Origin of the sequence: Microcoleus sp. B13-B6, from assembly GCF_036705405.1 — a bacterium.
Taxonomy (GTDB): domain Bacteria; phylum Cyanobacteriota; class Cyanobacteriia; order Cyanobacteriales; family Microcoleaceae; genus Microcoleus.
Genome location: NZ_JAUBUJ010000012.1, coordinates 57,672 through 113,785 on the forward strand (window position 1 = coordinate 57,672; position 56,114 = coordinate 113,785).

The 56,114-nt window shown below is 45.3% G+C and carries 58 protein-coding genes and 2 pseudogenes (2 of these 60 cut by a window edge); 33 read left to right on the forward strand and 27 right to left on the reverse strand.

The features are described from left to right. A pseudogene (locus QUB35_RS07665) lies at nt 1-575 on the forward strand (IS607 family transposase); it begins 45 nt to the left of the window's first position. A 10-nt stretch (nt 576-585) separates the two neighbouring features. After that, nucleotides 586-1,713: an RNA-guided endonuclease InsQ/TnpB family protein gene (locus tag QUB35_RS07670; RefSeq protein ID WP_445252111.1), complete on the forward strand. Its 1,128-nt coding sequence runs from the start codon at nt 586-588 to the stop codon at nt 1,711-1,713. Here QUB35_RS07670 and QUB35_RS07675 read toward each other — a convergent pair. Together QUB35_RS07675 and QUB35_RS07680 are read right to left on the reverse strand one after the other, a co-directional pair. Then, nucleotides 1,705-1,842 carry a hypothetical protein gene (locus QUB35_RS07675; RefSeq protein WP_445252045.1) on the reverse strand — a complete coding sequence of 46 codons (138 nt, stop codon included), beginning with the start codon at nt 1,840-1,842 and terminating at the stop codon, nt 1,705-1,707. The genes QUB35_RS07670 and QUB35_RS07675 overlap by 9 nt on opposite strands. 69 nt (nt 1,843-1,911) lie before the next feature. Next, the gene (locus QUB35_RS07680) at nt 1,912-2,124 is read right to left on the reverse strand and encodes a helix-turn-helix transcriptional regulator (RefSeq protein WP_333140882.1); all 213 of its coding nucleotides are present in this window, start codon (nt 2,122-2,124) and stop codon (nt 1,912-1,914) included. A gap of 248 nt (nt 2,125-2,372) precedes the next feature. On the opposite strand from QUB35_RS07680, the gene QUB35_RS07685 reads away from it, so the two are divergent. Further along, nucleotides 2,373-2,813 (forward strand): hypothetical protein, encoded by a 441-nt coding sequence (locus QUB35_RS07685; protein WP_333140884.1) that lies wholly within the window; start codon nt 2,373-2,375, stop codon nt 2,811-2,813. A 33-nt stretch (nt 2,814-2,846) separates the two neighbouring features. On the opposite strand, the gene QUB35_RS07690 is transcribed toward QUB35_RS07685, so the two are convergent. The 3 genes from QUB35_RS07690 to QUB35_RS07700 are packed head-to-tail and all read right to left on the reverse strand — an operon-like array spanning nt 2,847 to nt 5,797. Next, entirely contained in the window at nt 2,847-5,036 is a 2,190-nt protein-coding gene (locus QUB35_RS07690; protein ID WP_333140886.1) for a pentapeptide repeat-containing protein, read from the reverse strand. Between the two features lie 58 nt (nt 5,037-5,094). Beyond that, nucleotides 5,095-5,481 carry a transcriptional regulator gene (locus QUB35_RS07695; protein WP_333140888.1) on the reverse strand — a complete coding sequence of 129 codons (387 nt, stop codon included), beginning with the start codon at nt 5,479-5,481 and terminating at the stop codon, nt 5,095-5,097. Then, nucleotides 5,453-5,797, reverse strand: coding sequence for a type II toxin-antitoxin system RelE/ParE family toxin (locus QUB35_RS07700; protein WP_333140890.1), 345 nt, complete (start codon nt 5,795-5,797; stop codon nt 5,453-5,455). The genes QUB35_RS07695 and QUB35_RS07700 overlap by 29 nt, the downstream gene beginning before the upstream one ends. 272 nt (nt 5,798-6,069) lie before the next feature. Here QUB35_RS07700 and typA point away from each other — a divergent pair, with 272 nt between their 5' ends. Then, a complete protein-coding gene (typA, locus tag QUB35_RS07705) occupies nt 6,070-7,860 on the forward strand; it encodes a translational GTPase TypA (RefSeq protein WP_333140892.1) in 1,791 nt (596 codons plus the stop codon). Nucleotides 7,861-7,978: 118 nt separating this feature from the next. On the opposite strand, the gene QUB35_RS07710 is transcribed toward typA, so the two are convergent. After that, nucleotides 7,979-8,725: a DUF4276 family protein gene (locus tag QUB35_RS07710; protein WP_333140894.1), complete on the reverse strand. Its 747-nt coding sequence runs from the start codon at nt 8,723-8,725 to the stop codon at nt 7,979-7,981. Continuing rightward, the gene (locus QUB35_RS07715) at nt 8,725-9,912 is read right to left on the reverse strand and encodes an AAA family ATPase (RefSeq protein WP_333140896.1); all 1,188 of its coding nucleotides are present in this window, start codon (nt 9,910-9,912) and stop codon (nt 8,725-8,727) included. The genes QUB35_RS07710 and QUB35_RS07715 overlap by 1 nt, the downstream gene beginning before the upstream one ends. Before the next feature lie 152 nt (nt 9,913-10,064). Between QUB35_RS07715 and QUB35_RS07720 the strand changes: the two genes are divergently transcribed. The 4 genes and pseudogenes from QUB35_RS07720 to QUB35_RS07735 all read left to right on the forward strand — a co-directional run bounded on the left by QUB35_RS07720 (nt 10,065) and on the right by QUB35_RS07735 (nt 14,742). After that, nucleotides 10,065-10,937 (forward strand): ParA family protein, encoded by an 873-nt coding sequence (locus QUB35_RS07720; protein WP_172192852.1) that lies wholly within the window; start codon nt 10,065-10,067, stop codon nt 10,935-10,937. Then, a complete protein-coding gene (locus tag QUB35_RS07725; protein WP_333140899.1) occupies nt 10,934-11,380 on the forward strand; it encodes a hypothetical protein in 447 nt (148 codons plus the stop codon). The genes QUB35_RS07720 and QUB35_RS07725 overlap by 4 nt, the downstream gene beginning before the upstream one ends. A 68-nt stretch (nt 11,381-11,448) precedes the next feature. Further along, complete coding sequence (locus QUB35_RS07730; RefSeq protein WP_333140901.1) at nt 11,449-12,822, forward strand: DPP IV N-terminal domain-containing protein; 1,374 nt, start codon at nt 11,449-11,451, stop codon at nt 12,820-12,822. Between the two features lie 259 nt (nt 12,823-13,081). Continuing rightward, nucleotides 13,082-14,742 (forward strand): annotated as a pseudogene (locus QUB35_RS07735) (IS1182 family transposase). Nucleotides 14,743-15,055: 313 nt separating this feature from the next. Here QUB35_RS07735 and hpsL read toward each other — a convergent pair. Continuing rightward, nucleotides 15,056-16,720 carry a hormogonium polysaccharide biosynthesis protein HpsL gene (gene hpsL, locus QUB35_RS07740; protein ID WP_333140903.1) on the reverse strand — a complete coding sequence of 555 codons (1,665 nt, stop codon included), beginning with the start codon at nt 16,718-16,720 and terminating at the stop codon, nt 15,056-15,058. Nucleotides 16,721-16,831: 111 nt separating this feature from the next. Between hpsL and QUB35_RS07745 the strand changes: the two genes are divergently transcribed. Together QUB35_RS07745 and QUB35_RS07750 are read left to right on the forward strand one after the other, a co-directional pair. Continuing rightward, nucleotides 16,832-16,957 carry a hypothetical protein gene (locus QUB35_RS07745; RefSeq protein ID WP_333140905.1) on the forward strand — a complete coding sequence of 42 codons (126 nt, stop codon included), beginning with the start codon at nt 16,832-16,834 and terminating at the stop codon, nt 16,955-16,957. Nucleotides 16,958-17,314: 357 nt separating this feature from the next. Beyond that, on the forward strand, nt 17,315-18,016 hold the full coding sequence (locus tag QUB35_RS07750; RefSeq protein ID WP_333140907.1) for an alpha/beta hydrolase: 702 nt from the start codon (nt 17,315-17,317) through the stop codon (nt 18,014-18,016). Nucleotides 18,017-18,296: 280 nt separating this feature from the next. Here QUB35_RS07750 and QUB35_RS07755 read toward each other — a convergent pair whose 3' ends face one another. The 4 genes from QUB35_RS07755 to QUB35_RS07770 form a co-directional block, all read right to left on the reverse strand. After that, the gene (locus tag QUB35_RS07755) at nt 18,297-19,193 is read right to left on the reverse strand and encodes a CoA-binding protein (RefSeq protein ID WP_333140909.1); all 897 of its coding nucleotides are present in this window, start codon (nt 19,191-19,193) and stop codon (nt 18,297-18,299) included. Nucleotides 19,194-19,265: 72 nt separating this feature from the next. Then, on the reverse strand, nt 19,266-20,537 hold the full coding sequence (gene iscB, locus QUB35_RS07760) for an RNA-guided endonuclease IscB (protein WP_333140911.1): 1,272 nt from the start codon (nt 20,535-20,537) through the stop codon (nt 19,266-19,268). Nucleotides 20,538-20,822: 285 nt separating this feature from the next. Then, nucleotides 20,823-22,052 carry a succinate--CoA ligase subunit beta gene (locus tag QUB35_RS07765; protein WP_333140913.1) on the reverse strand — a complete coding sequence of 410 codons (1,230 nt, stop codon included), beginning with the start codon at nt 22,050-22,052 and terminating at the stop codon, nt 20,823-20,825. A 338-nt stretch (nt 22,053-22,390) separates the two neighbouring features. Then, nucleotides 22,391-23,908: a glycosyltransferase family 2 protein gene (locus tag QUB35_RS07770; protein WP_333140915.1), complete on the reverse strand. Its 1,518-nt coding sequence runs from the start codon at nt 23,906-23,908 to the stop codon at nt 22,391-22,393. A gap of 246 nt (nt 23,909-24,154) precedes the next feature. Here QUB35_RS07770 and ebsA point away from each other — a divergent pair, with 246 nt between their 5' ends. Then, nucleotides 24,155-24,529: a type IV pilus biogenesis protein EbsA gene (gene ebsA / locus QUB35_RS07775; RefSeq protein WP_333140917.1), complete on the forward strand. Its 375-nt coding sequence runs from the start codon at nt 24,155-24,157 to the stop codon at nt 24,527-24,529. A gap of 1,275 nt (nt 24,530-25,804) precedes the next feature. After that, nucleotides 25,805-26,902: a phosphotransacetylase family protein gene (locus tag QUB35_RS07780; protein WP_333140919.1), complete on the forward strand. Its 1,098-nt coding sequence runs from the start codon at nt 25,805-25,807 to the stop codon at nt 26,900-26,902. 85 nt (nt 26,903-26,987) lie between these two features. Here the strand turns inward: QUB35_RS07780 and QUB35_RS07785 are convergent, their stop codons facing one another. Further along, nucleotides 26,988-27,152 (reverse strand): hypothetical protein, encoded by a 165-nt coding sequence (locus tag QUB35_RS07785; RefSeq protein WP_333140920.1) that lies wholly within the window; start codon nt 27,150-27,152, stop codon nt 26,988-26,990. A 28-nt stretch (nt 27,153-27,180) separates the two neighbouring features. On the opposite strand from QUB35_RS07785, the gene QUB35_RS07790 reads away from it, so the two are divergent. The 3 genes from QUB35_RS07790 (at nt 27,181) to QUB35_RS07800 (ending at nt 28,741) form a co-directional block, all read left to right on the forward strand. After that, nucleotides 27,181-27,684, forward strand: coding sequence for a hypothetical protein (locus QUB35_RS07790; protein ID WP_039887610.1), 504 nt, complete (start codon nt 27,181-27,183; stop codon nt 27,682-27,684). Nucleotides 27,685-27,699: 15 nt separating this feature from the next. After that, the gene (locus QUB35_RS07795; protein WP_333140976.1) at nt 27,700-28,116 is read left to right on the forward strand and encodes an MAPEG family protein; all 417 of its coding nucleotides are present in this window, start codon (nt 27,700-27,702) and stop codon (nt 28,114-28,116) included. Nucleotides 28,117-28,249: 133 nt separating this feature from the next. Further along, nucleotides 28,250-28,741, forward strand: a complete 492-nt coding sequence (locus QUB35_RS07800; RefSeq protein WP_333102569.1) for a YajQ family cyclic di-GMP-binding protein — start codon at nt 28,250-28,252, stop codon at nt 28,739-28,741. A 91-nt stretch (nt 28,742-28,832) separates the two neighbouring features. Here QUB35_RS07800 and QUB35_RS07805 read toward each other — a convergent pair whose 3' ends face one another. The 5 genes from QUB35_RS07805 to QUB35_RS07825 all read right to left on the reverse strand — a co-directional run bounded on the left by QUB35_RS07805 (nt 28,833) and on the right by QUB35_RS07825 (nt 34,630). Then, on the reverse strand, nt 28,833-30,452 hold the full coding sequence (locus QUB35_RS07805) for a mucoidy inhibitor MuiA family protein (RefSeq protein ID WP_333140923.1): 1,620 nt from the start codon (nt 30,450-30,452) through the stop codon (nt 28,833-28,835). Nucleotides 30,453-30,710: 258 nt separating this feature from the next. Next, nucleotides 30,711-31,601 carry a methylenetetrahydrofolate reductase gene (locus tag QUB35_RS07810; protein WP_333140925.1) on the reverse strand — a complete coding sequence of 297 codons (891 nt, stop codon included), beginning with the start codon at nt 31,599-31,601 and terminating at the stop codon, nt 30,711-30,713. Between the two features lie 138 nt (nt 31,602-31,739). Then, nucleotides 31,740-32,750 (reverse strand): tryptophan--tRNA ligase, encoded by a 1,011-nt coding sequence (trpS, locus tag QUB35_RS07815; protein WP_333102566.1) that lies wholly within the window; start codon nt 32,748-32,750, stop codon nt 31,740-31,742. A gap of 136 nt (nt 32,751-32,886) precedes the next feature. Further along, nucleotides 32,887-34,290, reverse strand: coding sequence for a hypothetical protein (locus QUB35_RS07820; RefSeq protein ID WP_333140927.1), 1,404 nt, complete (start codon nt 34,288-34,290; stop codon nt 32,887-32,889). Nucleotide 34,291: 1 nt separating this feature from the next. Further along, nucleotides 34,292-34,630, reverse strand: coding sequence for a hypothetical protein (locus QUB35_RS07825; RefSeq protein ID WP_333140929.1), 339 nt, complete (start codon nt 34,628-34,630; stop codon nt 34,292-34,294). A gap of 128 nt (nt 34,631-34,758) precedes the next feature. On the opposite strand from QUB35_RS07825, the gene QUB35_RS07830 reads away from it, so the two are divergent. Both QUB35_RS07830 and QUB35_RS07835 read left to right on the forward strand, forming a co-directional pair. Further along, nucleotides 34,759-35,139, forward strand: a complete 381-nt coding sequence (locus QUB35_RS07830) for a hypothetical protein (protein WP_333140931.1) — start codon at nt 34,759-34,761, stop codon at nt 35,137-35,139. A 9-nt stretch (nt 35,140-35,148) separates the two neighbouring features. Beyond that, the gene (locus tag QUB35_RS07835; protein WP_333108020.1) at nt 35,149-35,652 is read left to right on the forward strand and encodes a hypothetical protein; all 504 of its coding nucleotides are present in this window, start codon (nt 35,149-35,151) and stop codon (nt 35,650-35,652) included. A 284-nt stretch (nt 35,653-35,936) separates the two neighbouring features. Here the strand turns inward: QUB35_RS07835 and QUB35_RS07840 are convergent, their stop codons facing one another. After that, nucleotides 35,937-38,729, reverse strand: a complete 2,793-nt coding sequence (locus QUB35_RS07840) for a CHAT domain-containing tetratricopeptide repeat protein (RefSeq protein ID WP_333140934.1) — start codon at nt 38,727-38,729, stop codon at nt 35,937-35,939. A 245-nt stretch (nt 38,730-38,974) separates the two neighbouring features. Here QUB35_RS07840 and QUB35_RS07845 point away from each other — a divergent pair, with 245 nt between their 5' ends. After that, nucleotides 38,975-39,226 (forward strand): hypothetical protein, encoded by a 252-nt coding sequence (locus tag QUB35_RS07845; protein WP_333108022.1) that lies wholly within the window; start codon nt 38,975-38,977, stop codon nt 39,224-39,226. Then, on the forward strand, nt 39,223-39,570 hold the full coding sequence (locus tag QUB35_RS07850) for a type II toxin-antitoxin system PemK/MazF family toxin (protein WP_333140936.1): 348 nt from the start codon (nt 39,223-39,225) through the stop codon (nt 39,568-39,570). Before QUB35_RS07845 ends, QUB35_RS07850 begins: the two co-directional genes overlap by 4 nt. Nucleotides 39,571-39,621: 51 nt before the next feature. Here the strand turns inward: QUB35_RS07850 and QUB35_RS07855 are convergent, their stop codons facing one another. The 3 genes from QUB35_RS07855 to QUB35_RS07865 form a co-directional block, all read right to left on the reverse strand. Then, nucleotides 39,622-39,837, reverse strand: coding sequence for a HEPN domain-containing protein (locus tag QUB35_RS07855; RefSeq protein ID WP_333140938.1), 216 nt, complete (start codon nt 39,835-39,837; stop codon nt 39,622-39,624). Further along, entirely contained in the window at nt 39,834-40,160 is a 327-nt protein-coding gene (locus tag QUB35_RS07860; protein ID WP_333140940.1) for a nucleotidyltransferase domain-containing protein, read from the reverse strand. Before QUB35_RS07860 ends, QUB35_RS07855 begins: the two co-directional genes overlap by 4 nt. A 139-nt stretch (nt 40,161-40,299) precedes the next feature. Further along, entirely contained in the window at nt 40,300-41,415 is a 1,116-nt protein-coding gene (locus QUB35_RS07865; protein ID WP_333140942.1) for an HlyD family efflux transporter periplasmic adaptor subunit, read from the reverse strand. A 482-nt stretch (nt 41,416-41,897) separates the two neighbouring features. On the opposite strand from QUB35_RS07865, the gene QUB35_RS07870 reads away from it, so the two are divergent. From QUB35_RS07870 to QUB35_RS07890, 5 genes are all read left to right on the forward strand, one after another. Then, a complete protein-coding gene (locus QUB35_RS07870; protein WP_333140944.1) occupies nt 41,898-42,125 on the forward strand; it encodes a secretion protein HlyD in 228 nt (75 codons plus the stop codon). Nucleotides 42,126-42,294: 169 nt separating this feature from the next. After that, on the forward strand, nt 42,295-42,474 hold the full coding sequence (locus QUB35_RS07875) for a hypothetical protein (RefSeq protein ID WP_333140946.1): 180 nt from the start codon (nt 42,295-42,297) through the stop codon (nt 42,472-42,474). A 220-nt stretch (nt 42,475-42,694) separates the two neighbouring features. Next, nucleotides 42,695-42,919: a secretion protein HlyD gene (locus QUB35_RS07880; protein ID WP_333140948.1), complete on the forward strand. Its 225-nt coding sequence runs from the start codon at nt 42,695-42,697 to the stop codon at nt 42,917-42,919. A 169-nt stretch (nt 42,920-43,088) separates the two neighbouring features. Further along, nucleotides 43,089-43,268, forward strand: coding sequence for a hypothetical protein (locus tag QUB35_RS07885; protein ID WP_333140949.1), 180 nt, complete (start codon nt 43,089-43,091; stop codon nt 43,266-43,268). A gap of 135 nt (nt 43,269-43,403) precedes the next feature. Then, complete coding sequence (locus QUB35_RS07890; RefSeq protein ID WP_333140951.1) at nt 43,404-45,614, forward strand: peptidase domain-containing ABC transporter; 2,211 nt, start codon at nt 43,404-43,406, stop codon at nt 45,612-45,614. Between the two features lie 332 nt (nt 45,615-45,946). Here QUB35_RS07890 and QUB35_RS07895 read toward each other — a convergent pair whose 3' ends face one another. Then, entirely contained in the window at nt 45,947-46,339 is a 393-nt protein-coding gene (locus tag QUB35_RS07895; RefSeq protein ID WP_333055475.1) for a Fur family transcriptional regulator, read from the reverse strand. 143 nt (nt 46,340-46,482) lie between these two features. On the opposite strand from QUB35_RS07895, the gene purS reads away from it, so the two are divergent. The 3 genes from purS (at nt 46,483) to QUB35_RS07910 (ending at nt 48,896) form a co-directional block, all read left to right on the forward strand. Continuing rightward, nucleotides 46,483-46,767, forward strand: a complete 285-nt coding sequence (gene purS, locus QUB35_RS07900; protein ID WP_333055476.1) for a phosphoribosylformylglycinamidine synthase subunit PurS — start codon at nt 46,483-46,485, stop codon at nt 46,765-46,767. A 297-nt stretch (nt 46,768-47,064) separates the two neighbouring features. Beyond that, nucleotides 47,065-47,766 carry a phosphoribosylformylglycinamidine synthase subunit PurQ gene (purQ, locus tag QUB35_RS07905; RefSeq protein ID WP_333140954.1) on the forward strand — a complete coding sequence of 234 codons (702 nt, stop codon included), beginning with the start codon at nt 47,065-47,067 and terminating at the stop codon, nt 47,764-47,766. 326 nt (nt 47,767-48,092) lie between these two features. After that, nucleotides 48,093-48,896: a DUF4058 family protein gene (locus QUB35_RS07910; protein WP_333140956.1), complete on the forward strand. Its 804-nt coding sequence runs from the start codon at nt 48,093-48,095 to the stop codon at nt 48,894-48,896. A gap of 101 nt (nt 48,897-48,997) precedes the next feature. On the opposite strand, the gene QUB35_RS07915 is transcribed toward QUB35_RS07910, so the two are convergent. Then, nucleotides 48,998-49,561: a hypothetical protein gene (locus tag QUB35_RS07915; protein ID WP_333140958.1), complete on the reverse strand. Its 564-nt coding sequence runs from the start codon at nt 49,559-49,561 to the stop codon at nt 48,998-49,000. 130 nt (nt 49,562-49,691) lie between these two features. On the opposite strand from QUB35_RS07915, the gene QUB35_RS07920 reads away from it, so the two are divergent. The 5 genes from QUB35_RS07920 (at nt 49,692) to QUB35_RS07940 (ending at nt 53,619) form a co-directional block, all read left to right on the forward strand. After that, complete coding sequence (locus tag QUB35_RS07920) at nt 49,692-52,043, forward strand: calcium-binding protein (RefSeq protein ID WP_333140960.1); 2,352 nt, start codon at nt 49,692-49,694, stop codon at nt 52,041-52,043. Nucleotides 52,044-52,250: 207 nt separating this feature from the next. Beyond that, on the forward strand, nt 52,251-52,463 hold the full coding sequence (locus QUB35_RS07925) for a hypothetical protein (protein WP_333140962.1): 213 nt from the start codon (nt 52,251-52,253) through the stop codon (nt 52,461-52,463). A 212-nt stretch (nt 52,464-52,675) separates the two neighbouring features. Beyond that, nucleotides 52,676-52,837: a hypothetical protein gene (locus QUB35_RS07930; protein ID WP_333140964.1), complete on the forward strand. Its 162-nt coding sequence runs from the start codon at nt 52,676-52,678 to the stop codon at nt 52,835-52,837. A 42-nt stretch (nt 52,838-52,879) separates the two neighbouring features. Continuing rightward, nucleotides 52,880-53,302: an element excision factor XisH family protein gene (locus QUB35_RS07935; RefSeq protein ID WP_333140978.1), complete on the forward strand. Its 423-nt coding sequence runs from the start codon at nt 52,880-52,882 to the stop codon at nt 53,300-53,302. Further along, a complete protein-coding gene (locus QUB35_RS07940) occupies nt 53,290-53,619 on the forward strand; it encodes a XisI protein (protein WP_333109083.1) in 330 nt (109 codons plus the stop codon). Before QUB35_RS07935 ends, QUB35_RS07940 begins: the two co-directional genes overlap by 13 nt. A 15-nt stretch (nt 53,620-53,634) precedes the next feature. On the opposite strand, the gene QUB35_RS07945 is transcribed toward QUB35_RS07940, so the two are convergent. From QUB35_RS07945 to QUB35_RS07955, 3 genes are all read right to left on the reverse strand, one after another. Beyond that, a complete protein-coding gene (locus tag QUB35_RS07945) occupies nt 53,635-53,910 on the reverse strand; it encodes a hypothetical protein (RefSeq protein ID WP_333140966.1) in 276 nt (91 codons plus the stop codon). A 456-nt stretch (nt 53,911-54,366) separates the two neighbouring features. Further along, nucleotides 54,367-54,645, reverse strand: a complete 279-nt coding sequence (locus QUB35_RS07950; protein ID WP_333140968.1) for a hypothetical protein — start codon at nt 54,643-54,645, stop codon at nt 54,367-54,369. A gap of 66 nt (nt 54,646-54,711) precedes the next feature. Then, entirely contained in the window at nt 54,712-55,635 is a 924-nt protein-coding gene (locus tag QUB35_RS07955; RefSeq protein ID WP_333140970.1) for a M23 family metallopeptidase, read from the reverse strand. Between the two features lie 304 nt (nt 55,636-55,939). Between QUB35_RS07955 and QUB35_RS07960 the strand changes: the two genes are divergently transcribed. Continuing rightward, nucleotides 55,940-56,114: the beginning of an HhoA/HhoB/HtrA family serine endopeptidase gene (locus QUB35_RS07960; protein WP_333140972.1), read on the forward strand. Its footprint extends 1,046 nt past the window's final position; only the first 175 of its 1,221 coding nucleotides appear in the window; it begins with the start codon at nt 55,940-55,942; its stop codon lies beyond the right edge, outside the window.

The window sequence follows — 56,114 nt, forward strand, 5'->3', positions numbered from 1 at the left end:
GGTTTGCCTCCGAACCATCAGGCGATGGGAAGCTCTTATGTAAAATCAACAGGGTCAAAACGCCATCAGGACAACGGCGATATGACATCGAAAAGTTCATTAAAGAAGAATCAGAAGACGGAAGAAGACGTGCCACTGTTATCTATGCTCGCGTCTCTACCCGACCTCAACTTGGCGACCTCCATCGACAAGTTGAGCGACTATCAACGCTCTACCCAAGCGCAGAAGTTATTAAGGAAGTGGCAGGAGGACTCAATCTTAGGCGGAAAGGACTGCTCTCCCTTCTGGGACGAGTTCTCAAAGGAGATGTCAAAGTTATTGTGGTTGCCCACAAAGACAGACTTGCTCGGTTCGGGTTCGACCTCATTGAATGGTTGTGTGAAATCCATGACAGCAAAATCGTGGTTCTCAACCAAGATAGTCGAGAGGACGACCAAGAGCTTGTTGCCGATATCATCGCCATCTTGCATAGTTTCTCCAGTAGACTCTATTCCCTTAGAAAACACGCCAAGCAAATCAAAGAACTCGTACAAGAAGGCACCGAGACACAAGACCAAAAAGCTAGCTCCAAATAAGACGCTTAAAATTCGGGTGTATCCCGAAGCTGAGTTGCATAAAACCTGGAAACAATGGTTGGCTGCTGCCAGATATTGCTACAACAAAGCAATATCTATACTTAAAAACAACCCCAGCCTAAGCGCCTATTCGTTGCGAGATAGCGTAATGAATTCCAACTTACCTGATTGGATAAAAGCCACTCCTAATCATCCAAGAGAAAACGCTATTTTTGATGCTCATGACGCTTGGAAACAGGCTAAAAAGCAGCAAGGAGAGGCTCATTACAGAAGCTGTCGGCAACCCGTGCAAACCATTAAGTTTCATGCCTGTAACTACAAATCTGGTACGTGGTATCCAGGTTTGACAAAGAAGTTAGAAGTCAAAGCTAGCGAAACTCTTCCTGTTGTTTGCGAACACGCAACCCAATTGATACGAGATAGGCAGCGCTGGTTTGCTGTTTTTCCCGTTCGTGTAGAGGAAGTTCTTTCCAAAGCTAGTAAGGTAATTGCGTTAGACCCTGGCGTGAGAACGTTTTTAACTGGCTACGACGGTGAAGCTATTTTAGAGTTTGGCAAGGCAGACATTGGACGCATTCATCGATTGTGTTCTCACCTTGACAAACTAATAGGTAAAGCAGCCAAAGCTGGGCGCAAACAGAAACAGAAAATGTATAAAGCTGCTCACCGAATCAGAAATCGCATTCGCAATTTGATTGATGAATGTCACAAGCAGGTTGCCAATTATTTAACCACAAACTACAAAATCATCTTTCTGCCCAAATTTGAAACCTCTCAAATGGTTATCAAGTCAAAACGCAAGCTGAATACTAAAACAGCTAGAGCAATGTTGACTTGGGCAAGCTACCGATTTAAGACATTTCTTAAGTCTTTGGCCGGGCGTCGTGGCGTTGTGGTTGTGGATGTCAACGAATCCTATACTAGCAAGACTTGCACCCATTGCGGATTTCAGCATGACAAGTTAGGCGGCTCCAAAACATTCAAATGCCCTCGATGCGGTCATGAACACGACCGAGACTGGGGTGGCGCACGGAATATTATGCTCCGTGCTTTGAGGGACGGCTCCTTTGCTCTCAACCTAGCCGTTGGAAGCATTGCTATCGCGTCAGATGTGTTTGTCCACATATGTTCAGCGTAATACCGTCAGGGCATAACTTTTAACAGTATTGTAGGATACTCCAGAGCGATCGGCTACTTCCTTTAGCGTCCAGCCTTCCCTAGCAGCAAACTCTCTGATCCGCAATTTAACCAATTCGCCTCTTGACATCAGGGTGAAATTTCACCTCACCTATATATGAGATTGAAAGCGCCGACCACCGCAACCGCAGGACGGGGCCTAATCTTCCACAACCTCAAACAAATCTTCAATCAACAGGTCAAAAGTTCGAGCTAATTTTTGCAAATGAGTAACGTCAACCGTTGCTAACCCGGGCGAACGAGCATAATTCTTAAGCGTGCTGTAGTGAACTCCCGATCGCTCAGAAACCTCTGTCAAAGTCCAACCCTTCTCGGCAGCCAGCTCTCGAATCCGCAACTTAACCAATCCCATTTCTTGACAATAGGCCAGTATTGGCCTTAAAATATTTACATCATAAATAGCGATCGCCCCCCGGCGTCGAAAACTGAAGAGCGAACAGCTATTTATTCAAATGACCGACAATTTGGCATTCACCAACAAAAAGTAGGATTCACCAACAAAAAGTAGGATTCACCAACAAAAAGTAGGATTCACCCAAAATCAAGTCGCATTCACCCACAAAAGTCGGAGTCACCCCAAAAAAGTCGGAGTCACCAACCATGATACCAAAACAAAACTCAGAAGCCAAGCAAATAAATCCACTCTCTCGCTTTGTAACCAAAGAAGCAGTTGCCAAAGTCTTGAAAGTCAAGCCAGAACAGATTCGGGACATTCGCTGCTGGGCTTACGTCATCCACGTTGTCGGAGTTGGGATTAGTCGGTTTGTCAGCTACGGAGATATGCCGCCAATTTTAGGAGTCGAACCGCCGACGCTGCAAGATTGCATTCGGTGGCGGAAACGCTGGAGAAGCAGCCAACATCAAGCACCGATATTTTGGGTAGATTTTTATGAGGGGAAATTTCGGCAGTCTCGCGGTGTGGAAGAACTCTACAACTGGGGTAAGTTGGTAGGTAAGATTAAGCACGGGTTGTCAGAATTGCAGGTAGAGGGGCTGCGGAATATTTATTGTGTGGTGAAAGAGTGTATTCACGCTTGTTGAGTAGAGTTTGTTTAGCAAACCCCTTAACTAATTTTATTCGTGAGTAGCTCCATCTGGCATAATTGCACCAGTGAGTTTAACATTTCCCAAGTTTGCTCCTCCTATTTTTGCACCCGTTAAGTTAGCGCCAGATAAGTCTGCATAGTCTAATCTTGCTGCACGGATGTCTGCTGAAATTAGATCAGCACCACCCAGCTTTGCACCGTATAAATCAGCTTGCCGCAAGTCAGCTTCAGTTAAGTCTGCTGTGGTTAAATCAGCCTGAGACAATCTTGCATCGTTCAAGTTAACTTGTCTTAAATTAGATCGGCTCAAATTTGTGCCCTCTAGGTTTGCTCCCTGAAGTTTGGCCCCACTCAAATTCGCATCTCTCAAATTAGAACTATTCAATTGTGCAGAAATCAAATTAGCACCTTGTAAATTGGCTCCCATCAAGTTAACACTGCTCAAGTCCCTACCAGTTAGATCGACATTTGGCAGCGATACATAAGGAGCAATTAAGTAAGCGCCCGCTTTCACGGGATCGAAATCAGTAGGAAATAAAGTTGCTTCATTGTAAATCGCTCCTTGAAGCTGAACTCCTTTGAGATTTGCTCGATCGAGGTTGGCTTCTAAAAGGTTAGAATTACTCAGATTTGCATTTGTCAAATCAGCATTTTTTAGGTCTACTTTCCTCAAGTATAGCCCGCTCAAGTTAGCTTCAGCCAGGTTTGCAGTTGTGAATTTGGGTCGTGTGTGATGTTGGCTAACGTGAGATCCGCTGAGGTTTGCACCGTTCAAATCGGCTTCACTAAAATTTGCATTTTCTAGTTTTGCTCCTCTTAAACTCGCCTTGCTCAATTTTGCATTTTCTAGTTTAGCTGATTGTAAATTAGCCTGAGCGAGGTTGGCATTGATTAAATTTGCCTGATGCAGATTGGCACTGGATAAATTAGCCTGAGACAAGTTGGCATTTACCAAGTTGGCTTGATGCAGATTGGCACTAGATAAATTAGCCTGAGAAAGGTTGGCGTTGACTAAGTTTGCCTGATGCAGATTGGTGCTGGATAAATTTGTATTCGAGAGATTAGTCATTGATAAATTAGCCTGACTAAAATTTGTGCCATCAAAACGTGCATCCCTCATATCTGCTCCCTTCAAAATTGCCCCACTAAGATTTACTGCCTGCCAAGTTGTACCAATCAAATTAGCTTTATTCAGATTAGCCTTACTCAAATTAACACCAGAATTTAGACGCTTTCCGCTCAAATCAGCACCAGCTAAATTAATCCCTGTAAAATCTCTTTCTCCCTGAGTGCAACGCTCCCAAAACTCCTCAACGGCAACAACAGGTTCTCGACATTCCTCAGACTCATCCTCCACATCCTCACAGCTATCCTCTAAAGCAATATCTTCAGCATCCACCGCTAATCCTTCCAAATAATCGGCTCGATCCAGGTAATCCGAACTCGCTACAAACCGCCTTTCTATCTCCTCCTCATTTAATACCTCGCTGCTTTCAAATCGCTCAATTAATTGCTTGACAATTTGGCAGTCAGTCGTGCGAATTCCCACTTCTTTTTCTGCACTTTGGTCGTTGTTAGTCAGCAAGTTATGACTACCCAACATGGCAAAACTAGAATCACAGACTAAAAAGTTTTCGTGAGTTCCCAATAAAGAGAGACAAAATTTATCTGGATATTCGCTGGCTAATTCTTGCAAATCTGCCAAAGCATTGTAGCGCCATCCCTTGCCGATTTTTTGCCTGTCTCCCAGATAACCCCAACCAATATTTATCAAACATCCTCGGTTCAAACACGCTCTAAATTTTTGCAGCAATTCATCATTAATGCTGTTACAATTGAGCCAAGGGCAAACAATAATCAGCCGCTCTTGAGCTAGTGATAAAGCTTCCATCAACACAGCGCGACTGTTAGGACGATCGCATACTAACTGATACTGAAAGTCTGACTTTTGCTTTTCTGTCTCGGTGTCAAGCTCGATCGGTCGATCGGCAATGACAGACATATCGCCATTTCCCAAATCACACGGCTGTTGCAGGGACGCAATTTCAGCCGTCAAACTTTCTAGCATTTGCGGTTCAGGGCGATCGTTAAATCGCTGTTCCTGTGCCTCTAACTGCCTCTTAAGTTTGGCTAAATATTTTTTCAGAATAACTTGCTCTTCTTCAATCTGCAATACTCTCGTGGCTATTGATACTAAATCTAGTTCGGTTTCTGACATAGTGCTACCCTAAAATCAAAAAAACTTAAAAAGCCATGTTTGGGAAATGGGCGAGTCATCAAACATTACCAACTTCCGCCAATTCAGCAGTACCAACAGAATCTTCCTCTTCCCCTTTATCCCCTTCATCAACCACAACCGTTAACTTCAATCCCAAAGCCTTCAGCCAATTAGCCAAAGCATAAATTGTGGCGCTTCCATTCTGCGACAACAAAACATCTAATTTTTCCAGATGCAATGAGGCCTCCTCATCAGACATAATTGGTTCGCCCAGAGCCTCAAATACATCTCGAAGCGATTTTCGCATTATTCCCATCTCTAAATCGCCTTCTTCCTCTTCTTCAAAGATCAGTGAGAGGTAAGCAGCAGCATAATTTGGGTCTTTGAAATTGGAAATTTTAAAAGAATGATAACTATCACTCGTCGGCACTTTGGCGTCTTTCATAATCTCTCCAGTATTCCTGAGCTTTAACAATGTCTTGGTCTTGAGTGCTTTTATCTCCACCGCACAGGATAAGCACAATCGTAGCTCCCGCTTGTCCAAAGTAGATTCGGTAGCCCGGGCCATAGTCAATCCTTAATTCCCAGACTCCTGCGCCAACTGAGCGATAGTCTCCTAAGTTGCCACCGCTAACCCGCTGAAGCCTTTTATCAATCCTAATTTTAGCGTTAACATCCCGCAGGGTTGTAAACCATTCTGCAAAGGGAACTGTGCCATTTTGTCTGATATAACGCTGAATATCTCTGGGTTGTACTTCCATAAAGTCGATCGTACTTGCACCCTCATCTTAATATCGGCGATCGCCCCGTATCCAACCTTCTTCACCAGGGCCAACTCAAGATCGCCGATCGAAAGGAACTCTGCCGTCAGGGGTAGTGTAACGCTCAATTTCTTTCGGTTGCGCTTCCATAATCTTGATTCTAGCGACGATCGCACTCCAATCTTACAGCCCCGCCCGATCGGCCCTTGACTCCATGCGCTACAATTATTAAGAAATCTTTAGTTAGATCCGTTTAACGTTCCAGACGCATTATGAGTCTTCCCATTCGCAACGTCGCCATCATTGCTCACGTCGATCACGGCAAAACCACCCTTGTGGACGCTCTCCTCAGACAGTCCGGGATCTTCCGCGAAGGGGAAGAAATCCCAGATTGCGTCATGGACTCCAACGACATCGAGCGCGAACGTGGCATTACCATCCTTTCCAAAAACACCGCCGTCAGGTACGGAGAAACCCTGATCAACATCGTCGATACCCCCGGACACGCGGACTTCGGCGGAGAAGTCGAACGAGTTCTCGGCATGGTTGACGGCTGTCTGCTGATCGTAGACGCCAACGAAGGCCCGATGCCGCAAACGCGGTTCGTGCTCAAAAAAGCCCTAGAAAAAGGACTGCGCCCGATCGTCTTTGTGAATAAGATCGATCGCGATCGAGCAGACCCCCACAAAGCCGTCGATAAAGTTTTGGATCTGTTCCTCGAACTAGGTGCTGACGACGATCAGTGCGAATTTCCCTATCTCTTCGGTTCCGGCTTAAGCGGTTACGCCAAAAAACACCTCGAAGACGAAGGGGTAGATATGAAGCCCCTCTTTGAAGAAATCCTCGACCACGTACCACCCCCCGTAGGCGACCCCAACAAGCCGCTGCAACTGCAAGTAACCACCTTAGATTACTCAGAATACGTCGGTCGCATCGTCATCGGTCGCATCCACAATGGCACAATTAGAGTTGGTCAACAAGCAGTCTTGATCACAGAAAGCGGCGCGCTTGTCAAATCAAAAATTACCAAATTGATGGGCTTTGAAGGCCTGAAGCGGATAGATATCCCAGAATCTACTGCTGGTAATCTTGTCGCCGTTGCCGGTTTTGCTGATGCGTATATTGGCGAGACAATTACTTGTCCGAACGACCCGCAAGCGCTGCCTTTAATCAAAGTAGACGAACCGACTTTGCAGATGACTTTCTCCGTGAACGATTCGCCGTTCTGCGGTCAAGAAGGTAGTTTGGTAACATCGCGGCAAATTCGCGATCGGCTGATGCGAGAACTCCAAACCAACGTCGCCTTGCGCGTCGAAGAAACCGACTCTCCCGACAAATTCCTCGTATCCGGCCGTGGCGAACTCCACCTCGGAATCCTGATCGAAAATATGCGTCGCGAAGGATACGAATTTCAAGTATCCCAACCGCAAGTAATCTTCCGCGAAGTCGGCGGTCGTCCCTGCGAACCTTTTGAATGTTTGGTGTTAGACGTACCCGAAGAAGCAGTCGGCGGCTGCATCGAACGCCTCGGTCAGCGGAAAGCAGAAATGCAAGATATGCACGTCAGCAGCACCGGTCGCACCCAAATCGAATTTTCAGTCCCCGCTCGCGGTTTGATTGGATTCCGAGGCGAGTTCATGCGGTTGACTCGCGGCGCTGGAATTATGAACCACAGCTTCCTCGACTATCGCCCCCTGGGTGGAGAAATTGTCGCCCGTCGCAACGGAGTATTGATTTCCTTTGAAGAAGGAGTTGCAACTACTTATTCACTGAAAAATGCTGAAGACCGCGGCGTGTTTTTCATTACCCCCGGAACCAAGGTTTACAGAGGGATGATTATCGGAGAAAACAACCGAGATGAAGACATGGAGCTGAATATTTGCAAGTCGAAGCAGTTGACAAACCACCGCGCATCTGGCGGTGAAGAATTGGCGCAATTGCAAGCACCAGTCGATATGAGTTTGGAACGCGCTTTGGAGTACATCGGGCAGGATGAATTGGTTGAAGTAACACCGAAATCCATTCGCTTGCGGAAGGTTTCTAAGAAGTTGGTAAAACGCTAAAACAACTTGTAGGGTGCACAATGTGCACCTTACTGGTGAAACGCTAAAAAAGCTTGTAGGGTGCACAATGTGCACCTTAAATTTTATCTGCCGTAAAAACCTGCCAGAACTTAAAAAATTAAATATTATCCAATTGTGCTTTGGTTATTTTACTTAATTCTCCACTTGAAAGCTGATATTTATCGGTAGCTATTTGCCCCAAAGCCTTTAAACACCATGCAAATAAGGTTCTCAGAGAAGCACAAGTATTCGGATTAGATAAAACCTTTTCAAGATCAAGTCTATCGAGAATTCGGCCGCCGTGTTCCTTTTCATTAAATCCCGAATATATCTGTTTTAGTTCACCTTTGGGATGGCGAATCGTTTCCACATCTCCCTCGTAATCGTTTAAGCTGGTTCCTAACACTGCATTGACGGTAGCAGCATCAGCGAAGTAGTATGCCTCTAGCATATTCACTAAAAAGTGAACTGAAGCACGGTGTTTTTTGTCGCGCAAAATAGGATCAAGTGCATTTCGGTATCTCTCAAAAATTTGTTGTGCTTGATCGGTTCGATTGTGTTCTAGGTCATCCAATAGCAGGACATAAGTACATGGATCTTTTAAGTAATCTCTCGCTGGGAATCCAATTCTTACAACATCATTATTAGGAATCTTTTTACCACTTCCAACCATCTCAAGGTTTTTCTCTGAAGTTCTTACGCCTAGCTGCTCAACCTTGCGAATAACTTCAAAATAGCAAATACCCAATTCCATCAGAGTTCTAAATAACTTGGGAATGTGTTCCTCTTCCGTTTTTCCTGTTACCAGCAATCCAAACTTGAAAAAATAACAGTGCTGGTCACTCGTAGTATCGTGACTCTTCATTAACTTGCTACCTCTAATGCAGATTTACTTTGAGGCGCAATCATCTCAGCCATATATAGCGATCCAGTAGCATATTCTTCTAGTAAATCTTGAATACCTTCTATCTCACTGATCCTTTTGAGGACGGTTTTTCCTTCCTTGTCAAGTTCCGCAGTCAAAATATTTTCTGGTTCAAATTGACTAATTAATACAGGTGAATGAGTCGCAATAAAAACCTGCTTATTCCATTTTTCAGTAGCGAGTTTTACAGCTTTAGCAAAAACAGCTAAAGCCCAAGGATGAAGCGAGATTTCAGGCTCATCAAATAAAATTAGTGAATAACGATTCTGTCCTTCAGAGAACAAAGCTGTGAGATTAATCAGCATCTGGAGATGACCGTCAGATACTCCTGATGATCTAATTGGTTTGCGCCGTCCTTTTTCTAAGAAGTTGCCATAGACTGTGTATCGACCTGTTTGTTCAAAAAACAGATTATCAAAAGCTGGAAAGCTCTCTTGCATAAAACTGATGATTGTATCGTAGCGTTCATCAATGACTCGCTTATCATGTAAATTCCGCAAAACTGACCATAAATTTTCGCACCTGTCTTGTAATCGCTCTCCAGAATCAGATTCTGAACCAAATCGCTTTATCTTGAACAAAGAAGCTGACCGGGAGTTATAGTTGCGAACAACGCGCAATAAGTTGTCTATGTTAGAGGCAGCGGGTTCGCTATTCTCAAATGCTATATATCGGGTTAGGGCTAATTTCTCTGGTTCTCTAAGTGTAATGAATTCTAATTCTTGCAGGTCTGTACGATAAACCTGAGCTTTGTCACTGCCTATAATGCGAACAATCAATTTATTATCATGATTGGAAAAAAGCTTTTCTCCCGCAAAAGGTTCGATTCTACCTGAAGAATAACCAAATGAAACTTCGTATTCACCCGATGGGGTTACAATTTTGATTGATATATTTTCCCCCTCATCGGCTCCATCCCACAGCAGACCAATCCCATGATCTCTCTCAGAAGAAGCTAAATCAACACCCCTGATGGCACAGTCTCGCACAAACCAGATGGTATCGAGTAATGTAGTTTTTCCAGCTCCATTAGGGCCGAAGATAATGTTGAGAGGGTTGATTTGAATGTTTACATCTGCTAGTGAGCGAAAATTTTTGATTTGCAAATGAGTTAGTTGATTTGACATAAGGTGCTATTTATTTTATGATAGTTTTCTATATCATAGTCTGCTTTTTATGTCAATCGACACATCGGGATTCTCATGCCCGATCGCGCGATCGACTAACCGCCACAATATGTTTTAATTTATATTTGAGCAAAATCCAAACAAAGTCAGCCATGAGTCCTAAATCAATAGCCGTAATCAACTTCAAAGGCGGTGTCGGGAAGACTACCGTCACTTGGAGTCTGGGAAATATTATATCCCAAGGAACCGACTTAGAAGTCTTGATGTTAGACTTAGATCCGCAAATGTCGCTCACAGAGGCGATCGGACTTAACGAAAATACAGGTCATTTAGATGATAAGTTTGGTAAGTGGTACGAACAATCTCTCAAGCATAGACTTACAATTTACGACGCTCTAGAAGTCTTTAAAAAAGCCGGACAGAATTTTAAATTTCCCGTTGGTTTCGACACCATTTATCAGATTGACGAACAGTTGCATTTTGTCCCTTCAGTTGAAGAATTGTATTGGTTGGATATCGATGGATTTGAGGGGAAAAGTGTTAAAGACTTCATCCGCAGATTCATCGGCAAAATCGCCAACTCTGCCAATCTCCCCAAATACGACTTGATGCTTTTTGACTGTTCGCCTTCCTTCAGTCTCCTCACCTACAGCGTACTCTCTTGCTGCGACTTAATATTAATTCCCGTCAATCCCGATTATTTTGGTTCTAGGGGATTGAGTTTAGTTTTAAACTCGCTTCAGAAACGGATTGAGCCTTATCCGTTTCCCAAGATAGCAGTCTTTATGAATAAAGCTAAAACCTATGGAGGATTGCTGACAAATGAAGTTCAGTTTTACATGAGAGAAGTAAAGAGACTTTGCGATGAGATATCAAAAGATAATAACATAGAAGTTAGATTTTTAGAATCGACGATTCGCGAAAGCGTCGGGCTAAAACGGGCGATAAATGAGGGAGAACTGCCGCGAGAATTAGTTAGAGAATTTGAAAAACTATGGCGCGAGTGTGAGGAGTATCTGAAATGAGTAAAAAAGAAATTTTGGCGGCTTCCCAACAAGAAAGCGGGGGGTTGGTTGAGGAAATTGGCGAACTTAAGGAAATCTTGCGGGACGTTGCTCGAAAATTAACCCGGCTTGAGACTCAAGTCAAGCGGGGAGTGATTTCTGCTGGCTCAAAAACTTCGGATATTCCCACGGGTGCTGATGTTAATAAACCTGCTAATTTATCGGCTGCCAATGTTCTAGAAGTTTATGAAGAACTGCGTTTACAAGCTAAGAATGGTAATGAAGAAGAGGTGAGGCAAAAGTTGTTGGCAATGAGTGCAACTGACTTGAACTTGATGTGTTGCGAGTTAGGGATGCCGCCCAGCAGCAAGAATCCGTCTCGCAAAAAAATGTTCGAGCTAATTATTGGCAGAATTAAACAGAGTTTGAGGCTGTCGCGGCATATCGACAGACAAACACTTTGAAAATTAGCAGAGGAATCGATAAAATGCGTTTTAACTTGCATTTCCCCCTGGGATATGGAACAGGCAAGATGCCCGTTCCACAAAAGCTTGTTCCACAAGATTTTCAGTTGAGTGTGGGGAGTAGGGGTTGGGCATCTTGGCCGCCCCTGAAAAGCTTGTGGCAAATTCTGCAACTTTTCAGCTTCAATAAATTATGGCCGATAAGTGCGATCGGCATATTTTCACTAACACTCTTAATCAGCTTGTTTTTGAGCCTTCACAGCCCTCCCCCAACCGCAGCCCAAAAACCAAGGATACTAGCGTTTACCGCCCTCCAGATGCGTGGCAGCGAGAACAGATCCCCTTTATTTGCGGTCAATGCTACCAGTTGGGCTCGCCGCGAACTTACACCTAATATAGATGTTATCGCTCCCCTAGTGTGGTCGCCCAACGGCCAGCGACTGGCTTTCGTTGGCGGATACAGCGACATCTATACAGTCAATGCTGACGGTTCTCGACTAACTAAACAGTTTGCTGAGGCTGGTTGCAAAGCAGCTCATTTTGAAATAGCTTGGTTTTCCAACAGCCAGAAACTTGTTTTTGCCCGTTCTTGCAACGGTTTTACCTCTGATACTCCCGGCAGTGAGTCACTTTATATAAGCGACACTTCTGGCATTAAAGGAAGTAAATTAGTTCGGAATTGGGAAGTAGGAGGAGAGCCACCTAAAACAGAAATTTCATCGGAATTTTACCTTTCACCGGACGGCCAGCAGGTAGTATTTGTCAAGGATAAAAATATCTACAAAATGAATGCCGACGGTTCGGAAATGACCAAACTAACTAAAATTGCCGGCGAATATGTATCCGGCGGAAGTGAACTTGTTTGGTCGCCCGATCGCACAAAAATTGCTTTCCTGTTCGGCGCTTATCCGAAACAGCAAATTTACACAATTAATGCCGATGGGACCCACATCAAAAATTTGACAAACAACCCGCAAAATGAGGTTTACAACGTCAAACTATTTTGGTCGCCCGACAGCAGCCGCATTGCTTACTATTACAATAAACCCGGCGATTCATCAGGCGAACAGCAAGATATTTACCTGCTCGACATTAACCGGGGCACAGCAAAGAATCTCACCCAAAAACCCAGAAACTACGACGAATTTTCGTGGTCGCCGGATGGCAATTTTATTGCTTTCGTCACCGGAGAGTTCAACAATCAAAAACTCTACACAATCAAGGCTGACGGGAACCAGCTAAATCAACTCGCTCCTCGGCTAAAACCGTCGGGAATTTCAGAATTAGCTTGGTCTACAGACAGCCAGCAAATCGCTTTTATATTTAACGAAATCCAAGGAGACCAAAGCAACTTGTATGTAATTAATCGGGACGGTTCGGCCTTGACTAAATTGACAAACGACAAGGATTTGAATGCTAGCAATCCGGTTTGGCAACCGTAGTAAAGTTAAGAGCCACAATATGCTGTAGGGGTGGGTTTTAGCACAGATAAACCCAGAAGGGCGGGCTATATAGCAATCCTAAATGATTTGTGTAATTCTTGTAGGGGCAAAACCCACGCCCGGTTGCCCCGCCTTGACTGGGGTAGGCACTCTTAGCAGAGACTGTTGGCGAATGTCTAAGGGGTTTGACCCCTCACACCTTGCCGTCCTGAATAGCCAGAATGATGGTGTAATGAGACACCATATTAAATCATTTATTATGACTCTTCACCTCCGCGACTGGTCATCGATTCCAGAAATGACCGCTTCTATAGCACGAACCTCATTTCCCAAAGGAAACCCATATATGAAAATGCGCGATGAACTCGGAGTGTTGTACTGTGATAGTGACTTTGTAACCTTGTTTCGAGCCGACTGCGGTCAAAGTGCGTTATCACCTGGACAATTAGCATTAATCAGTGTCATGCAATTTGCCGAGGGATTGACTGACCGACAAGCAGCAGAAGCGGTCAGAAGTCGTATTGACTGGAAGTATGCTCTGGGATTAGAAATTACTGATAGCGGTTTTAATTATTCAGTTTTAAGTGAATGGAGAAGTCGGTTAATTGCTGCGGGACGTGAAAGTCAATTACTTGATAAAATGCTAGCACATTTTCAAGATAGGGGATGGCTCAAAGCCAGGGGTAAAGCCAGAACTGACTCCACCCATGTCATCGGAGCCATCCGTAAAATGAACCGCCTCGAATGCGTTGGAGAAACTTTACGTCATGCTTTAAATCAGTTAGCAACTGTTGCCGATGAATGGTTATTAACAGTAGTCAATCAGGATTGGTCTGAGCGTTATGGCACGAGATTTGAGCAATATCGCTTGCCGCAATCTGAAACTGAAAAACAAAGCTTGGTATTGACTATTGGCTGTGATGGTCATCACTTGTTGTCAGCTTTATATGATCCCTTGAGTCCTGAATGGTTGCGCTTTGTCTCTAAGCGGTAGAAATTTTACGCTGTGTCTGGATACAGCAATATGGGTGGTCGGGAGGCAAAGTTTATTGGCGAGAAGCTGATAATTTACCGCCCCACAAGCAGTTAATTACTTCCCCCTATGATACCGAAGCTCGCAATCGGACAAAAAGAGATACTAATTGGACAGGTTATACAGTACATCTTACAGAAACTTGCGATCGAGATTTGCCTCATTTAATTACCAATGTTGAAACGACACCCGCAACCATCGGAGATGTCGAAATGACTCATGTGATTCATCAAGCTTTAGCTGATAAACACCTGTTACCACAAGAACATATTGTCGATACTGCTTATGTTGATGCTCAACACTTGCTCACCAGCGAGACACAATTAGGTATTGAACTCCTTGGCCCTGTACCCTCTGACTCTAGTTGGCAAGAAAAAGCTAAGCTGGGCTTTGAGCTTTCTTGTTTTACCGTTGATTGGGAGCATCGCCATGCTACTTGTCCCCAAGGCCACATCAGCAAATCCTGGCATCAACGCTCGGATAACTATGGCAATCCGGTCATTCAAGTGCGCTTTCGTCGCCCCGATTGTGCTGGTTGTCCTGTTCGCTCTCAATGTACTCATTCGCCGGCACAGGCTCGTGTTCTGACTCTCAAACCTCAACCTCTTTACGAAGCTCTAGCCAAAGCTAGGGCTAGACAACATACCCAGGAGTTTAAACAGCGTTATGCCCTACGGGCTGGTGTTGAAAGCTCTCTGTCTCAAGGAATTCGTGTTTTTGGTTTGCGTAACGCTCGTTACATGGGTCTTGCCAAAACTCGTCTACAACATATTATGACTGCTGCTGCCATGAATCTGTCAAGAATGTGGGCATTTTGGCGCCACATTCCGATTGGCTTGACCCGTGTCTCTCGTTTTTCTGCTCTTTTTCCCTCTGCCTCATCATAGTTTTTTTCCATGATTATGGGATGTTTGGTTTCACCCTTTTTTAATTCGCCAACAGTCTCTTAGCACTACCGCTACATATTTTTACAACTGATGCGAGGATTGCTATATTGCAATACGCTTGGGTTAGTGTTAAAAAAACCGATCGTGCGTAGGTTGGGCGGAGTGGAACGAACCCTCCGTTTCACTCCGCCCAACATTTTCGCTACAATTTTCCACGGGCCCAAGCGTATTGGGCTATATTGGCATTACCCCGGAGCGAAAGCAGGTTACTGAACAAGAAAGAATCCACCAAACTCAACACTCAAAACTCTTCTCAAATTGGGGAAGATGCAATAATTTTTTTCTCATTTAATGCCTGGTGAACTTGCAATTCATTTGACTCAACTTCCTGATGTTTTTCATCCTGCACCTGTTTATCAATTTTGGGCAACTTTAAAATCGCCCCAGCTAAAACCCAATAATACACGGACACTGGATCTACATCCAGCGGATAGTATTGAGTATTGATCGTAATAAATGCAACAAACACCCAAAAACTAGCTCCGTAACTCCGCAAACTTTTGTCCTTGACTGATCGGTAAGCTCTAAAAGTTAGAAAAGCTAAGTGTAAAAGCATGATCTGAAAACTAATCATTCCCGGATAACCGAGTTCGTAGATTAACTTAGGTTGGAAAGTTTCAATTAGCTGCGTGGTACCAAATATTCGCGTTGAATTAGTCGCTCGTCCCACACCTTTACCGAGAGGTTTGTCAATGATAAAATTGTGGCTTTGCTCGAACTGATTAAAGAGAAACTGCTGGGGCGGTGCAGCATTCCAGCGACTAAGAAAACTCTCCCACCGCTGCTCGACAATTCCCGGGTTAATAGCTGCACCGACAAACAGCAGAATCGCCAGTCCTGCACCGATGGGAATAAATCGTTTTAAATTAACTAATTGACCGGTGAGAACTAGCAGGATTGCTGTAGCAAGGGGAACCATAACTAAAGCAGCTCTTTGACCGGAAATAACTGCATTGGCAAATACTAATGCCATGCCCAATAAACCGATAACTCGCCACCAGAATGAAGGATCGCAAAAGGCAGAGGCAAAGGTTAAAAAAGCATTAGAAATTAAAAACCAGGCCCACTGCCAAGGCGCGACAAAAGTTCCCGGCAAGCGGACCATCTTGACTTCTGGACTGAACACCAAAGAACCGCCGACAAAACATCTAGCTTGCAGCGTTGCTTTATATAATTCTGCTCCGGTCATTCCTCGGGTTCCGGCACACTTTCCACTTTGCAGCAACAGGTACTGAATCAAACCGAGAAGGCAGCAAACGATCGCCAAAACGATGTGCATTCGACTAAAAAATACCAAATCCTTCTTAGTGCGGAGCAGATAATAGGTACAAGCAATCAGCGGTATGTAACCTATCAATACTTTTAATCCGAGAATTCCTTGCAGAATTGGTTTGTCGCCCGCCCTAGGGTTGAGCTGCATCTCCCCGTTGACAAAAATTAAAGTCAGCATTGCCATCATCAACAGGATGCTGAAGGTAGAAAGCATTTGTTTGGGAATGAACATGGGCAACTGTTTCTTTTTGCAGCTTTGAATTAGGCCGATGAGGGCTGGTATGTAGAAAGCATCTTTGGCTACTTGAAATGCAGCATTCCCGCCGCCAACTGCGTAGGTAATTGTACCGCTGAAAGGCAGGTAAATTAGAAAAGTCCACAAAGCTTGACGGGGGTATTTGTAGGAAAGCAGCAAGATGGCTGCGGCGGCGCCTCCTGCAATAGCAATCTTAGGGCGGGCTACGAACAACAGGGGAATGCTGAGAGCAACGCTGACTAAGCAGCTTATGGCGATCGCCTGCACCAATTCATTGCGCTTTTGGGAAATTTTGCGTTTTTGTGCAGTTACTTCTTTTTTGCTGAGCGCTGTGGTTTTTTCGCTGTGATTGTGTTTGGATTTCTTGGATTTGCGCTTGGTTTTCAACATATAGCAGAAGCAAGAGGGAAGAAGGAAGAGGGAAGAGGGAAGAAGGAAGAGGGAAGAAGGAAGAAGGAAGTTCGGCAACGGATTATGTAACGGATGTAACGGATGTAACGGATGTCAGTCCGATGGAAGTCGGAAGAAGGAAGTCGGAAGAAGGAAGTCGGAAGAAGGAAGTCGGAAGAAGGAAGAAGGAAGAAGGAAGTCGGAAGAAGGAAGTCGGAAGAAGGAAGAGGGATTTAGTTGTCTAAGAGAGAAAGAAGAAGCAATCGAACCCTTATGTTTGTGCAATTAAGAAAGTCCTCCCCGTCAGGGCGGTTCCTAGAATTTTTATAAGGCACTTATGTAGAAGGCGGAAGACACTGTGATATAGAAGGCTGCAGATGTAGAAGGTAGAAGGCAGAAGGAATAGAAGCGAACAGATTTCTGCAGATGTGGTAACTTATTTTTAAAGTCAAGAACGAAAAAAAGTCTCGGTCGAGATGGTGGGTGTGACGCGGGCACAAATTACACGGGCGACATTGTAGAATATAACTGCTGCATCTATAATGTACAAAAATGTACAAATCTCGAAAAAATAATTTTAATCTAGCGGTGAATATGAAATTAACAAAATTTGTATCGATCGGCATTGCCCTACTTTTAGGAGCAAGCGGGAGCATATTATCTAGCAGCAGTAGAGCATTAGGGGCCGAAAAAGTTGTCCTCACATTTGGCCCGATCAGACAAGGCATCAATATCAGCGACTTAGAAGACTTTGCTAAAAACGGCACGACGACGCCAACCCTCCAACAAATTATCCGGTTCTCCAAAATGGACGCGCAAATGCTGCGGGGGTTCATGGGTTTAGAAATTGGTTTAAAGCCTGCTAATCTGGCGAGGGTAGTTTACAGCACTCCCGGAGAAAAAATCACTGACGACATCGGTCAAGCAATTCGGACTCAGCGCCGCACAGAAAGCGGGAAAGCTTTGCGGGCAGCGGTGATCCTGGCTGCCGGGGACGACGGTAAGGTATCGCTGCTGGAAATCCTGAAAAAGTATCCTCTTAACGAGGTTTACGTAGATGTTGCCAGCCTTCGCACCACTGTTGGGAAAGTTCAGAGTATAGCCGGAACTCTGCGAAGCCTGCTTGAAGATGTGACGCGATCGACAACTCGCACAACTGAAACAACTCCCACCGAAAGTCCGATCGAACCTCGCCGCAGCGTGCAGCCAACAACTCCGCCTCCAGCGCCGCGCCGCGCCGCCCCCTTGCCAGCACCCGCACCGCAGCCGGTGACGCCTGTCAGAGGGCTTTGGTAAAAAAATCATAAAAATGTCCTAAAGGCGGGTTGAAGCGGCTTTTGTGGCATTCTGCAGACACTTTTGAGATCAAATCGGTTAGCCTCGGAATAGTAAATCCGAGTTCACTGTTCACTGTTGACTGTTCACTGTTGACGGTTGACTGTTCACGGCGTCAACAGTCAACCGTCAACATCATGTATGAGTGTAACCGGAAATGATATGAGAGCAAACCCGCCCCCGCCCTACCCCTATCCCAACCCTCAAGAGGGTTAGGACTTTTGTGGAAACTCCAAAGCAATCAATTTTTCTTGAGCAATTTTTTGAGTAACTTAGGAATCTCTGAAGGTCGAGCCGCCACAGGTATGTCCGCCTCTTCAAAGGCAGCCATTTTGTTTGGGGCCGAAACTCCAAAGGCTTTCTGGGCAGCCGCGCGAGAACTGATCAGGATGCCGGCGTGGCCCAAAGACGGCCCCTTGGGAGCGTAGCGGCCGGCCAGATAAGCAACCACGGGTTTGTCGATCGCCGAGGCGATGTAAGAAGCAGCAGCTTGTTCACTCCACCCGCCAACTTCCCCGACCAAAACCATCGCTTCCGTACTGTCGTCTTCGTCCAAAATTTGCAGCCACTGCATAAAAGAAGAACCGACAATCGCGTCGCAGCCAATACAAACCGCCATCGACTGTCCCAACCCAGCCTCCGTCAGTTCTAGGGCAACTTCGTAAGTCAAAGTGCTGCTGCGGCTGATTACTCCCACCGGGCCGGGAGTGTAAAATTCCTTGGGGTGAGTTCCCAGCAGCAGTTTGTCGGGCACAATAATCCCCGGACTGTTGGGCCCGATTACCAAAGTTTCGGTGGCTTCTGCTTTTCTGACTAAGCGCACCATATCCAGAGGAGGCACTCCCCCAGTGACGATCGCGATTTGCCGAATTCCTCCGGCGATCGCTTCTAGAGCCGCATCCAGCACCGAGTAAGCGTCTACCAAAATTACCGCAGTGTCAACGTGACCCACTGCCGCCACTGCTTGTTCTACCAAATCAAAAATCGGAATTCCCTCCACTTCCTGCCCCCCCCGACCGGGACTGACACCGGCGACTACATTCGTGCCGTATGCTTTCATCATCAGGGCGGCGCGGGTGGACGCGGGAGATTCTGTAATGCCCTGTATTAGGACTTTGCTTTCAGGAGTTAAATTCATCTTTCTTCCCCCTTGGAGACTCCCGCTGTACCTGTACCCAGGTCACCGGCGAGAGGAAAAGGGGGGCCAGGTTTATGCTGCATACGAATAACCATCTTTTCTGTGAATAACTGAACAATATTTGTGGCTAATCCCTGACACTAATTCTGAGGCGGAAATATTGAATGAGCCACTGGTTCTTACGGCAACACGTCCAACGTATGTACCAATTTTCTTGCCAGAGGTTACAATCGCTTTGACAATATCTCCCGTTTGAAAACCTTTAACAAACTTAAACCGGGGAACATAGCGAGATGGAAAGCCGAATTTACCAGTGCGGCACCTTTGACGTGTCCCGTGACCAGTTGCTTTGATCGATAGTGGCTTGCTTGTTAAAATATTCAATGACTCAACCTTTCCGATACAAGCTGCATCTAGCCAATGAGTTTTAGGTAAATTTAATTGAATGCGGTTGAACTTCGTTAAGCCACCACTACCTGTAGAAACAGGCAAGCCAGTTGTACGGAGTCGATTAAATAATGTCCAACGAGTTGAGTTAACGGCTGCTGCGTCTTTTAACGGACGTTTTGCTTGAGATAGAATCCGCTTCAAAATCTCTGGCTTTTTAGACAATAATTGCTCAACATCTTGAGTACCTTTCTTTTTGTTGCAAGCATCGCAAGCAAGGCAAAGATTAGAAATGCCATTAGCTCCGCCTTTGGCTTTGGGATGAATGTGCTCGACTTGTAATGGTATATTTATTTCACCACAGTAAGCGCATTTTCTCTCCCATTTGTTCAACAAATACTCGCGGATCTCATAGCCATGCAAAACGCCTTGTTGGTACTCGATTCCAGAAATCTCTGGGTTTTCTAATTGCTGTAAGTCAAATCTGACAAGCTCTTGAGCAATAGAAGCAATGGGGGCGAGTTTCATCAATCTAGTCACCCATGTCAGTGTTGTTTCGACACGATGTTGCAAACTTGGTGCTAACCAACCTTTAGGGCGAGTCCTGTTTGAGAATCTAGCCCGACGATAGCGGGTATGGCGATTTCTCCTGACTCTACGCAATGAACGGCGAGACTCCAGACTGGCTTTAATAGCTTGTCCTCGCTGTGTTAGCTCTGCACCAAAGATTACGTTTTCTCCTTGTATTAACGCAATTCCAGTAGTTCGAGAGCCAGGATCTATTTTGAGAGTGATTGGTTTTTGCGGTACTGTTACCTCTACTTTCAAAATTAGCGTGAATGGATACCTTTTGAAGACAGCAGCTTTGCCATTAGTTAGCAATTTACGTGCCAATCCGGGGCGGATTGGATTGAGCGGTCGTTTTTTGGTATCAAGTACAAAAACCAAATTAGACATTTAAGTCCTCCCTTACGGGGTAATGTTTGCTTCGTCAATGTTTAAGGTCGGTAACTATCTTAAAAGCACTGGCTTAACCCTTACACCTGTTTAACTTTTAAGTTCTAGAGCGGAAGACTAGCACGCATCCTCCGGTAGGTACTTGAACGCTTACCTTAAACGTAGTGGGCGAACCACTTAGACTGGTCAACTAGGCTCTTTCTGTGCCCGCGCTGTCTCGGTACTCCGAGCAGCGCCGGGTGATTGACCTGTACAGAAATCTCGTTTTTTGCCGATCGACTGCCGCTACTTGGCGGAGGATACAGAAGCGGCCGCGGCCTCATCCAAAGTGCTAGCTAGCTGCACCGGCAACTGTCCCAAACGCTTTTTAACAGCATCAGCATCGATCTCTACCAGCCGCAGCACAACTTGGATGTGGCGGTTAGCGCGAGCTTTCCGTTCCAAATAGCCGGCTACTGCAGCGATTATTTCCTCGGTCTTGGAGGCGCTGCCCAAAATATTTACAAGTATCACCTTAACGCTTTTATCCTGAGCGACTAACTCCAGACCCAACTCCGCGCGATCGCGCAGGGCATTTGCTGCATAGTAGCGGTCTAGGGAACCAATATTCACAAAATTAGCTGGTTTTCCTCCTTGGTGGGTTACAGCATCTAAAGTTGCCATTGTCAGGCCCACTCCGTTGCACAAAATCGCGATATTCCCGTCTAGTTCGATTAATTGCAGGGATTCGGAATTCGAGATTGGGGATTTAAATTTGGGGTCAAACTCCGGCAAGTGCTGAACCTTGGACTGGGAATGGGAGCGATCGCCAGAGGCATGGGGACTTCTTCTTTCCCGTGCCAACCCGCTGCTTTGCCTCTTTCCCGATAGTGCGGCCAAATCTGGATGTCGTCCCAAGGCATCGTCGTTGGCGGTGACTTTACCGTCTAAAGCCATTACCTCTCCCCTTGGACTGATGCCGAGAGGATTGATTTCTACTAGGTCTAAATCTTTTTCGACAAACAGCCGGTACATTTTTTCGACAATGGTGCTCACCGATTGAATCAAGTCTCCCTGCAATCCCATTTTCAGCGCGAGACGCCTCGCGTAGAATGGGGAAAATTCTTGATCTACGGCAACTTGCTGCATTTGCTCGATCGACCCTTCGACATCCATACCTCCTTGGCTCGAACCCAGAAGCACCGGGCGGCGCGCTACGGGGTCTAGGAGTACCGCTAAGTACAATTCTTGGTCGGCGTTGTACTTTGCTTCTGCCAGCAGGACTTGGGGATATTCATCCTCGATCGGCAAATTAAAAATTGTTTGAGCGGCTGCTACTGCATCGATCGTATTTTCCACAAACTTGATACCGCCCGCCCGGCCCCGTCCCCCAGCCCGCACTTGCGATTTGAGTACAACGGGGTAAGGAATTTTCAGTCCTTTGAGGTCGGCGGGATTGTCAATCCGCTGCGACGGCAAAATCGGAATTGCCATCTGGCGAAATAAAGATTTAGCTTGGTACTCTAACAAATCCATTTATCAATTACGGGTGACGGGTAGTTGGCAACAAGCAATTCGTCCTAATTGGCAATTCATAATTAATAGATAGTAATTGGTTTTTTGTCAAGTTAAAAGTTAAAAATTCTCGCTTTTATCTTTTAATTTTAGACTTTTGTATTGCCGATTACTTATTCGCTATTACCGCTCGCCGATTACCTATTACCTAAGCTGTTTCAAAGTGTTTTTTTCTCGGAATTGCCAAATTTTACTCTTAGGCTCTGGCGGGGAGATATTTGGCGAGCGTTGGTGTTTTTTTGTCTCAGAAAATCTTCGGACGTTCGGCCATACTGTGCCGAGATATTTCTGCGAATTGTTTACTTGAGGCTATTAACAGCGCCTTGATGGACGGTTTTGACCCATTTGAGCCGCTTGGGCCGTACCGCAATCCGAGCCGTCACAGTCCCTACCAGCAGCCAGTGGAACATATACACAGTACCCCGCAGCGTTTGCAGCAAGGTGAGAAAAACTCGCCTTACGTCAAATTTGGTCTCTTTGCGAGTGCGGCGCAAACCGACAAACATTCCCACCACCGACAAGGTAAGGGTCATAAAAGTTATGGGACTGGCGATCGGCATCCGGCGCAGCGCAATTGACATCACAAAGTCGGGTAGGGCTACTGTGGGTAAGAAATATTGAGATACCCAAAATCCAAATAAATCCCAAGTTTTCCCAGTTCCCATGCGGTTCCGCCAAATTAGGCGCCAGTAGTCAAGATAACGCTGATAGCCACCTTCTGCCCAGCGATTGCGCTGATGCCACAGGGCGCGAGCGTTAGTGACTCCTTCTTCTGACACGGCTGGGAAAGGGAGAAATTCAATGTCCCATCGGTTTAGGTGCAGCCTCACCGTCAAATCCAGGTCGTCGGTAATCGTCTCCTCGTTCCAGCCTCCGCAGCTTTCCAAGGCAGTGCGGCGCATGAATTGGCCGTTACCGCGCAATTCTCCAATGCCGCCGATCGCAATCCGCTGCTGCTGGAAAAAACTGTCGAGAGCCATTTCTGCTTCTTGGCCACGAGTCCAAAAATTTACCGAAGCATTGGCGATGGCTTTTCTGACTTGCACAGCGCCTACCTTTTCTCCTTGGAACACTGGCAGCACCCGGCGCAGCAAATCCGGCGTTACCGTCGCGTCGGCGTCAAATATTCCGACAAATTCCCCGCGAGTCAGCGGCAACACTTGATTCAGGGCTCCCGACTTGCCGCCGCTGGCATTTGCTCCCCTGCGAAATACTTTGAGCTGGGGGTACTTTTTGGTTAGCTGTTCCAATACTAGCGGTGTGCCGTCGCTGCTGTGATCGTCGATCGCCCAAACTTCGTAGCGGTCGATCGGATAATCTACATTGCAGATGGATTCTACGAATCTGGCAATCACCGCTTCCTCATTTTTCGCTGCCACCAGCAGCGACACGTAAGGCCAATCCTCTCGACTTTCATCGGCAAGAGGTGGCAGTGCGGGCTTGGGTTCGGCAAACAAAACTCGAAATGCTTGCATCCACAGCAATCCCGTCAACCCCCACACTACCCACGCACCCCAAGAAATCAAGTGCAGGGCGATCGTGCCGGCCCAAATCGCAGTCAGCACTGCGGCGGCTTTTCCGCGCCGTCCCCGGTACAGATTTTGAGGAAAAGAGGGAGTTCCCGGCACAGACACCGCAACCGGGAGCTCTGCTTTTGTTTCCGCGTCAAACACCTTGTCGCCAATGTCTGGTATAGCAAATACTTTGCTGAGCTTCGAGTGCGAGGTCAAACTCTTGAGCTCTTCTTGAGCTAAATCAGAGATGTCTAAGTTAAGCTCGCTGCGAGCGTCGTTTTCTGGCCAAGAACTCTCCTGCATAGGTTACTTGATTCAACCACCAATAGTTTTTGATTTTAGATATAAGCATCTACTGTATCAGTTTCTGGGCTTTTGTCGAAAGCGGACGGGAGGACAACCAGCGGGTTAGGTGTTTGTACGGCCCTGGTAAACGGGTACTGCATAGAGTATTTGGGTTGACTTTTGCTTGCGATCGACCTGGAATATCTGCTAGTTTTTTCTGGGGATCTAAACTATCTGTTAGTAATAATTGTCTGAGGTGGAAATATGTCTATTCCTCAACTCAAGCCAGCCGACGACAAAGAAGTGAAAGTCTACGCGCCTTTCTGTCAAGAGCCCAGGCGCAAGTTTTTGCCGCACGCGATTGCGCTCTACAAGCTCAAAAGCTTGGAGGGAGCAAGAAAAATTGACGGCGGGGACAGCGTGCCGTTTGTCGCTAGTTGGAATATCTCGTCGCTGCCGATCGACTTAACCCGCTGTCGGGTGTTGTTTGACGGCAATGCTGAACTCAGCTACGAAGTGACTATGCAAAGCTCTGAGTTTGTTAGTTGCTTAATTGAGGTTCTCCTGACTTTTCAGCGAACTCGTACCGTCGATTTTTCTAAAACATTTTACCGCAAGCTGATGCGAATGGATGAATAACTTTCACCGCAGCCACACTCCCGAAAGTCGGCAATTGACAATCAAGCAATTTAATCCGGGGCCCCCGGATTGATTCGTGGATCTAGAAAAAAGCTCCTCGCTCCCGATCGCCAGCCCCCGGATTTATCAGTGGGGTTGCTTTCTTCAATCTAAAATCTAAAATCTAAAATCTAAAATCGATTGACGGGCGCTATAACTGGCGCACCAATAGTGTAACGCCACGACGGCAACATTACATGATTGGTGCGCCAGTCCTATTTGAGAAGTGGAAATAGTAAGGGAGTTGTTGGATCATTCTCAATAATCTTTGGGGATCAGCACTTATCCCCATTGCTAAAGTAAATCTACAGCAGTTTTCAGTTGAGCGTGATACAGATTTCGCGTAGGGATTCAGACAAAGCCTGAGTCCCTACCTGTATTTCATCCAATTGAAAACTGCTGTATTTGTTGTGGGACAAGCCCAAAAGCCTGTTTCGGACATTGGTGCTGTGCGAGTACGCGCGAGCGAAGCTATCGCCGTGAGGCGAATCGGGCCGTCCGATTTCGTTCAAATTTTGCGACTCGGTAGCTGAGAGGAAAGGGCTGTAGATCCGCTCAAGGAAACTCAATCTACAGCCCTTGAACTGCGATCGGCCTAGCATCGCAATCAGCCTCTGGGCTGCCGAAATTCCAGCCCACGCCGCCCGACAATTTATGTATTGAGAAGCTAGAACCCGGATTCTAAGCAGCTTATTGCTCGCAGTGCCACCGATCAGTTTTAACGCGGGCGATCGCACTAATAATTAATAACTAATCATACAACCTATCCATTTTTAATTATATGCAAAACTGCTTAGGCAAGCACCGTACTCTCTTCCTATACAATCCTCTATTTAGCCACTAAAAAAACTATCTTCAACCCTCTAAGTAGGCTTTTAATGTAAAATTAACCATTTTTACCGTGTTATTTTTACTCGATAAAATTCGAGGTTGATATCTCAGCGAGGCAATCCGAATGCCTAAAAGTATTACAATTAAAATCGGCTTTCAAAGGAATTATGGGCGATAAATACTTATCAAAACCTGCTGGCAAAACAAACAATTGAAAAAGTGGTTTCCCAAAATCAAGTAAAAAGAATGGGAAGAAAAGGGTTGCGAACAGGTGAATAAAAGTTTTCCGCAAAAAAACAATGTGCCCAAAAGCGACAAAATCGAGTATAATAGTATTGCCAAATTGAGGATCAGTTCAGAAATACTGTAGAAAAAACTAAATTTATTGAAATAGACAGGTGCAAATTGAGGATTGAAGGCGTACCAAAATTGACTAAATATTTGCTGATCGGTTCCACAAAAGCTTACAGCGGCAAGTCGGCCATCGCCCTGGGGATGGCACTCGGACTCCGGGGAAAAGGACTGGCCGTCGCCTACGGCAAACCTCTGGGAACCTGTTTCAGCTCGCCCGGAGCTGGGATCGAGGACGAAGACGTGCGGTTCGCGGTAGAGACGCTGAATCTCTCAGAAAGCCAGATGCCGTCAACACTGCTGTATTTGGATGAAGAGACGGTTCACAAGCGTTTGCGGGGAGAAGACAAGACAGATTACCGCCAGTCTTTAGCGCAATATTTGCAAGCTCCCAGCGGAGACTTGGCGCTGTTAGAAGGCCCAGCTAATTTGGAGGAAGGCAGTCTGTTTGACTTGTCTTTGGCTCAAATCGCTGAGGCAATTGATGCCTCTGTGCTGTTGGTAGCCCGCCCGATCGATCTGTATGTAGACGATTTGCTGTCGGCTAAACAGCGTTTGGGTTCGCGGTTGCTGGGCGTGGTACTCAACGACGTTCCCTCGGACAAACTCGAATCCGTAACGGCGACTGTGCGGCCTTTTCTGGAGGCTGCGGGTATTCCAGTTTTGGGAATGCTGCCGAGAAGTGCTTTGCTGCGAAGTGTCAGTGTCAAAGAATTGGTGCACCAATTAAAAGCTGATGTGCTGTGCCGTCGAGACCGTTTGGACTTGATGGTGGAAACCTTGACAATTGGCGCGATGAATGTTAGTTCGGCTATGAAGTATTTCCGCAAAGCGAGAAATATGGCGGTGGTGACGGGGGGCGATCGCACGGACATTCAGCTAGCGGCTCTGGAAAGCTCGACTCAGTGCTTGATTTTGACAGGTCACTTGCCTCCTTCTCCCCTGGTGATTGGCAGGGCAGAAGAAATGGAAATTCCGGTTTTGTCTGTTGATTTGGATACCTTAACCACGGTGGAAATTATCGACAGCACCTTTGGCAGCGTGCGCTTGCACGAACCGATCAAGGTGGAATGCGTTACTCAGCTAATGGCAGAACATTTTGACCTTGAGGGCATGATGGCATCCTTGGGCCTGAGCGATCGAGTCCATTAATAACACAGCCGGAGCTGAGGGAAGAAGGTATTCGGCAGAGAGAACTTTTTGTTTAAATAAATAAAAAGCTAAAATTCTTAAATTCTCAATTTTTCTTGAATTCTACCTTGAGCTCCGGCTGGCCAATGTCGGAAGACATTCTGCCTTCTGGCTTCCTCAAATCTCCCGATCCTCTAGTCTGATCCGGTAAATCAGCAATTCTTAACTTCTTTTTGGCGGCAATGGCTAGTGAGTCTGCTAAAATCCACAACGTAGTTTTATTTAATTTAATAAATTCTTTGAGTCAATCAATTGAGCTACCCAGAGTAGATGATTTTTTACAAGAACTAGCGGCGATCCAGCAAACCAGCTCCAAGCGGATTGCTCTTTTGGGTTCTCGCCACGTTCCTATTACCCACCAGCAGCTAATTGAGATGCTGAGCTACGCCATAGTTCTGGGAGGCAATCAGCTCATCACTTCTGGCGCTACAGGCACCAATTCAGCCGCAATTCGGGGGGCAATGCGAGCAGATCCTAATCTGCTGACGGTGATTTTGCCACAAAGCATGAGTCGCCAGCCTCGGGAGTCTCGCGACCAACTCGAACAAGTGATACATTTGGTAGAAAATCCCAAAAATGATAGCTTGTCTCTCCCGGAAGCAAGCGCCATGTGCAATCAGGAGATTATTTCTCGCTGCCAGCAACTGATATGTTTTGCTTTTCACGAAAGCCACACTTTGCTGAAAACTTGCCAGGATGCGGAGGAACAGCGCAAGGTGGTTACTCTGTTCTATTTTGATTGAACTGCGAGGCGGATGATGCTGTTGGGATTACCTGTGTCGGTTATTCTGCTTGATTGTATTGCAGCTGCTGCTGCGCTGGTTTACGCACCGTTTTTGGTGGTTGCGTTCGCCCGCTTGCAGCTAGGCTACGATCAAGCAGCCCCCCGCGCTATGTTTGAGAGGTTGCCTGCTTACGCTCAGCGGGCAACTTGGGCTCACCAAAATTCGTTTGAGACGTTTATGCTGTTTTCAGCGGCGGCTTTGATGGCTTTTGTGACGGGGGTAGATTCGGAACCGGCGGGTTGGGCTGCGATCGCTTTTACGATCGCCCGGTTGTTGTTTTCGGTTTTCTATATTCTGAATGTGCCACTGGCGCGATCGCTCATGTTTGCGATTAGTTCTTCTTGCACTGTTTCTTTATTCTATTTCAGTTTAATGGCTGTTAACGGCTAATTTTCAGTAGTCATTGGTTATTGGTTATTGGTTATTGGTTATTGGTTAGTTGTTAATGCCCAATGCCCTGTTTGGCCAATGCCCAATGCCCAATGCCCTGTTTTGCCAATGCCCCCTTACCAATTACTAATTTATGGCTGCTAGTTATTCCTTTGATATTGTCAGCGAGTTCGATCGGCAAGAATTAGTTAACGCTGTTGACCAAACAACGCGAGAAATTCAAAGCCGCTACGACTTAAAAGATACCAAAACTACCGTAGAATTGGGCGCAGAATCCATTACGGTAAATACGGACAGCGAATTTACTCTCGACGCAATTCACACTGTTTTGCAAACTAAAGCCGCCAAGCGCAATTTGTCTCTGAAAATTTTTGATTATGGGAAAATTGAAGCTGCTAGTGGTACTAGAGTACGCCAAGAAATCAAACTGAAAAAAGGGATTGACCAGGAAGTTGCCAAGAAAATCACTAAATTAATTCGAGATGAGTTTAAAAAGATTCAAGGTTCGATTCAAGGTGATGCAGTGCGCGTTTCGGCTAAGGATAAGGATGATTTGCAGTTGGTGATTCAACGGTTGAAGCAAGAAGATTATCCGATGGCTTTGCAGTTTACCAATTACAGGTAAATTTGATAGTTTTTCGGGACTTCAGTCCTCATCCGTGGTGACGAATCAGGACTAAAGTCCTGACTACAAACAAGTTTTTATCGACTTAATATTAAATATCTAAACCCGTGACTGTTAAGTCGGGAGGATGTTCGACAACAAACTGGTAATATAACTCTTGCTTTGCTTGCGGTGGCAGAGACATTATCCATTCTAGTAGTCCCATTTCACCTGCTACTATCTTCGGATTAGTGAGAGTCGATCGCACTTTAATTTGTTCATTACGGCTGACGGGCAATTGCTCTTTTAGTGTCAGGTGTATCTGCACCTGATGCAAGTTTGTCACATTTAAGCGATAAGCGTAACTCGTGCGCCTCTGCTGACCGATCAGTTTTTTATCTACTTGTCTTTCTACTAATTCCCGCTCTATTTTTAGCCCTTCATCTATTCCTAAATTCAGTTTATATTCTTGGCCGGGGGAAACATTTTCTAACTGCACAGTACCAACAAAAGTGTTGTCGCGAAAGATATTTGCTTTACCGGGAAGCAGAGTTGCGCCTGTCAGCGGATTCACAACAACTGCTTGCAAATAGGCAAAACTGACTAATCGCGGAACTGCAATATATTCAGGTTTAAAGGGATAATTTTCGCCGAAAATAGTGACTTTGTGCGGCGTGCCGTCGCTGGGAATCTTAGTATTTCCGCCTACTTGAAATGAGACTGTACCGCCTTCTCTAGATACTTGGGCTGTGGCTATTTGAGCTGCTAGGGGCGCTCGTGTTATGGAGCGTGAACGGCCTGCAAAACCTTCAGATAATACCTCTTCTAGGTCTAAAAAATCATTCTCTGATGAACCCCTACCAAAAAATTGCTCTGGCTCGGTTTTATCAATATACCAAGGTTCTAGTTTTGGTGGGAGAGTTCCCATTCCGGGTTTGGCTGTAGATAAAGTAAGCCCTACTCCCGTCCAATCTTCGCCGGTATTTTGATTGACTTCGGCTAGGTAATTGAGATTAATTTGGTTGTTGGTAGTGTTTACTCGCAAGTCGTAAAGGGGAGTCCAACGGGCTCGCGTGACTACATAGGAAACTTCTAGTTCAAAATTCCCGCTGCCACTGGGTTCAATGGCAACAATGATGTTAAAACTTTGCTGCGAATGGGGAGTTTGTACTTGCCCCAACTGCTGCTGCAAAGCTTTTATTTGCTTGTCTATTTCGCGCTGCTGTTTTTCGTGTTGGGCGATCGCACTTACATATTTTAGGTAATTAGTTCCTAAAAAATTGAGCAATTCGCCAGTTTCGTTTAAACCTACCTGCTGTTTGGCGATGCTGCTGGAAAAGAAACCGACGCTTTTTTCGCTCAAACCTTCCACAAATTGGAGCTGAATTTTTCGGGCGGTTATTTTGTCGTTAATTCCCCGTCTTTGGGTTTGTAACTCCTTAATTTGTTGGGTTAATTCGGCAGTGCGATCGCCCACTGGTTCGCTGCTAAACACTCTGTGGCAGCGCACTCCCAGCAATCGCACAGCAACTGTACCCGCACCCGTGGCCCTGACTGACTCTGTGTCGAGGGTTGCGGGGAGAGAGGCGATCGCCAATTCTCGCTCGTTTCCCGTCAAAGCGACTGTACCGCGCCGCGTCACCAAAGCGCGATCGGTGTAAACTGTAACTTCGGATATGCTAGTATCTAGTATTTTAATCGTATCAGAATTAAGTATTTCTGAGTCAGTCATTGCCAGTTGCTCCTATTTAATAACCGTTTAGTCGATCGAGCATTTTTCAAAGTAGTTTATTAATCAAACTCAGAAGTTATTGGATTATCTACAGCGGGGGAGGGCGGGTTGACGAGCTCATTAGTTTTATACATTGATGGTTGGTCAAACCCGCCCCAACAGTTGGATGTTCAAAATGGTAGCGCGGGGGTGGGCAGGTTTATAAGATCGTTAATGTTAGGCATTGATAGTTGGTAAAACCCGCCCCAACGGTTAATTTTAGCTCAGTGGTTCGATTCCTGCCAAATCCAAAATTTGAGGAATTAAATCTTCTCGTTTGACGGCCATCATGTGAACTCCTTGACAAATCTGCCGCGCTAGCTTGACTTGTTCGGCAGCAATTTTTATGCCTTCCTGCAAGGGTTCTGGAGCTTTAGCCAAACGGTCGATCGTCTCTTGTGGGATGTGAACTCCCGGCACGTATTTTTTAATAAATTCAGCATTTTTAGCTGATTTAAACAAAAATATTCCTGCTAAAACTGGCTTGTTGCAGCCTGCAGCAACGTGGTGCATAAACTTATCCAAAACTTCAAAATCAGTAATTAATTGACTCTGAAAAAACTGTGCTCCAGCCTCTACTTTTTTCTCAAATCTACTTTGCAAACCCGACCAACTGGGGCATTGCGGATCGACGGCAGCACCGACAAATAAATCGGTAAATCCGTCTGTTAAAGGTTTGTCATTCCAGTCTTTGCCGCCATTCATTTTCTGAATGACTTGTAACAGTCGAACTGATTCCAAGTCGAATACACTTTTTGCTTTCGGATGGTCGCCCGCTTTGACGGGATCGCCTGTAAGTGCTAATACATTGCGAATGCCTAAAGCGTGGGCTCCCATGAGATCGGCTTGCAGGCCAATTTGATTGCGATCGCGACAAGCAACTTGACAAATTGGCTCAATTCCGTGCTGAACTAAAATCGCCGAAACTGCTAGGGGGCACATTCCCAGCACTGCGCGACTCCCGTCGGTGATATTAATGGCGTGCACTCTGTTTTTGAGGCGTTCAGCCATTTGAATTGTGTGAGTCATGTCGCCGCCTTTTGGGGGGGCAACTTCGGCGGTAATTATAAATTCTCCGGGGGTGGTGCAGGCTGTGCGAAAACGGTTCATGATTATTTGTCTGTTATGGGTTATTTGTTATTTGACAGTTGACAGTTGTTAGTTGACAGTTGACAGTTGACAGTTGTTAGTGGGTAGTTGGCAGTGGTCATTCTTAACCAGTAACCAATAACAACTAACCACTAACAACTAAACAGGTAAAGAATAACCGAAAGCTGTCTTAACCTTAGTTAGAGTTTGATTAGCAATAGCTTCTGCTTGTTCTCTTCCACGACGTAGTACAGACTCTAAATATCCCCGATCGTCCATTATTTCCTTGTATTTATCCTGAATAGGTTTGAGGGCATTAATTGTCGTCTCTGTCAGCAAGGGTTTAAAATCTCCCCAACCCATGTTTTCACACTCTGTTGCTACTTCTTCCTTAGATTTGCCGGAAAGCAGGAGATAAAGTGTCAGCAAATTTCTAGCTTCGGGGCGATCGGGGTCGTCAAAAGTCAAACCGCGCACGGCATCTGTCTTGCAGCGCTTGATTTTTTTGGCGATCGTATCTGGCGAATCCAATAAATTAATTCGACTTTGTTCGGAAGGGTCAGATTTCGACATTTTGCGCGTGCCATCTGTCAAACTCATCACCCTCGCACCGTCAGTCCGAATTAACGGTTCGGGAAGTTTCAATACTGGCTTTTCGGGTGTGCCGAATTGGTGATTTAATCTGATGACAATATCGCGGGTGAGTTCCAAATGCTGTTTTTGGTCTTCTCCCACTGGCACTTTGTCGGCATCGTAAAGCAAAATGTCTGCTGCCATTAACACCGGATAATTTAGCAAACCGGCGTTGACATTTTCACCTTGTTTAACTGCTTTTTCTTTAAACTGAATCATATCTTCGAGCCAGTTAATCGGCGTAATACAGTTGAGCAGCCATGCTAGTTCTGTGTGCGCCGAGACGTGGGATTGCACGAAAATAGTAGAATATTCTAAATCGATGCCGCAAGCTAAATACAGTGCGGCGATCGTGTAAGTGTCGGAGGCTAGAGTTGCTGGATTGTGCGGTGCGGTAATTGCGTGCAAATCGACTACGCAGAAGTAATTTTCGTACTGACTTTGATTTTCTACCCAGTTGCGAATTGCACCGAGATAATTGCCGAGGTGAAGATTGCCGGTTGGCTGAACTCCCGAAAGAACGCGCTGTTTGCCCATGAGGAAAGAATAGAATTGAACGTCACATTTCTATATTGACACGTTATTTTGATTTAAGATACTCTTGGTTGAAATTCGAGCGATCGGCAACGATCTAAATCCCAGCCTTAAAAAGCTCGCTGTCAAGTGTCAACTGTCAACTGTTTTTCGGTTTAGTGCGCCACCAAGTGAGGCCGGCTGCGAAAAGAGCGATAGCAAAACTCAAGGCAAACGAAAATAGAAAGGGATGCCATTGCATTAAAATTGGGATTTGATGGTTTTGCACTGTCTGGAATACTTTGTCTGTGCCGCTGGAGGCTGCGATGCCGCCGGCTGCTAAACCGACGCCGATCGCCTGTACTGTGCTTTCTAGGCGATCTTCCCGATTTTTCTCTGCTATCTCGCTGTTGCGGAGTGCGATTTGGTTGGTGCGATCGCTCCTGGCTTGTTCTATTTCTACTATGCCGCGAATTGAGGCGATCGCCTGTTCGATTAAGCTTGTTCCGTGTCGGAAATATCCTAAGTCTCCGGCAATTTGCGATCGCATATAAGGAGCAGTTTTTCTACTGAAGTTATTTAATATTGATAGTTCTTCCTTATCAATTCCTAGTATATCACAAATTTTCGACAAAATGTCAGTGTAATTGTTAAGATTTAGCGCAATTGTATTGTCATAATCTTCGAGTTTCCGCAGCAGGCGAGTATAAGTTACTGCTTTGCTGAAGAGTTGCTTTAACTGTTCCTGAAATTCCTGCAATTGGGCGGAAGTTAATACAGTTCCTCTGGAAAATTGAGCCTGCAAAATCTCCATATTTTTCTCAATGATGCGGTATTCGCGATCGAGTTCGCGGTAAATCTGGCGGCTGTCTTGAAAAGCTTTGATAATTTTGTTGCGGTGAAATAGTAGGTCGAGTATTTCTTCCTGGCAAGTGTTAAAATCCTTGTCGGTTTGTTTGTCGGAAAGCAGCCAGACAAGCAGGTGGCGGTAATTCGCAATATCGCTAATTGAACCGTATTCAAAAATCGGACTACCGAACAGTTTACTCGCTCGGTAAAATACAGGCGGCGAGTCGCCCTGAAATAAAGCATCGCGACATTTATCGGCGAGGGGTTTGAGGGAATCTAAATTATTTGGTGAGTTTTCGGGAAGCCATGCGGTAATCAGAAGAGTTTGACCTAAAAAGTTATCATCTCCACTGATGAGTAAGGCTTGATTTGGGTTGAATTGCTGGATTAGATCGACATCTATATTATCAGCAGTGCCGTCTTCCGGGCAACCTATATTTAAGCAGAAAGCATAGCTGTCTTGAATTTGTAGCGGTTGGGCAAAACCTTCTACGGGCGGATTGCTGTTAAATCGTAGTGCGACTGTTTGCAACAAATCCTCGCGGTAGCTGTGGGAATTTTGCGGGAAAACTAGGTTGGATGTTAGCTGTTTATCGGTGAAGTTGGCGAGGATATTGTCGCAGTGTTTCCACAGAGGATTATTGCTGCCCTGACTGTCATTGTACAGTTGGAAAGCATATAAATAGACATTGGGGGCAGAAATTTTGTCGCTCATGTTATTGGCGCGGTGGCTGTGAATTGGGGAGGCGTTTTTTGAGGCTTTCGGGTAACTCTGGATAGCGGTTTAATAGTTTTGGTTCTTGCTCTTCTTTTTTGGTGGGTTGGGGTTCTGGTTTTCTATTAATAATTGAACGGAGGGTATCTCTGATTTTAGGATATTTTTTGCACCATATCCCAATAGTATCCGCTACTTCCTCATCAGATTCATCAACCATCTGAGATATCATCTGGTTGAGGTTTGCTAAATCTTCTACTGCTCCCACATCCTCTAATAATTCGGCTTTAGTCTCAAAAACTTGCAGAAATGCTGATATATAACGTTGGTCGTCATTCATGGCAGATTTTCTATTGTGTTAATTGAATTTGGAGATTTTTAGGATTTTTGTTCGAGCATTGTCTCTATGTTAATTCTATGATACCATCGGAGACAATTTAGTGTCAATTTTTTTAGGAGTGGCAAGCATTGACCTCAAGTGATGAAGTAATTCAAGGTGCGGGATTCACGGTCAAATCTAGTAAATTTGACTTCTTTTTTGGTCGCGTCACCTCTACTCCCACAAATACTAGGCGGTCTTTAGATAATTTAAGAGATTTGAGAACGCTAGGAATTGACGAAGTATCTGGGGGGAAAGAAAAGCTATTAGAAATATTTGCCGAAGGATTAAATGCACCAGAAGTTGAAGGCGATCGAACAATTAACGAATATGGCGCAAACATTTCTCGTAAAGTAGAATTGAGAGGGGGAGAAAAACCGGGGGCGATTGTGGTTCGATATTTTTATCCTGAAGGCGACTTAGATGCAAATCCTCAAGTTACTTCAATTGTACCGTTAATTTATCAATAACCAGCTACCATGAAAATTGAAACTATTAGCAAATCAGAATTCGACAAAATTCCAGGCATTCGGCAAATTATTGGCCACGAATACGCTCAAACATTTGCTTGCCTTGACTTGGGGGAAGTTTTGGGATGTTACGGACTGAGTTGGCGGGGTCAATTAGTTGAGTTAAGCATCGAGCATTCTCACGAGAAAAAGATGCTATGGATGGGAATTGAACAGCAGTTAGTAGCTATTTGCCTGGAAAGCGGCCGCATTTGTCTGGCAATGCCTTTGACGGGTAATTTAATTCAGATGGCTGTTATTCACAAAGTAACTGCTGTTTTGACTGAAAATGAGATATTATTATTTAACTCGAATGGTTCCCTCAGATTTAATCGCGGATTGCCCGATGTTCCCGAACAATTTTCGGCGAGCGATGATAACTTAGTAATTGAATTAATGGAGGGCGATCGTTTCAGCTTAAATTTGCAAACGGGACAATTCCGAAAATTAGTTGGGGAGGTTTTAAGTTCATAAAATCACCTATTCCGATAAATTTGTAGGGGCGGGTTCGCCGATGTTTTGGAATCAAACCAACCAACTAATAAACCCGCCCCCACCCACGATGCCGGGGCGGGTTTTTGAGATTTACGGTGTGGTTTCACAGACAGTCGCGAACCCGCCCCTACAGCAATTATATCTATTTTTTACAATATCAAATCCCCAATTTTAACAAATTTGTAGGGGCGGGTTCGCCGAGATTTATAAATCAAACCAACCAACTAATAAACCCGCCCCCACTCATGCAAAAAACCTTTGGGTTATTGTCCAACGGCACAAAAAGCCGCCCAGTATACAGGGGATTGGCAAGGGCGATCGTCATCATCGTAATCGCGTTTATAATTCTTTTGAATCCTGTTTTTACTTTCACTATCCAGTAACTTTGAACGCTCGGCCCAATCTACCAAATCTTGCACCGTTGCATCCCGCAGCCACATTTGAGAATCGCGCAAAGCAATCGCCACAGGCGGGCGACTTTCAGACAGCAAAAGTTCGTAAAACTTAATCATCAAAATCGCCGTAGATACATCGTTGACTGCCCACAAAGTGCTAATTATATTCGTGGTTCCGGCATATAAAAAACCGCTAGGCAATCCGATATACTCATCAGTGCTATCTCCAATATCCGTTAACCCAGTTTCGCAGGCGGAAAGCGTAACTAAACTGCACTTACTCAGCGGCAAATCAAAGATTTCTTCCAGCGTCAGACATTTTTCAATGTCCAACAATTCGTCTTGGGGGGAACGAATATAACTTTTGTTTTCGGAGTCAGTACCATCGGTGGCAGTTTTTGCCCCTGCTAAGATTAAAGCTGATTTCCGAGGATTGGAAAAATCGAAAAAGCCGTGACAGGAAAAGTGGGCGATGTCGGCATTGTGCAACGCTTCAAGCTGTTGCTGCAATCCTGTCTTGCTTGCCTTTTCTCGAATCAAAACTTCGGCAGGATTAAAGAATTTGGCAATTGCTTCAACTTCGATGTCGGTGAAGTCTAAATCTTCTGTCGGGTTTTGAATGGCAAACAATCTTGTGGGTGATGACTCTTCCCCAGTCCGATTTACTCGCTGAGATAATTGTAATAGCTGACAACTGGGAGTATATCTCACACCGCCTGGGAAAAGTTCGAGGAGACTGCCAGTTTCTTCTACATTTTGTCTTAGCCTTCGGCTGCTTAAGGCGTGAAGCGGGAATAAGTGCAAATATCGGAAGGGAACTAATATTAATTTTTGGCATTTTTCTGGGATACGAGAAATTATTTCATCGATGTGCAAGATTTCAGCTAATTCTTCCAGGTGGGTTTCTAGCTGATTTCTCCAGTTGTCAGCTTGATGGATGTAGTCGTTGATATACTCGCTTGCACAATCTCCTAATACTTCTAAGTCTGCATCGGAAGATTGCCAGACATTGGGTTGGATAGAGTCGCGAGTAATAATAAAAACTTTAAAGTCGTTAATGGTAATGTACCACTCCAAAATTGCCTCATCTTCACCTAACAGACTGCGAGTTTCTTCAAAATTAATTCGCTGTACATTTTTCGGGAGATTGCGGGCTTTGTGAAACAATTCTACTAGGTTTCTGGTTTTGCTGCGTTCGACGTATTCTAGGGCGACAGTTTTATTTTGCATTTCTAGGCAAACTTCTACCATTACCTGATAAAGTTTATTCCATTCTTCGGCTAATTTCTGTCTGTCTGCTTCGCCGCCGATAATAATTTCACTCCGCATTGATTCGACTGTATCAATGGCGGTGTTAAAGGTATTGTAAGCTTCTGGGAGTTGGCAATTATCCAGGTAGGCAAATCCGAGATTAAATAAGGTTCCAGCATTACCTATAGGAAATGCCTCGCGGGTGCGAACTGACAAAGCTGCTTGATAAGCGGAAATCGCCTTTTTTAGATTATCCGCTTTTTCGCCTCTGATTCTGTCGCTATAGGCATTCGCCAAATTATTTTGAGTCTTTGCCCAATATTCAGAATATTCCTCGCGGGTGCGAACCGACAAAGCTGCTTGAAAAGCGGAAATCGCCATTTCTAGATTATCCGCTTTTTCGCCTCTGATTCTGTTGCGGTAGGCAAGCCCCAAATTATTTTGAGTCATCGCCCAATTTTCACGAAATGCCTCGCGGGTATAAACTGACAAAGCTGCTTGAAAGGCGGAAATCGCCATTTCTAAATTATCCGCTTTTTCGCCTCTGATTCTGTTGCAGTAGGCAAGCCCCAAATTATTTTGAGTCATTGCCCAATTTTCACGAAGTGCCTCATGGGTGTAAACTGACAAAGCTGCTTGAAAAGCGGCGATCACCCTTTCTAGATTATCCGCTTTTTGGCCTCTGATTCTGTCGTTGTAGGCAGCCGCAAAATTATTTTTACTCCTTGCCCATTCAAGGGGAAATGCCTCGCGGGTGTAAACTTCCAAGGATGCCTCAGAAGCGGAAATCGCTATTTCTAGATTATCCGCTTTTTCGCCTCTGATTCTGTTGCGGTAGGCAATCGCCAAATTATTTTGAATCGTTGCCCAATTTTTAGCATATTCTTGACGGGTACAAACAGTCAACGCAACTTCATTACCTGCAATGGCAATTTCCAAATTACTCGCCCTGCTGCCTAAAGGAAAATCTTGGATTGCATTACTAAAATTGACAATAGCTGCAACTGCTGTTATTGAAATGCGACTTTGTTGCATTGCCCAAATTCGCAAATTAGCAGCAAAATCATCATCGAGCGAGTTGAGATTATCTCGCATTAGGGGATAAATTACATTAGGATCGCCGTCGCTTTTTTCCGTCGCATGTAACAATTGCATCAAAATTTTTAACTTAAAAATAGCAGGGGATTTTTTCAACCATTTAGCGATTTCGTTAGCCACATTAGTTAAAAAAATCGCTGCATTCTCATTACCTTCCTTCCGTTTAATTTCTGCCGCCACTTGTATTACCTGCACCAACCCCGCGTCAACTAACTCGGAGTGTGCCTGCAAAATTTGGTTTTCTTCCCCGCTGGGGCAATTCAGTAGCGATTCAATTAGATTGAGATAGCCTTGGTGGCGCGCTTCGTTCATTGCTGACAACCCATGTTTTTAGAATTTTACATTCTTTGTCGGGGAAAAACAAGGGGAAAACCCGACTTGCTGAATCGTCTGGAGTCGTTGGAGTGTGCGTCATAAGCTGCTACGCCACTATGTCGTATAATATAGATACAAGATAAGTAAGCGATCGCAATAATGAATCTATTCGGAATGGGCCCGGTCTCATTCAAAAAAATCTCGATGATTTGCGATGGGGCAAAAAACAAGAGGAAACTAAAATGATTTCACAAACTTTAGTAGAAATTGAACGTTCTATTAGTTCCCTGTCGATAGAAGAACAACTTTGGCTGCTGGAACGTATCGCTTGCCGAGTGCGGGAGAAAACTTACATAGCTAATAAACTCGCTAATGCTAAATACCTGGAAGCAGAGATAGCAGAGATGGCCAACGATCCAGATATTCAAGTTGAGATTGCTGCGATCGATCGAGAGTTTATTGTGGCAGAAATGGATGGTTTACAAGCACTATGAGCATTCAGCGAGGGAAAATTTATTTTGTCAATCTTAACCCAGTTCATGGAAGAGAACAAGCTGGAATGCGACCTGTTTTGGTGCTTTCGATTGATACTATTAACCAGTCACCCTTAGTTGTTACTGTCATTGTCGGCACTAAAGGAACTAATATTCACCGCGAATATAGAACAAATGTGCGTGTTTCTGCGTCTGAAAGTGGTTTGCAAATAGAAACAGTTTTCCTCTGTTTTCAGATTCGATCTTTGGATCGAGAGCGATTTCCTACTGATTCTGCAGGGGAACTTTCCGCAGAAAAGATGTTAGAAGTTGAATCGGCGGTTCGTTACTGTTTAGGTTTATAAAAGTTTGGAGTGTTTAATTAATATTAACGATCGCATTTTCAGCATTGGTATTTAGGATGACGGCAGAGTTCCAATCAGATTTTGATCTAATTCGATAAATTGTTCAGCACAGTTAATTTGTTCCGCTAAAAATGCCTCAGCAATGTAAAACATAGCATAATAAGCGCGAGCAGCGGCATAGCCGGGAAAGCCATTATCTAACAGTAATTTTGCCGCACTGATGCTTTCGCGAGATTTCTGGATTAATTCTAATTGTTCGGGTTTCATAAAGCTATTCCCTCTTTACGAATGTTCCTCAATAAAGGCCCGTTGTAGTGCAAAAACCGATTTTCGTCCATAAACAAACAGCTAATCACTTCATCATTTTGGAGAGACAAGTCTGCCCGAATATGGCTGATTCTTTTGATTTCTTCGCCGGGATTGACTTGCCCTTTGAGAACTACCAAAACATCAATATCTGAGTCGGGATCTGCGTCGCCCCGCGCTTGGGAACCGTAGAGTACCATTTGGGTGAGACGATCGCCGTAAAGTTGCTCGAAGTGCGATCGCAATTCAGTTAAAATGGTCTTGAGTTTATCGTTGATTTTCATATTTGCGATCGATGTTATGTATTTAGTATATATCTAACTATACTCGGCGGTTGAAACCGCGTCTACACAAACAAAACCCGCCTTCGCGGGTTGAAGAGTGTGCGGTTTCAACCGCCGTCTCAAAATAACTAATGACTAATCACAAATCTGTCAGCAACCTGGCTTTCCGCAAAACAAATGTCAGAACAGTTTCTTCGCCGGTAATAATATCGGCTCTGCCTTCCATTCCCGATTGAATCGAATACTGGCGGGGAACATTAGCCTGGGAGTTTCCGAAGAATTGGCCGTTGGCGGATTTGAGTTTTGTTAAATAAGTTTGTTCGGGCTTAATTGCCACTTCGTAATAAGCTGTACCTAAATTATTAGTGGGATTTTGAGGGGCGATCGCATCTGGGGCGATTTCGCTGACAGTTCCTTTTAATGTGCCGTAATCGGGGAAAGGCAAAGCTGAAATCCTGATCTGTACGGGTTGGCCGATTTGGATGCGGGCGATGTCTTGGGATGTCACCTTGGCTTTGACTACCAGGGGTACGTCGCTGGGGACGATTTGGGCGATCGCGCTGCCGGCTTGTACGGTTTGACCAGTATTTCGTACTTCCAATCTGAGAATTGTACCATCAGCGGGCGCGCGGATCACGCTATTTTCGAGTTTTAAGTCAATTTGATTTAGTTCTTTTTTAGCTTGAATCAATTGTTGTTGAAGAGACGATCGCTTAACGAGCAAAACCCGCCGACTTCTGCCCAGTCTTTCGGCGACATCTGGCAGCGATGTGGCAAATTTTACTAAAGCGGCTTCGATTAATTCCTGTTGGGCGGAAGTTTCACTTTGGATGTTTTTAAATTGGGCGCTGGCCAAAATTTGATTTTCTAAGTCGCGCAGTTGCTGGTTGATTTGCTGTGCTGCTGTTTGAGACTGATTAATTATTTCTTGTAACTGCTTTTTTTGGTCGCCCAAACGCGAAGCGTCTACAACTGCGATCGCATCTCCTTCTTTTATTGTCTGATTTTCGCTGACAGCAATGCTTTCGACGGTTCCTTCGGTTGCTGCTTGCACGACGCGCACTTCTCCGGCTGGACGGACGATCGCATCTGCTTTGACTGTAGCGCTGTATTTGGTGACGCTAGCGAGGGCGATCGCCCCGCCAAAGGTCGCCACCATCAAAATGCCCCCCAAAGTCGTCCAGCGGCTGACAGGGGGCAAAAACTGGTCGTTATCAAAGGTTTCAGTGGGTGTGGCTTCGGGAGTGAGAGACATGGCGGCAAGGGGGAGAGGGGAATAGTTTGGAGTTTTGAGTTTTGAGTTGGGGGAGAGGGAGAGCTCAATCGCTGATTTCTTTTGTCACTTTTACGATCGGCTTTCCGGAAACCAAGCATAGGTTTAGAAGTCTAAATCAAAATTCACAGGGTAAAGGTAAAAATCCGCACAGCTTTGCCGTTCCCACCCACAAACTTCGCCAAATATCAAGAGGAGTGAAGCCAGCGGGCCACTGTCATTCAATTTTAGATTTTAGATTTTAGATTTTGGATTGACTTGCGCGAGATAAATGCGGGGGCAATAAGTGATTTTCGATTTTAGATTTTGGATTGATTCCACGGATAAATCACGTGGCGGGTACCACCTTTGAAATTCGTGGTCATGAAATACGGCGTTTCCGCAAAGAGTTTTGGCACTGTTACCGGGTTTTTCCTGTATGCGTAGGTAGTAAGTAAGTACATAGGTATTAATAGGAGTTATTTATGTCAGAAAATCAACAAGGTTCACTCTTCATCGAAGTAACCGATCGAGAATCTGCTACTGTCAACGGTGGCAGCATTACCAGCAGTGTTAGTGGTTCTAAAAGCAACAGCGAGACGGATAACAGCAGCAGCTATGGCCTGAATATGCTGTTTTTCCTGCCGCAGCCTAACCAGCTTTATCTGTACGATCCGAGCCGCGCTCGCACTTACAAAACCCTAGTGGTTTAGATAGCTGAGTCAAGTTGTGCGATCGAGTAAATTTTCAAAATTTATCGGTAATATTCCGGAAGCCGCACAGCACTACCAGAAGTATTAGTCAGTATTTACACGAGGCTCTAGAAATTAAATAATATTTCTAGTTCCCCTTCAATTTTATTAACTTAAACGGAGTCAAATCATGCAAGAAACAAAGGACAATTCACTGTTTGCTGAACTCACCCCTGAAGAATCAGCTAGCGTCAACGGCGGTCACTATACTAATCGATACAATTGTCAGCGGCAGCGGCGCAGTTGGGTCGTGTACCGCCGGAATTGCGACGGTTCATACAGAAGAGTAGTCCGCTACGCCTACTACTAAAATTTAGTGCTAGTCTATTCAGATATATAACTGTGGAATCGAGAAAGCACCCATAACTTTAGGGGTGCTTTTTGCTGATTGGGTACTCGGTGAAGAGTAATGTTCATTAGGCTCTACTCATTATTTATTTTGCCAAATGTTAAAGAACATTCCTTTTATCCGAGAAATGCCATTATTCGGACAAGTCAACAGGTTTATGAAATATCAGTAGGAGTTCTTTATGTCCGAAAATCAACAACATTCACTCTTCACCGAACTAACCGATCGAGAATCTGCTACTGTCAGCGGTGGCAGGATTACCAGCGGTGTCAGTGGCGCTAACAGCAACAGCGAGACTGATAACAGCAGCTATGGCCTGAATATGCTGTTTTTCCTGCCGCAGCCTAGCCAGCTTTATCTGTACGATCCGAGCCGCGATCGCCCTTACAAAACCCTAGTGGTTTAGATAGCTGAGTCAAGTTGTGCTATCGAGTAAACTTTCAAAATTTATCGGTAATATTCCGGAAGCCGCACAGCACTACCAGAAGTATTAGTCAGTATTTACACGAGGCTCTAGAAATTAAATAATATTTCTAGTTTCCCTTCAATTTTATTAACTTAAACGGAGTCAAATCATGCAAGAAACAAAGGACGATTCACTGTTTGCTGAACTCACCCCTGAAGAATCAGCTAGCGTCAACGGCGGTCACTATACTAATCGATACAATTGTCAGCGGCAGCGGCGCAGTTGGGTCGTGTACCGCCGGAATTGCGACGGTTCATACAGAAGAGTAGTCCGCTACGCCTACTACTAAAGTTTAGTGCTAGTCTATTCAGATATATAACTGTGGAATCGAGAAAGCACCCATAACTTTATGGGTGCTTTTTGCTGATTTGGTAGTTGGTGATGAGTAATCTTATTTATGCTCTACCATTATTCATTTTGCAAAATGTTAAAGAACTTCCCTTTGATCGGCAAAATGCCATTATTCGGACAAGTTAACAGGTTTAAGAAATATCAGGTTGTTCTCCAGCAGAGCGAAGAAGATTGCGGGGCGGCTTGTTTGGCTTCGATCACCAAATTTTACGGACAGAATTTTACAATTAGCCGCTTGCGAGAATTTGCCGGCACTGGGCAACAAGGGACGAGTTTACTGGGCTTGAAACAAGGAGCTGAGGCGATCGGCTTTAATGCTCGATCCGTGCGAGCCGCGGCTGCTATTTTAGACAAGCTCGATGATGCCCCTCTACCGATGATTATTCACTGGAGCGGCTATCACTGGGTTGTTTTGTACGGAAAACAGGGCAACAAATATGCGATCGGCGATCCAGCCGTCGGTATGCGCTATGTTTCTAAAGCAGAATTAGCAGCAGCTTGGACAGATTGGCTGTGCTTGCTAGTAGAACCCGATGCGGAGCGGTTTTTTGCGGCCGCAGAGGGTCAACCGCCCGCCAATTCCTTACAAAAATGGATGCGCCGGATTGGGATTTATCGCCCGATTTTAATGGAAGCATTTTTGCTGAATGTGGTGTTGGGTTTGCTGTCGATTTCTTCGCCTTTTCTCGTTCAACTGCTCACTGACGACATCCTGGTGCGGGGCGACAGACAACTCCTGGCGAGTGTGGCGATCGCAGTTATAGTTATGAACCTTTTTAGCAGCAGTTTAGGATTGGTAGAGTCGAACTTAATTGCTCAGTTTTCCCAGCGTTTAGAATTGGGATTGGTGATGGAATTCGCGCGCAAATTCCTGCGATTGCCTTTGAGCTTTTACGAAACCAGACGCAGTGGCGAAATTGTCAGTAGATTACAAGATATCCAAGAAATCAATAAATTAGTTTCTCAAGTCGCTATCAGCTTGCCTAGTCAATTTTTTATCGCTGTAGTTTCTTTTATTTTTATGTTATTTTACAGCAAGGAACTGACTTTAGCAGCTACAGCTATAGCTCTGTTAATGACTGCCTCTACAGTGGTATTTTTGCCCGTATTGCAGCAAAAAACGCGCAGTTTATTTGTGCTGGAAGCAGAAACTCAAGGCGTTTTAGTAGAAACTTTTAAAGGCGCGCTGACTGTCAAAACTACTAGCAGCGGTCAGCAACTTTGGGAAGAATTTCAAACCCGCTTCGGTCGCTTAGCCAAGCTCACTTTTCGCACTACACAGATTGGCATTCTCAACAATATATTTTCAGGTTTTGTTGCCTCTGCTGGCAGCATTACTCTGCTGTGGCTTGGTAGCGGTTTGGTGATTGACAAGGTATTGAGTATAGGTCAGTTGCTAGCGTTTATTAGCATGAATCAAAACGTTACTACTTGGGTGAATTCGCTAGTAGGATTTACTGATGAAATGACTCGCGTGCAGACAGCAACTCAACGGCTGTCGGAAGTCATTGATGCTGAACCGGAAACTAAAGACGATACGAATAAACCTTTTGTAACTATTCAGGGGCGCGACGGTATTGTTTGCAAGAGTGTTAATTTTCACTACCCCGGCAGACTTGATTTGCTGGAAAATTTTTCTGTCACCTTTCCCGGCGGTCAAGCAATTGCTTTAATTGGTTATTCTGGCTGCGGAAAAAGTACGCTAGCAAAAGTAATTGCTGGTCTGTACCCGCTGCAATCTGGTAATATTAGAATTGGCGATTACAACTTGCAGGATTTGTCTCTCGACAGTCTCAGACAGCAGGTGGTTCTTGTACCCCAAGAAGCGCATTTTTGGAGCCGTTCGATTATGGAAAATTTTCGATTGGGCAGTCCAGATATCAGCTTTGAACAGATTGTGAAAGCTTGCAAAATTGCGGGGGCGGATGAATTTATCAGCCAATTGCCTGATAAATATCAAACAGTTTTAGGGGAGTTTGGAGCGAATATTTCTGGCGGACAAAGACAAAGATTGGCGATCGCCCGCGCCATTCTCAACAACCCACCAGTATTGATTTTAGACGAATCTACCGCAGGGCTTGACCCCGCAAGCGAAGCGGAAGTCTTAGAAAATTTGTTGATGTATCGACACGGGAAAACGACGATTTTTATCAGTCACAGGCCGCGAGTGATCGATCGCGCCGATTGGATTATCATGTTAGAACGCGGCAGGTTGAAAATGCAAGGCTCGGCTGCAAAATTGCGATCGATTCCAGGAGACCATTTAGAGTTTTTGCATCCTTGAGCTAGTTAATAAAACGACAGGTTGAAATCTGTCGCTACACAAACAAAACCCGCCTGCGCGGTTGGACACCGAGTCAATCGATTTTAGATTTTAGATTTTAGATTTTAGATTGAAGCATTGACCCCACGGATAAATACGTTCGGCAAGTTTCATCGGAGACACGTTTTTTATTTCTGGGTCCTGAGTCTGCTTTCGGAATGAATCCGGGGGCTTTTATCCTGGAGGCTTTCGGTCAACAGTCAACAGTCAACAGTCAACAGTCAACACTCAACACTCAACAATCATTTCACTCGTGCAACCGGAATTGATATCACTCATGACTAATAACTTCTCTAAGATTCTTGAGCCAAAGTACATCGATCGCACAATCCAAAAAACTCCAAAGTGTGATAATAAATTTTGAAAGAATGAGATTGTTGTAGTTGGCTTTCTAAGTGGTGGACGGGGCATTCGTCGATCGTAATTGACGCGCCACATTCCAGACAAGTTAGGTGATGTTGATCTTGGTGGGCGGCACCGTAGAGAGACTCACCACTAGCAAGCGTTCTGACGTGAACGAACCCCTCTCGCTTTAAACCGTCGAGGGAGCGGTAAACTGTTGCTAGGCCCATGCTTTGGTCGCTGTTACGCAGTTCTAAGTAGATATCTTGTGCTGAGAGCGATCGATTCAAGTGCTTGAGCAAGTGTAAAATACGCTCCTGACTGCGGGTGCGGTTGGTTCTCATAATTTTTTTGTGTAATCTGCTAGAGTCAAATCAGTCCCTGTTTCTAGGCTATCTTACTTGGGCGAACCAAAGGGCGATCGGCGCGCAGCTCGGTTGTAGAATACAATGGGGCTAACTTTCACATCACCTACCGCAACATTCCCGTGACTCAGAAATATCTTGCCCAAATCTATGTTACCCTCCGCCCTTCTGTTTTAGATCCCGCCGGCACAGCCGTACAGTCTGGTTTGCAACACATGGGATACGACAATGTTGAGCGTGTGCGAATCGGGAAATACGTTGAATTGACGCTGACTGCTGCTGGTGAGTCCCAGGCCCGCGAACAACTCGATCGCGTTTGCGACCAACTTTTGGCCAATCCAGTGATTGAAAATTATCGCTTTGATTTGACTGAAATTCCTGTTGCTGTGGAGACAGCGGCGGCATAAATGCGATCGCCCCTAGCTCTTCGATCCCCCCTAACCCCCCTTAATAAGGGGGGGACAAGAGGGTTCTGAAAGTCTTTGCTAAAAAGCGGGGACAAGAGCATTCACAGTCTTCGTTAAAAAGCGGGGATTCGGAACACTCAAAGTCCCCCTTCTTAAGGGGGATTTAGGGGGATCGAGACTTAGATACAAGCGAGAGAAACATAAGATTTCAGTCTTAAGTTTACACCTCTTCCCTCTTCCTTCTTCCTTCTTCCTTCTTCCTTCTTCCTTCTTCCCTCTTCCTTCTTCCTTCAGCTTATGAAATTTGGAGTTATTGTTTTTCCGGGTTCAAATTGCGATCGCGATGTGGTGTGGGTGACTCAAGGGTTACTGCACCAACCAACTCGCATGATTTGGCACGAAGATACCGATATTTCGGATATTGATATCATTGTAATTCCCGGTGGTTTCAGTTATGGAGATTATTTGCGGTGCGGCGCGATCGCCCGTTTTTCTCCGGCGATGCGGGCTACTGCGGAACACGCGAAACAGGGCAAACTTGTACTGGGTATTTGCAACGGTTTTCAGGTGTTGACTGAAGCTGGTTTGTTGCCCGGTGCTCTGGTGCGGAATGCGGGATTGAATTTTATTTGCGATCGCGCTTCTTTGAAAGTCGAACGCGGTAATACTCGTTGGACTGCGGCTTATACTATGGGTGAAATCATCGATTTGCCGATCGCCCACGGTGAAGGCAACTATTATGCTGATGCGGATACATTAGCAGAACTAGAAGAGCACAAGCAAGTGTTGTTTCGCTACTGCACTCCGGCGGGCAAAATTAGCGATGCTGGGAATCCCAACGGTTCATTAAATAATATTGCCGGTATTTGCAATCGGGCGGGCAATGTGTTAGGAATGATGCCGCATCCAGAACGGGCATCCGATCCGATGTTGGGCGAAACTGATGGGGTGAAATTGTTTCAAGGGTTGTTGATGGCAAGTGTTGCTGCTGTTTTGTAGTTGATATTTGGGGTGTCTATGATTTTAGGAACAGGCAAGATGCCTGTTCCACAAAAAATTAAATTTATTGTGGGGTGGGCCGGAAAGCCCGCTTTTTGCAACAGGCAAGATGCCTGTTCCACAACAGATTAAATTCATCTACAAATAGACATCTCCAATAATTACTGTGGAACAGGCAGGATGCCTGTTCTTGACAAGCTTTAACTGGTTCCCAGGCTCAGCCTGGGAACCTATATCCAGAGGATCTGCCTCGCTTTAAAGCGACGCACCTACCAAATTAAAAATGCTAAAATGATTTGAGAGTCAATACATCGGAGAACAGTCCTATGCCTTCACCCTTTCCTGGAATGGATCCCTACTTAGAACACCCCGATTTCTGGCAGGAAACTCATCATTGGTTAATTTCTGCGATCGCGGCATCCTTAGTCCCTCAAATTCGCCCTAAATATGAGGTTGCAATCGACAAACGAATCTATGAAATTACCGATCCAAATGAAAGTAACGACGAGTCCCTTTTAGTAGGTATCCCCGATGTCGCGATTAAGCGTCAATCTAATAACCCGAATATTCCTACAGGTTCAGTTGCCACTTTAACTGTAACACTTCCGACTACCGTCAAAGTGCCTGCTCCTGAAAAAATTAAACAGACTTACCTGGAAGTGCGAGAAATGGCAACGAAACAAGTTGTCACCGCAATTGAAATTCTTTCTCCTGTCAACAAACGTAGTGGAGAAGGAAGAATTACTTATCTCAAAAAACGCCAGAGTATTTTAGGCAGCTTAACCAATTTAGTCGAAATCGATTTACTACGAAAATGGGAATCTATGCCCATTCTTAATAACTCTATTCAAAGCGATTATCGGGTTTTGGTCAGTCCCAGTAATCGCCGTCCGTTTGCCGAACTTTATGCTTTTAATCTCCGCGATTCTCTACCTATATTTCCGCTTCCCTTGCGCGAGGAAGATGTAGAACCTATTGTTAATTTACCAGAAATATTTGCAGGTATTTACGATCGCGCTGGCTATGATTATCGGATCGATTACGATCGAGAACCCGTACCGTCTCTATCGGAAGAAGATCGGGTTTGGGCTACCCAACTTTTGCAAGAAAAAGAACTTCGAGATAATTAATTATATTTTACTTTATATCGTAGGGTGCGTCGCGATCGACAATCTCTAAATCAACTTGAAAATCTCCCAGCGACGCACCCTACAAATATCTCGCATCTTAGCTATGATAATTCACGCAATATTGTTTCTATCGTCACATCTGGCAGACCAAGCAACTGAGCGATTTGGGATGGTTCGATACCTTGACTGTGCAACTTACAAACGACATCAGCAACATCAATTTCGAGTCGTTCGATCTGAGTTTTGAATCTGGATTCAGTGGCGTATTTGTTGTCAGATTTGCTAGGCAAAGAAGGACAGGGGTTGAGGTTGAGGGTGTGGACGTATTCGACGTATTGAATATAATCTCTGCCGAAGTTTGAGGTATTGCTAATATTTCTGCGATCGATCGCAGCTTTGAGATTGCCTTTTTGCATCTCTTCATCCATCACTGCGGAGAGACTTTTGAGTAGCTTGTAGCCGACTTCTCGGACGTATTTTGTAGTGTAGCGGGTGTCGCGGGCGATCGTTTCGTAGGTTTTGCCATCATACATTCCCTGCAACACTAACTGCTGTAGCGTGTTGAGATGTTTACCTGTTTTTTCAAATATTAGACCATCGACCAATTTCAGCAATTCGTTATCGTCAGGGACGGCTTGCAACGGGCGATCGTCGTTGGGCTGCATGGGTTAAGTGAAGAAATATAAAGTTAAGGAAACTTCGGGCTTTTTCAGTCTTTTTCGGGCTTTTTCAGCCATGACATAGATGAGACAGGTGAGGTAGATTTCTTAAATCACCAACACAAAGCAACAGTATATGCCTGACAATTTAGCTTTGCTGGACAAGAACGATGACATATTGAACGGTAGCAGCGCCACGAATCAAGCGGATTGCGGCTGTGGCTCGAAAAAAGCCACGACTCAAGAGACGGTATCGAATGCTCAGAATATCTTTAGCTTGGGAAGCAACGATACGCTAGAAAGTTCGATCGCGCCAGACTTTTTGAATGGTAACACGGGAAATGACTTTATCTCCGGTAGTGTTGATGGGGATATCGGGCGATCGGCTTCTCAAGTCGGCATTGGCTCACTTTCGAGCGATGGTAGTGCTTACATTTTAACTGAGGGAAGCGACACATTTACGATCGCGATCGGTTTGCTGGATACCCTTTTAGGTGGTTTGCGGGGTTTAGGCGGTGCGGATTCGATTACGGGTTCGGAATCTGGGGATATCGTCTATGGCGACGAAGGAAATGACCGAATTGAGGGCCTCGGTGGTGCTGATTTGCTCTACGGCGGCTTGGGAAACGATTTTCTCAGTGGCGGTGCGGGCCAAAATGGTCTCCTTGGCGGTGATGGTGCAGATACTTTGCAGGGTGGTGAAAGTGCCGATGGTGTCAACGGAAACGCAGGTAATGACGTAATCTTCGGTGGAGGTGGAGACGACTTTTTGCGGGGTGGTCGCGGTAACGATATTGTGAATGGGGAAGATGGCGATGACTTCCTGATTGGCGATTTGGGCAACGATACCCTGACTGGTGGTGCGGGTCAAGATGTGTTTTTTCTGCGCTCTGAGGCGGCTTTAGGCTCTCCTACGTTTGACTTAATCACCGACTTTCAAAGAACGATCGATTTCATCGGACTTAGTACAAATCTTAAGGAATCCGATATTGTTTTAGAGTCGAAATTGCAGCCTTCGGGTGGTTCGGCTGTGGATATTAAGGTGGCTGCAACAGGGGCTTTGTTAGGTACTGTTTTGGGAGTTACACCAGATGATTTAAGAGGTCGTTTCAGACTTTATGATGTGGAACCAGATCGTCCTGAAGATAGAGTCACCATTAATTTACCGGAAGTAAAAAAGCTCTCTGACAACAGATTTCAGATGGAGTTTCCGGCGAGTGATGGTAGCAAATATATCACTGTTATTCAAGATGATGCTGACGGACGTTTCGTAGAATCAGTTATATTCGTACCCAATCGTACAACTGGTGTTCGTGGTAGTACAACGCTCTTTAATCGAGATGGTAGAAGCGCTGATATCACGCTTGAAGGCTCTAATGAAACGGCGCGAGTTGAGTATCAACAAAGTCAAGAAACTGGAAAGCCGGATCAAGGTGTTATATCGTGGCTTAAGGATGGTCAGGTTATTGACAAAGTAAATTTTCCTCTGCCAATCGAGCCAACTCCAATACCTACTCCTAAACCACCAGTTACTCCTCCGACCGTTGGTCAACCAGATTTTGCGAAAGCTTGTCAGTCGGTTAAAGACTTCTGTGAAGGAACTGCAAAACTGGCTAAAGTGGTTGATTTTGCTGCTAACGTTGCATTAGTTACTGGTATATTGTTTGCTGTTCCTAGTGGAGGACTTAGCCTATCACTTGACGTTATTGGCGCAGAATTGAAGGCAGCGTCTGTTGGATTTAAAGTCCTTGACTACAGTTGCAAACTTCTTACAGGTAGCGATAAAGACCTTGGTGATGCGGTAATTGACGAATTGACTGGGATAGGAATTGAGAAAGCTCTCAAATCAGCAGGACTTGCAGAAGACTTAGAAAATGCTGTAGGAGGTACTTTAGATTTAGCTTCATCTACTAAGGATCTCACTGATTTATTTTTTGGGGAAGAGAAGCCGACAGAACCTTCTAAAACCAACTTTTTGCCTCAGTTCCGAAAGTTTCTTGCTGATAAGACGGGTATTCCATTTGACTTTTGCGATAAACCTGCGACTACTCCTGTAACACCTCCACCAACTTGTTCGGAGCAAGTCTTTAAGGCAGAAGTCATCCCTTCAGTTCTCAATTATGGACAAACGGCAGAAGTCAAAGTTACCTACTGCGATCCACAAAACAAACTAAACAACATACTCGTAGAACTTAGGACAAGAAGTGGTGAAATACAAACCAAAAACATTCCCGTTTCCTCTTCGAGTGGCACGGTAAGTTTCGAGATCCGAAATAAGTCAAACGCTTTTGGGGACTGTGATGATCTTGGTTTTGCGGCTACTGGTAGGCCAGGAATATCGGGTAGTGTTGTCATTACAGGTATAAGAGACAACGCTAATGGATTCGCTTCATTCGGGGCTCTGCCTGACTTTTTTCTCACTGGTGGATTAACCCAGATCCCTACTCAATTCGACAGTAGAGCGGTGTGTGGTGTGGAGTTGGTTTAAGGGCGATCGGGTTTGTTGTGGATGGGCGATCGGATTTTTGGGTTGATGGGCGATCGGGTTTTTTGTCGATCGGGCGATCGAATTTGATTTGTTAGTCCGTTAGTTAGTCCGCGCCAGGGGCTAGTTGGTTCGTTGCCGAGTCCGCCAGGGGTTGAAACCCCTGTCTCATAGCGAAAGTCCTCTGAAAGAGGACTGAAGAGTTAATTGATGTGTATCGGTTTCATGCGAATTTTCAGTCGGTTTCAACCGACTTTAGCTATGAGACGGGGGTTTCAACCCCCGGCGGGCTGTGTCACAAAGCAGACAAATTTTCAGTCGGTTTCAGGGCGATCGAATGTGAGAGAAATGTGCGATCGAATTTTTGTGTTGATTGCGGCGATCGAATTTTTGGGTTTTTGGGCGATCGGGTTTTTGAGTTGATGGGCGATCTAATTTGAAATCCTCGGCGGTTGAAATCCCGGCGGTTAGAAACCGCGTCTACACAAACGATGTCCGCCTACGCGGACGAAGAGGGTATTCGGAGATTGAAAATCATCGGGTGAAATCTTCAACCCGCCTTCGCGGGTTTTGTCTGTGTAGACGCGGTTTCAACCGCCGGGTTTTTGGGGTTTCAACCGCCTGGTTTTTGGTTTATGGGCGAGCGGGTTTTTTGTGGAGGGGCGATCGAATTTGAGAGAAATGTGCGATCGGGTTTTTGGGTTTATGTGCGATGGGATTTTTTGGCTTTATGGGCGATCGGGTTTTTTGTTGATCTGGCGATCGGGTTTTTTGTTGATCCGGCGATCGGGTTTTAATGATTGGTATAAAATAGAGAGTGAGAGCAATGAAGTGTGTAAATACCTGCTAAAGATGTTTTTCACGATACTGTCAAAGCTGCCTTACAAAAAGATGGATGGATAGTTATCCGTGAAAACTTTCGGGTGCAAGTCGATGACGAAGGTTTAGCAATGTTTATCGATTTGACCGCAGAAAAGTTAATCAGTGCAGAAAAAGCAGGTCGAAAAATAGCTGTGGAAGTCAAGAGCTTTCGAGAGCGATCGGATTTCTACCAGTTTCATGCAGCCCTCGGTCAATTTCTCAACTGTCGAGCGGCATTGAGAGATATTATGCCAGATTTGATTGTGTACTTAGCAGTTCCTTTAGAAACCTACAATGAATTATTTAGGTTAAAATTCATTCAAGGACGTGTGGAAGAATACGATATCAAGCTGATTATTTTTCGTCCCGATTCGGAGGAAATTGTCTTATGGAGAAATTAAACTATACTGAAGCGATCGACAAAATTCTGAACAACTTCTCAGACATGGTTGTACGAGAAGGAACAGAAGTTAAAATTATTCGCGATCGCGAAAGCGGTAATTACCTGGTTATTCTCGCAGGCTGGAACGACCAATTAAGAGTCTACGGCGTTTCAGTTCACATTGAGCTTAAAGATGATAAAATCTGGATTCAACAGGATAGGACAGATACAGGAATAGCTGAAGAATTGGTCGAATTCGGAGTCCCAAAAACTGATATCGTACTTGCTTTTAAGTCTGGTTTTACTAGAAAGTTTACCGAATACGCTGTTAGTTAAATGATTCATTCGGCGCTAGGGATGATCCTCATAGATACCAGCACGACTCACCGCAAAATCCGATACCCTAGGGACATTTACTCCCATGTTTTGAATGAACTCATCAGCCAATTCATCTAAAAGTATTTCAAACTCGCAATCGCTGATTTCTGCATCAGAATCACTTACGGTTGATAACAGGCTCGGCGCTGACTTCCAAGTTAGGAAATCAACAAAATTAAGAACAACTTCTCGTTGCGGTTTACCTAAATAACGCAGCTTACTTACAATGCTTTCAATTACAGCTTCCATACATTTATAGTTGAGCTTTAATTGTGATTAATTTCAGGGAATTATAGCAAAACTATCAAATTTTGTCAAATTTACCCAACTGCGGGAGAATGGGAAGGGATCTCGGCTTTTTGAGAAACGGGCGATCAGGTTTTTGTGTTGATTGGGGCGATCGGGTTTTTTGTGGATGGGCGATCGAATTTGAGAGAAATGTGCGATCGAATTTGATTTGTTAGTCCGTTAGTTTGTCCGCGCAGGGAAAGCCAGTTGGTTTGTCCGCGAGTCCGCCAGGGAATGAATTCCCTGTCTCATAGCGAAAGTCCTCTGAAAGAGGACTGAAGAGTTAGTTGATGCCTATCGGTTTGAGGCGAATCTTTAGTCGGTTTCAACCGACTTTAGCTATGAGACGGGGGTTTCAACCCCCGGCGGGCCGTGCTTTAGCTATGAGACGGGGGTTTCAACCCCCGGCGGGCTGTGTCACAAAGCACACAAATTTTCAGTCGGTTTCAGGGCGATCGAATTTGAGAGAAATGTGCGATCGGGCAATAAGTTGTTCACCAATAAGTGATTAATGGAAACCCGATTAGTGCGATCGTTACTTGTTTCTCGGATTCTATCAGGTTCAAAAAGATTGTGAGTAAAATAAACGGGGTTTGCGTCAGTTGTTTTTGTAAGTGAGTCTGGTAAAATGTTGGTAACATATTTTTTGCGATCGGCAATCGTGTAATAATTCTGCTGCCTATCTTTTTTTACCACAACACAGCTCAATCCTTACCCCGTCTGGATTTGGGGCGGGTTGTCACCCCCAGCACACTAACAATCCTATTTTTTAATAGTCGCTTGCAAATAAAGCAGCGGGTCTTCAGCAACCCAACCCAAACCCGAATTGTACCGAACTTCAAAATGCAAATGAGATGGCGTAATGTCCCGTTTTCCCGTCGTCCCCACAGTTCCCAAAACTTCTCCAGACTGCACTTTTTGACCGACTTTTACCGCAATATCTTTCAAATGAGCGTAGCGCGTTTGCTTCCCCGCTTCATGGTTCACCACCACTAAATTCCCGTAATCCCCCTGCGGCCCGGCAAAGGCGACAGTCCCTTCGCCCGCCGCCAAAACCTGCGTACCCTCCGACGCCAAAAAATCTACGCCGCTGTGGAAAAAAAATTCGCGCCGCGCCGGATGCAATTGCCGCCCGTAACGCAAAGCTTCCACTGCTGGCGCGGGCAGCGGAAATCCTTGCACCGATGGCGTTGCATCGGGATTGATAGAAGGCCCGATCGACCTATTCACCGCAGGCACAAACACCGTTTTCCCCAAAGGCCTGCACCCATTCGCCTCAAATAGCAAATCTGCGCGCACTTTGTAAGCTTCTGCCAGTTTTTGCCAATTCCAGCCTGCAGGCACTTCTACCTCGATGCCACTGTACGGAGGAATGACGATCGCACTTCCAGCAGATACTCCACCGCCCCGCAACATCGGATTTATCCCGATCAGCGCCCCAGGAATCACATTGTACTGCCGCGCGATGCTTTCTATTGTTTCGCCCTGGGCCACCGTGTGGCGGCGCAACCGAGACATAGCCGGACTCGGGCAATCGCGTGCGGGGTCGGGGTTTTCTACAGGTGCACCTGAAGGAAGATTTGCAGGTGGGATTTCGGTATTTGCCGCCGTTTTCTCAACGGGTGCGATCGACCAAATTAGTGCAAAAATCAGCGGAAATAAGGGTTTAAAAGTCATTATGTACATAAAAAAGTATTCATTTCGGACAGTTGACAATTTTAAAATCCTGTAAAATTGCATATTTACAAGCTCTAGCCACCCCCCAGACTGTAAATCCCAGGCTAAGCCAAGTTAGGATGAGAATTATTAGTTTGAGTCGCTCTTGGCAAATCCGGCAAAATTGCCTGTGATGCAAATGGGCGCCTGCCTGTTAACAGCTATGTTCTTGAGGAAGCGGTACGCCCCGCCCCGCTTCCTTCCCGTCGCCAAGACAAAAAAGCTTGATTCGGAACCTGTCTGCGGGGATGAGGTATTTAGCGGGAGTTATTAAATGAGTTTATCTTTTAAGCAAGCGACCCTTTATGTGACTCTGCTGTCAATCGGCGGAGGTATGGGATGGTTGGGAAATCGCTATCTGCAAGGCTCAAACAATCTGGAAACCGGATTGGTTTTGCCAGTAGTACGCCAGCAAATCCCCCCCTATCCCTCTCCTTCAGTTCAGGAAA

Excerpts from the sequence above, each read along its gene's own strand:
- QUB35_RS07675 (WP_445252045.1), bottom strand. The coding sequence starts at position 1,842 with ATGTCAAGAGGCGAATTGGTTAAATTGCGGATCAGAGAGTTTGCTGCT.
- QUB35_RS07680 (WP_333140882.1), bottom strand. The coding sequence starts at position 2,124 with ATGGGATTGGTTAAGTTGCGGATTCGAGAGCTGGCTGCCGAGAAGGGT.
- QUB35_RS07685 (WP_333140884.1), top strand. The coding sequence starts at position 2,373 with ATGATACCAAAACAAAACTCAGAAGCCAAGCAAATAAATCCACTCTCT.
- QUB35_RS07690 (WP_333140886.1), bottom strand. The coding sequence starts at position 5,036 with ATGTCAGAAACCGAACTAGATTTAGTATCAATAGCCACGAGAGTATTG.
- QUB35_RS07695 (WP_333140888.1), bottom strand. The coding sequence starts at position 5,481 with ATGAAAGACGCCAAAGTGCCGACGAGTGATAGTTATCATTCTTTTAAA.
- QUB35_RS07700 (WP_333140890.1), bottom strand. The coding sequence starts at position 5,797 with ATGGAAGTACAACCCAGAGATATTCAGCGTTATATCAGACAAAATGGC.
- typA (WP_333140892.1), top strand. The coding sequence starts at position 6,070 with ATGAGTCTTCCCATTCGCAACGTCGCCATCATTGCTCACGTCGATCAC.
- QUB35_RS07710 (WP_333140894.1), bottom strand. The coding sequence starts at position 8,725 with ATGAAGAGTCACGATACTACGAGTGACCAGCACTGTTATTTTTTCAAG.
- QUB35_RS07715 (WP_333140896.1), bottom strand. The coding sequence starts at position 9,912 with ATGTCAAATCAACTAACTCATTTGCAAATCAAAAATTTTCGCTCACTA.
- QUB35_RS07720 (WP_172192852.1), top strand. The coding sequence starts at position 10,065 with ATGAGTCCTAAATCAATAGCCGTAATCAACTTCAAAGGCGGTGTCGGG.
- QUB35_RS07725 (WP_333140899.1), top strand. The coding sequence starts at position 10,934 with ATGAGTAAAAAAGAAATTTTGGCGGCTTCCCAACAAGAAAGCGGGGGG.
- QUB35_RS07730 (WP_333140901.1), top strand. The coding sequence starts at position 11,449 with ATGCCCGTTCCACAAAAGCTTGTTCCACAAGATTTTCAGTTGAGTGTG.
- hpsL (WP_333140903.1), bottom strand. The coding sequence starts at position 16,720 with ATGTTGAAAACCAAGCGCAAATCCAAGAAATCCAAACACAATCACAGC.
- QUB35_RS07745 (WP_333140905.1), top strand. The coding sequence starts at position 16,832 with ATGTCAGTCCGATGGAAGTCGGAAGAAGGAAGTCGGAAGAAGGAAGTC.
- QUB35_RS07750 (WP_333140907.1), top strand. The coding sequence starts at position 17,315 with ATGAAATTAACAAAATTTGTATCGATCGGCATTGCCCTACTTTTAGGA.
- QUB35_RS07755 (WP_333140909.1), bottom strand. The coding sequence starts at position 19,193 with ATGAATTTAACTCCTGAAAGCAAAGTCCTAATACAGGGCATTACAGAA.
- iscB (WP_333140911.1), bottom strand. The coding sequence starts at position 20,537 with ATGTCTAATTTGGTTTTTGTACTTGATACCAAAAAACGACCGCTCAAT.
- QUB35_RS07765 (WP_333140913.1), bottom strand. The coding sequence starts at position 22,052 with ATGGATTTGTTAGAGTACCAAGCTAAATCTTTATTTCGCCAGATGGCA.
- QUB35_RS07770 (WP_333140915.1), bottom strand. The coding sequence starts at position 23,908 with ATGCAGGAGAGTTCTTGGCCAGAAAACGACGCTCGCAGCGAGCTTAAC.
- ebsA (WP_333140917.1), top strand. The coding sequence starts at position 24,155 with ATGTCTATTCCTCAACTCAAGCCAGCCGACGACAAAGAAGTGAAAGTC.
- QUB35_RS07795 (WP_333140976.1), top strand. The coding sequence starts at position 27,700 with ATGCTGTTGGGATTACCTGTGTCGGTTATTCTGCTTGATTGTATTGCA.
- QUB35_RS07800 (WP_333102569.1), top strand. The coding sequence starts at position 28,250 with ATGGCTGCTAGTTATTCCTTTGATATTGTCAGCGAGTTCGATCGGCAA.
- QUB35_RS07805 (WP_333140923.1), bottom strand. The coding sequence starts at position 30,452 with ATGACTGACTCAGAAATACTTAATTCTGATACGATTAAAATACTAGAT.
- QUB35_RS07810 (WP_333140925.1), bottom strand. The coding sequence starts at position 31,601 with ATGAACCGTTTTCGCACAGCCTGCACCACCCCCGGAGAATTTATAATT.
- trpS (WP_333102566.1), bottom strand. The coding sequence starts at position 32,750 with ATGGGCAAACAGCGCGTTCTTTCGGGAGTTCAGCCAACCGGCAATCTT.
- QUB35_RS07820 (WP_333140927.1), bottom strand. The coding sequence starts at position 34,290 with ATGAGCGACAAAATTTCTGCCCCCAATGTCTATTTATATGCTTTCCAA.
- QUB35_RS07825 (WP_333140929.1), bottom strand. The coding sequence starts at position 34,630 with ATGAATGACGACCAACGTTATATATCAGCATTTCTGCAAGTTTTTGAG.
- QUB35_RS07835 (WP_333108020.1), top strand. The coding sequence starts at position 35,149 with ATGAAAATTGAAACTATTAGCAAATCAGAATTCGACAAAATTCCAGGC.
- QUB35_RS07840 (WP_333140934.1), bottom strand. The coding sequence starts at position 38,729 with ATGAACGAAGCGCGCCACCAAGGCTATCTCAATCTAATTGAATCGCTA.
- QUB35_RS07845 (WP_333108022.1), top strand. The coding sequence starts at position 38,975 with ATGATTTCACAAACTTTAGTAGAAATTGAACGTTCTATTAGTTCCCTG.
- QUB35_RS07850 (WP_333140936.1), top strand. The coding sequence starts at position 39,223 with ATGAGCATTCAGCGAGGGAAAATTTATTTTGTCAATCTTAACCCAGTT.
- QUB35_RS07855 (WP_333140938.1), bottom strand. The coding sequence starts at position 39,837 with ATGAAACCCGAACAATTAGAATTAATCCAGAAATCTCGCGAAAGCATC.
- QUB35_RS07860 (WP_333140940.1), bottom strand. The coding sequence starts at position 40,160 with ATGAAAATCAACGATAAACTCAAGACCATTTTAACTGAATTGCGATCG.
- QUB35_RS07865 (WP_333140942.1), bottom strand. The coding sequence starts at position 41,415 with ATGTCTCTCACTCCCGAAGCCACACCCACTGAAACCTTTGATAACGAC.
- QUB35_RS07870 (WP_333140944.1), top strand. The coding sequence starts at position 41,898 with ATGTCAGAAAATCAACAAGGTTCACTCTTCATCGAAGTAACCGATCGA.
- QUB35_RS07875 (WP_333140946.1), top strand. The coding sequence starts at position 42,295 with ATGCAAGAAACAAAGGACAATTCACTGTTTGCTGAACTCACCCCTGAA.
- QUB35_RS07880 (WP_333140948.1), top strand. The coding sequence starts at position 42,695 with ATGTCCGAAAATCAACAACATTCACTCTTCACCGAACTAACCGATCGA.
- QUB35_RS07885 (WP_333140949.1), top strand. The coding sequence starts at position 43,089 with ATGCAAGAAACAAAGGACGATTCACTGTTTGCTGAACTCACCCCTGAA.
- QUB35_RS07890 (WP_333140951.1), top strand. The coding sequence starts at position 43,404 with ATGTTAAAGAACTTCCCTTTGATCGGCAAAATGCCATTATTCGGACAA.
- QUB35_RS07895 (WP_333055475.1), bottom strand. The coding sequence starts at position 46,339 with ATGAGAACCAACCGCACCCGCAGTCAGGAGCGTATTTTACACTTGCTC.
- purQ (WP_333140954.1), top strand. The coding sequence starts at position 47,065 with ATGAAATTTGGAGTTATTGTTTTTCCGGGTTCAAATTGCGATCGCGAT.
- QUB35_RS07910 (WP_333140956.1), top strand. The coding sequence starts at position 48,093 with ATGCCTTCACCCTTTCCTGGAATGGATCCCTACTTAGAACACCCCGAT.
- QUB35_RS07915 (WP_333140958.1), bottom strand. The coding sequence starts at position 49,561 with ATGCAGCCCAACGACGATCGCCCGTTGCAAGCCGTCCCTGACGATAAC.
- QUB35_RS07920 (WP_333140960.1), top strand. The coding sequence starts at position 49,692 with ATGCCTGACAATTTAGCTTTGCTGGACAAGAACGATGACATATTGAAC.
- QUB35_RS07925 (WP_333140962.1), top strand. The coding sequence starts at position 52,251 with ATGTGTATCGGTTTCATGCGAATTTTCAGTCGGTTTCAACCGACTTTA.
- QUB35_RS07930 (WP_333140964.1), top strand. The coding sequence starts at position 52,676 with ATGGGCGAGCGGGTTTTTTGTGGAGGGGCGATCGAATTTGAGAGAAAT.
- QUB35_RS07940 (WP_333109083.1), top strand. The coding sequence starts at position 53,290 with ATGGAGAAATTAAACTATACTGAAGCGATCGACAAAATTCTGAACAAC.
- QUB35_RS07945 (WP_333140966.1), bottom strand. The coding sequence starts at position 53,910 with ATGGAAGCTGTAATTGAAAGCATTGTAAGTAAGCTGCGTTATTTAGGT.
- QUB35_RS07955 (WP_333140970.1), bottom strand. The coding sequence starts at position 55,635 with ATGTACATAATGACTTTTAAACCCTTATTTCCGCTGATTTTTGCACTA.